Origin of the sequence: Bosea sp. NBC_00550, from assembly GCF_026020075.1 — a bacterium.
In the GTDB taxonomy this organism is placed as follows: domain Bacteria; phylum Pseudomonadota; class Alphaproteobacteria; order Rhizobiales; family Beijerinckiaceae; genus Allobosea.
The window spans coordinates 57,672-115,342 of record NZ_CP102773.1 but is presented as its reverse complement, the minus strand read 5'-3'; the positions used below and the strand labels follow the sequence as shown (position 1 = coordinate 115,342).

Sequence of the window (57,671 nt, the reverse complement as noted above, 5' to 3'; positions counted from 1 at the left end):
CGACATTGCCCCAGCGCGAGGGAATTTCGATATCGCCGCATTTGTTTCGGAACAGCGTGCCCCAGTCGGAGAGGTTCGCCGCCTTGACTAGATCCGCGATGCCGGAATTGTATTTGGGGTGGAACTGGCTGCAGTAATGCTTGGCGAAGAGCGTCGGATATTGCCCGAGCGGCGTCGCCATCTGCTCCAGGAACAGTGCATAGGGGCTGGCGAAGGTGAACTTGACTGTCGTCTCGTCCACCTTGCTTGCCGTGCAGGACTTGTTGTCGATGACGATCGCCGAAGGAGCGGATTTGTAGAGTTCGGTGTTCTTGGCACAATCCTCGATGGAAAAGACGACATCATCGGCCGTGAACGCCTTGCCGTCGGACCATTTCATGCCCTTGCGCAGGTAGAAGGTGAATTCGGTCGAATCCGGGTTCACCTCCCATTTGTCGGCGACATTGGGCAGGACTTCGGTGAAGGCGAGGTTCCAGCGCACCAGGCCCTGATTGCCGACCATCCTCAGGATGCCGTTATGGTCGGAGGAGCCGCGCAGGCCGCGCCTGAGCGAGCCGCCATAGCGGCCGACCTTCTCGACCGTGATGACCAGAGGATTGGCCGAGATGCGCTCGGCCAGCGGCGGCAGCTTGCCGTCCGCCGCCAGTTTGGCGAGAGCCGGCGCTTCCTTGGCGGCCTGCGCGAAAGCCGCATGGGGCAGGGCCGAAAGCGCGGTTGCGCCGGCAAGCCCCTTCAGCATGTCGCGGCGGTCGAGCCCGCGGCGCCGATACGCTCCTCGTTGGGTGTCCTTGCTCATGCTATCCTCCCTCACTGAGGTGTTGCCGGCCCTTTGGCCTTGTCGTTCAGGGTCGAAAGCTGTCGGGCGGCGGCTGGTGCGACCGCCCGTCTTGTTCACATCAAGCCACTCCGATCCGCACCGTGGCCCGAAGGACTTCGCCGGGGTTCAGCACGCGCATCCCGGTCTCCGGCTGTCCGGCTGCCGCGAGATTAAAGGCGTCCGCGACATGGCTCACGGGCTCAAGGCACAGATAACGCCCGCCAGCCGGGACATGTAATACGAGATGGTCAAGAGGGGCGCTGGCCTGGATCACAATCTCAGTGCCGTCATGCCGTTGAATCCAGGCATTGCCATCCCAGCCGGCGTAGTAGGTCGTGACGTCCCTGTCGCCATGACCCGAGTCGTATTGGCGGGCGCTGCCCGCAAGCCGGTGAAGCTGCTTCCCGCACCCGTCGGCATCGGCCTGCCACAAGGCGTCCGCGGTGAACCGGATCCTGTCGCCCTTCGAGACCGCGAAATAGGGATGAACACCCAGTCCCATTGGCATGGCCGAGTCCGCGCGGCTTTCAACGCCGATCTCATGCGTCAGGCCTGAAGGACCAAGCGTGATCAATTGCACCACCTCGAACGCCCAGGGCCAGCCATTGGGATCACTTTGCGGATCGTGGCGGTGGCGCATCTCGATCTGAGCTGCGGCCTGCCGGCTCACGGTCCAGGGTCGCATCTGGCAGAAGCCGTGCAGCGCGTGCGGAGCCGCGGCCGGGTGCGGCGCCAGTTCGACCCGGGTTTCGCCGAAGCGGAACGTGGCATCACGGATGCGGTTGGAATAGGGGACGAGCGGATAGCTGCCGGCCTTTGGCCAGATGGCAGGGTCGAACGCGGCTTCGGGCATCGGCACCAGCAGGTCGGTGCGATGGCCGCTGGGCTCCCTGCGCCAGAACGAGGCGATCCGGCCCCCATCCCGAGGCCTCACTGGCGCTCTCATCGGCCCGGCCGAGAGAGCATGGACAGACGGCGAGGCCTGCGCAGAACGAAGCTGTGCCGTCGTCGCGTCCGCCATAGTCACGTTTCGTCCCATGAGCCGGGATGTCCCCGATCTTGAGTGAAAGGCTAGGAGCGGTGTCGGGCTCTGTCAACGGCCGTTCTTACTATGTATGAAACCATGCCTTATCTCGCAGTTGCAGCATCAATATTTCTTACATCGTAGTAATTCATCGTTGCGAGCTGCCGGGCGCCTGCGTAAGTTGCGGCCTTCGCCGCTTCATCTCGCTTGGACAGGCCCGGCTTCCTTTCATGCGCAATCGTGTCGCCAGCCTCGAGAAGGATGCCGGGCCCGACGATGAGGGGCCGCGCGACGAGGTTCGCGGCACGCGACTGGTCGGCAAGGCGCTGAACCTGATCGACCTGATCGCCGCCTCGCCCGGCGAGCACCGGGCACAAAGCCTGGCCGATGAATTGGGCCTGCCGCGCAGCACGGCCTACCGCATCATCAATACCTTGCAGCAGCGCGGCCTGGTTCGCGTCGATGCTGCCGGGCAGGGCTATTTCCCCGGCTTCAAGTTTCTAGAATACGCTCAGGCCGTTTGGCCGATCCCGGATCTGCCGATGCTCGCCATGACGGAGATCCGCTGGCTGCACGAACTTAGCGGGGAAACCGTCTATTTCGCCGCGCCCGGTGGCGCCAGCATGATCATCCTGCAGAAGATCGTGAGCCTGTATGCAGTCAGCACGGGCGCGCCTCTGGGCAGCCTGCGGCCATTCTACTGCTCGGGAATGGGCAAGGCTCATCTGGCAGCATTGGCGCCGGCCCAGCGCGAGGCCCTGATCGGCCGCATGAGCTTCGAGCGCGTCACGGATCGCACGATCACCGACCCGACCCAGCTACGCTCGCAGCTCAATGTCTTCCGGTTGCGAGGCTATGCCATCGACGACGAGGAGTTCATGGAGGGGGTGCGCTGCGTCAGCGCAGCCGTGCCCGGCGATGGCGACGTCCCGATCGGAGCCTTCACGGTATCGGGGCCCTGTTACAGGATGACGCTGGAGCGCGCTCATCAGCTCGGACCCGAGGTTGCAACCGCAGCCCGGCGGCTTGGCGAGGCCATGGGGCGGCGCGGCGGCACGCGTCCGCGTGGCCGGCCCGATGGCGGGGAGATGCCGCTCGCCTCCAGCGCCCGCTCGTTCCTTGGGAAGTCGCCGAGTTGGGATGCCGAGACCAGCTCCTTGCTCTGGCTGGACGCGCTCGCGCCCGCCATCATGCGTTCGCGCGACGAGGAGCCCACGGCTCCGCCCCGGTCGGAGGTGATGGCCCGGTTTACCTCGCCGGCGATGGCCCTGACGTCGATGGGCGAGGGGCACTGGTTCGTCGCGACGGAAAAGGGCGCCATGACCGTCGACCGGGATGCGCGCTTGACGCCGTTGAGCCTCGAGCTGTCGCCGGAGGTGCTCGCCGGCATCACCTGCGCCTGCCAAGGGCGCGATGGGCAGATCTGGCTCGGCGTCGGGGAAACATCGGGTCCCCAGATCCGTCCGGGGCTGTACCGTCTCATCGACGGTGAGGCCGTGCTGGAGGCCGAACTGCCGTCTGCTCCCACCGACATCCTGATCGATTCCTCCGGGCGTCATCTCTACGCCGCCCTCCGGGATGCCGGTGACATCGTCCGTTTCCGCATCGGGCCGGGCAACGAGCCCGGGAGCCCGGAGCTGGTCGCGCGCGTCGATGCCCTGCACGGGCGCCCCATGGCGCTGGCTCTGGAAAAGCCGGATCATCTGTGGGTCGCGTTGTGGGATGGCTGGAGTCTGGCGCGGCTGCGGCGCGACGGCTCCGACACGCGGCTTCTGTCCTTGCCCGTGCCGCGCCCGACAGGGCTGACATTCGGCGGCCGCGATGGCGACCTGCTCTATGTCACCAGTGGCCGGATCGGTTTGACTCCGCAGCAGATTGCCGAGTCTCCGACCTCGGGCAATGTCTTCGCCCTCGACGGCCGCCTTCGCGCGGCCTTGCTGCGCTGAGCCGGGGAGCCGCCAAGTCTATCGCCAAGCTCAGGTCTCTCATCACGCTCAAGTCTATCATCTCGCTCAACGATAAAAGCCGGGAGACGACGCATGGAAGAACAACCGCCGACCGCCCTTCGCAACCTGCTGATCACGGGCGGGGCCGGCAATATCGGGCGGAAACTGCGCCGGGAACTGGGCGCCCGCTTCGAGCGCATCCGCATTCTCGATGCCGTGGCGCCGGCTGAGCTGGCTGCGAACGAAGACGCCGTGCTTGCCGATATTGGCGACATCGCCGCCGTCGAACGGGCCATGGAGGGTATGGCCGGGGTGATCCACATGGCGGGTGTCGTGCGCGAAGCGCCGTTCGAGGACATCTTGCAGACCAATGTCGTCGGCACCTGGAATGTCTATGAGGCTGCACGGCGTCAGGGCGTGCGCCGCGTCGTCTTCGGCTCCAGCAACCACGCCGTCGGCTTCTATCCCCGCACGCAGCGCATCGACGAGACGGTCCTGCCACGCCCCGACGGTCGTTATGGGCTGAGCAAATGCTGGGGCGAGTCAGTGGGCGCCCTCTATGCCGACAAATATGGCATTCGCAGCATGCATGTGCGGATCGGCAATGCCGCCGACATCCCCGGCAATGCCCGCACGCTCAAAATCTGGGTCAGCGGGCGCGATCTCGCCCAGCTCTGCCTGATCGGGCTGGAGCATCCCGACATCCACAACACCATCGTCTATGGCGTTTCGGACAATGCCGGCGGCTGGTACGACAATGCCGTCGCTCACGGCCTGGGCTACCGGCCCCAGGACCATGCCGAGGACTATACCGAGGAAGCGATGGCGGGAGAGGCCCAGCTGACGCATGAGCCGCCGGCGCTCTTTTTCCAGGGCGGCGGTTTCTGCTCCATCGAATATGCCGGCGCACCGGTTCCGCCACCTGCCTGAGGTGCGGCCCCCTGTGCGACCGACTTTTCCCCTCCTGACCGTCACGAGGCCGCCGATGCGCATCATCGATGTCCGGGTCACCCCGATCGCCTTCCGCGATCCGCCGCTTCTGAATGTTTCCGGCGTGCACGAGCCCTGGGCCCTGCGCAGCATCATCGAAGTGGAAGCCGCCGATGGCCATGTCGGGCTCGGCGAAAGCTATGGCGATCTCGAAACCCTGGCCAATCTCGGCAAGGTGACGCCTGGCTTGATCGGGCTCGATCCATTCGACCTGAACGGGCTGACGCGGGTCGTCTATGCGGCGGTCGGCGGCGATCCCGATCCCGGCCAGAGCTTCGCGCCTGCCGGCGACAAAGCCCGTGCCTCGGCGCTCGCGGCCTTCGAAGTCCCCTTACTCGATCTACAGGGCCAGCTGACAGGTCGCCCGCTCTACGAAATCCTGGGCGGCAAGCTGCGTGACCGGGTGCCCTACAGCGCCTACCTCTTCTATAAGTTCGCTGGGCATAAGGATGATCCCGGCTATCCGGCAGATGATTGGGGCGAGGCGCTCAACCACGAGCAGATGGTCGAGCAAGCGCGCCGGATGGTGACGGAGTTCGGCTTCGGTTCGATCAAGCTCAAGGGTGGCGTGTTCGAGCCGGATTTCGAGATCGAGACGCTCCGGCACCTTCGCAAGGCGTTCCCAGATCATCCGTTGCGGATAGATCCCAACGGAGGCTGGTCGGTCGAGACGACTCGGCGCGTCATGCCGCAACTGGAGGGGCTGCTCGAATATCTCGAGGACCCCGCCCGGACGCTCGCCGAAATGGGGCAGATCGCGACATTCGCGCCGATGCCTCTAGCCACCAACATGGTCACGATCGCCTTCGGGCATATTCCGGAAACGGTTCGCCTGAATGCCGTTCAGGTCGTTCTGTCCGACCACCATTATTGGGGCGGCCTGCGCGCCACCCAGCATCTCGCCCATCTCGCCCGTGTCTTCGGCTTCGGGATCTCGATGCACTCGAATTCTCATATGGGCATCAGCCTGGCGGCGATGACCCATGTCGGAGCAACGATCCCGAACCTCGCCTATGCTTGCGACACACACTATCCGTGGCAGGTCGAGGAGGTGATTGAGGGCGGCAAGCTCCGGATCGAGAGCGGCTCGGTTGCGCCGCCAGATGGACCAGGGCTCGGCGTGCGGCTGGACCGCGCGGCGCTGAGGCGCCTGAACCAGCAATATCTCGCTTGCGGCATCCGGGTGCGCGACGACACCAAGGAAATGCGCAAATACCAGCCGGACTTCAATTCGGCGCGCCCGCGTTTCTGAAGCTGACTCACGGGCCCGCGGGCGCGGAAGCCCGCAAGAGGCTCACAACTAAATACCGGCTCGCCCGTTACTACGAGCGATCCGGCTGTGAGCTGACACAGATTCTCCAAATTATCTTGCTGAATTATGAAGTTAAAATCGTCGATATATTAGAGAGAAAAACCGGACAATCGAGGAATTATGTTGAAATTATTATGGATTTGATCTAGGCAGGACACCGTCTTCGCTCCGGCCTCCTGCTCCTTCAGCATCCCGATGATCTGCTCTTCCGTGAACCCGTGAGGGGCGCATCGTCCGTCTCCATGAGCGACGGACTCTACTCAAATCTGGAGGAAAATCAGGGTCTCAGGTCATCGGGTGGGACGCTAATCCACATAACCCAGATGGAGCGCATCTGAAAACAGAAAAGCCTATGGACCGTTTAGGGGTAAAACCGCCGTCCCGTTGGCAAGCTCTCTTATTGGGCAGAAAGACTTCTACGTACGCGGGGAAACGCGCATCTTCAAGTGAAGCCTACTTCTTGTTTGACGGCATTGACGCAGCGTTGAAGGGGGTAGGGACGAGTGTGGCTGGTAGCCCGCCTCTTGACCTCACCCGGGGCGGTGGGTGACGCTACGGAAAATCGGGGGGCTGCGATGAGTGAGGAAGAGACACCCCATGTGACTGCAACGCCGAAGGGGAAGCGCCCACGGGCAAAGGGAACTGTCGCTAAGGCTGCCGCTCCTAAAATGCCCGCAGGTCTGGTAGTCGCTAACATCAAGGACGTTGCGAAGAGGCTCAAGAACCGACCCGGCAGCAAGTTTAAGTAGCTCGGATCGCGCCCGTACATCCGCGGTCGCCCATCTCTAAGATGTGAACAGGTCTCATCCGCTGTTTGCGCCTGGCAATGACGTAAGGTTAGGTTCGCTTCGTGGGTAGCAGGGAGTCGTGCCAATGCTAATCGGCGATCGTGTTTTCAGCGTGTGGACGCGCACCGCTCTGGTGGCGCCGCTTTTGGCCGGCTTTATTTTGCCGATGGCTTTGTTGAGCCAATAGCCGCGCCGGCGGACAGCATTCTTAAGCACGAACTCGCGATCCGCTGGCCTAGGACCGGTCTGCCGGTCCCCACCGGCGAGCGGACACAAGAGCGCGTTTTGCTAACGTCGATCGCCCGCAGGACGTTGCTCAGATGCCCCGCTTGTGACGGGTCACACGTTTGGCAAATCCGGGAAGCTTGGTCCGATACCAGCAGCCGACGGCGTCGAAGATCAGAGCGATACTGAGTTGCGCTGATCGGCGCGTATCCCCTTGACCGCGCCGCCGGTGTCGAGTGACCTCGCGGCAAGCGGAGGTCAAATGAATATCTATTTCGTGGATAACGCGAGCAACCGGCTGATGCATTTCATGCTTGGGGGTGATCCCAAGCTATTCAAGGTAGGGGATCACGTTAGCATCACAACCGACAAGAAGTTTGGACGCAAGATCGAGGCTGGAGGCATCATTACTGCTATCCGGCACAACATCGTCGATCTGAAAGACGAGGATGCGCAACATTCCGTATCGGTGCATCTGCAAACGTATTAGCCCTCGGCCGAGATCAACCAACCCCTTGCGGCTAGTGAAGGCACGCTTTGACGGCAATAAGAACCGGCCCGTGTACGTACATCCGGTATCACGAACCGGTTTTCGTTAGGCGGCATTCATGCGCCCCTTGCGCCGCTTCTTCCGCTGCGTCATCTTCCATTTAGGAGGACGACGCATGCGCGCCTTGCTGGTTCTGACAACACTCATCTTTCTTACCCCAACGTTTTCGCACGCGCAGCAGCAGCGTGGCAGCGAGAAATCACGCGAGGAGTGCAAGGAGGAAGCCCGCCGCGTGCACAAGCAAGGACGCAACAGCCAAATGTCTCGCGACGAACGGCGGGCTATTCAACGCGATTACGTTCGCGCTTGCCGCGGGCGGGCGCCCAAAGCCTGAAGTCGGGGCTACTAACCCGGCCCGCTGGTACATCCGCAGTCGTCGGAGGGTTCGCGCTAGCGAACCGCTTATTCGTCTGGATCGCTTGCTGGGCCGCCTAGTCGGCCCACAGCCTCGCAGCATGTCGTCCGCAATCTTGGCCTGTACGCTAATCATGACAATGATATCGCCGTTGGACTCCTGGCCGATCTCGACCTAGACTAAGCTAGTCGCCCTGCGCGTCGGAAGCTGAAGTACCCCCGACACGGGGCGACTGGGCCACGATGTCTGTGACCTGCATGACGTCGGTTCTGCTGGCCTTTTGCGTGGTCTGGGCCGCCGAAACGCGACCGTACAGGGTGGCCAAGGCATCTAGCGGCGAGGCGTTGCGCTGTGCGCTCGCGAATAGCTAATCGAAGACACTGGCCGTGTCGTTGATCCCTGCAACCTTCAGCGTGTTGATGGTCTTGGTGTAGTCATCCGCGACCGTGCGGATATCGTTAAGCGCAAAGCCAACAGCGAGGCCCGCGAACAACCCGGCCACGCGCTTGCCGAGCGCATTGAAGGAAGCGCCGATGCCTTTTTCCATTTGGCTGGCGCGGTCTTCAAGCTGCTCGAAAATGCGATAAGCAGTCGCGTTTTGCTTCTTTAACTGATTTTCGAATTTATGCCTGAAATTTCTAAAATGAGGCTAAGTTTTCGATGTCTACTGCCATAAAAATACCTAGTCGCGATCCTCAGAATCACCGAAGTGATTTGCCATCGTTCTCATTCTCAAAGAGAGAAAAGAAATGTCAGAAAATGATCTGGAAGTGGTCGAGTTGGTTGCCGGTATCGTTTCGGCATTTGTGTCGCACAACAGCGTGCCGACATCTGATCTGCCCGCGCTTATCGCCAGCACGCATGCAGCGCTGACAGGACTTGGCGAAGCTCCCGCGCCGGGTCCCGAAGAAAAGGCTGTCTCGGCCGTTTCGATCAAGAAGTCGATCACGGCCGATTGGCTGGTCTGCCTCGAGGATGGGAAAAAGTTCAAATCGCTGAAGCGGCATCTCCGGACCGCCTACGACATGTCGCCGGAGGCTTATCGCGCGAAATGGGGCCTTCCAAACGACTACCCGATGGTCGCTCCTGCTTATGCAGAAGCTCGCTCAAAGCTGGCTAAATCAATGGGCCTGGGTCAACAGCGTCGGAAGACTGTTGCGGCGCCAGCCGCTGCGAAGCGTAGCCGGGGTAAGGCCTCAGCGTGATTTGAGCACGGCGGGCGCTATATGTGCCCGCCGCGGCTAGAAACGACGTGGGCCATTATCGCTTTCATCTGAGCAGCTTCGCGCCGTGGGCGGTGCGGCAGTGTCACTGAACGAGTAGGGCGGATCGCTAGTTCAGTGTAATATATCCAATGCAGGATGCAAAAATAATACAGTGTTAAGCGTATATTATTTGTAGGCATATCAGTAAATATCTAGATATCGAGTTTATTCGATATAGCGATCCTTCGGGCATCGTCCCCTCCGTGTCTGGGAGGGATGCGGATGGCTTGGCCGGGACGACCCCTAAAGAAGCTTATCAAGAGCTGCTTGGTGACTTTGCCGATTGCGGCAGCCCTCACGTATGTGCCAGCCATGGCAAGCATCGCGCCGGATCAGGCAGAACGCGATCTTCGCACCGAGAACGCCGTCGTTCCTTTCTTCGTCGTCGCATCGGCCGGCGGCGTCGACATGCTAGGGCTGCATGTTCGGGCGCAGCTATCATCATCCCTCGCGATACCGGCCGGCACCTTTGCTGCGGCTGTTGGCTATCGCCTGACCGTGCAGCCTACCGCGCTGAGCTGGGGCAGCACGTTTCCCTGGGTTGCCGAATACTGGACGGCGTCCGATAGGCCTTCCAATTCTCTCGCGGGCAGAGCAGATCGAGCCGCCCTCCCTGTGCGCAGCGAGGTTCTGGGCTCTGTCGCGCTTGCTATTTCGAATGCGCCCCTGACGCAGCGCTGGCGGGCGGCTTTGGATGAGCGCGCAGATTCCTATTTCGGGAACGAATGCCGTGCGGCGCGGGCTGCCTGCACATCGAAGCTACGCCAGCGCCTCGTTGAAGCTGTCTCGATCGCTCAACGGCAGGACGAGCAGGAGGCGGTCCGTTCCATTAACGCAGCCGTCAATTCCTGGCTGAAGTATCGGACCGATTCCGATACATATGGCGTCCTGGATTACTGGGCCACGGCATCGGAAATACTGCAGCGTGGCACGGGTGATTGTAAGGGATACGCCATTTTGAAAATGTGGATGCTGCTTGCCGCCGGCTTTGATCGTTCGCAGATTCGACTCCAGCTCGTGAAAATTCCGGCCACGGGACAGGACCACGCCGTCCTGGTGGTCAATACGATGAGCCACCAGCTCGTTCTCGACAATATCGCCGTGGGCGTGAGGAGCGACAATCAGGTGAAGGAGTATCTGCCCCTGTTGTCCTTCGTCGAGAACAGCACCTTCATTCACGGCAACAGAAAGAAGTCGATCTAAGAATATCTTCGGCCTCTGATCTCTGCTCGGGGCTATGGGCTCTTTTCCACGCATAGTTCCTTCTCATACCGCTTGAGCGGCCTGCTCGGTTCGCTCGACTGGCGCGGCCCATGTTGAAGGCGGGCGCCAGAATCGCAAGCGATACGGACGTTCGGCATGGAAGCAAGTCCGGAGGCTGACCAGATGCAAGAGCAATGTCTTGTGTGGCGCCGCTGCCCAGACTCGCCTCAGTGCAGCGGGCCGGCGCGAGAAGCTTGCGCCTGCGGCGTCTCTGCCGGCCAGTAAGGTCGAGCCCTGCAACGTCATTTGCAAGCCGGCTATGCCGGGCAGCTTCAAAGGCTCGGCGATCGGGAGTTTGACGCAACGCTCGAGGCCACGATGCAGGTTACCTGCACCGTGACCTTGCTTATTCTGGCGATCCTGGAGTTGACCCGCTTCCGTGGACTGTTCACGGCTTGGGCGGGTCATGTGAGCTCATGATGCGTCCTTTCGTATTCGAAGGTATCCCAGTGCCGAATGGCGGCGTGACGGGTTGTAAAAACTTCGATTAAGTGGAAGGCGGCCATCCGCGCCTCGCTGTGCGAACGGAAGCGGTTTCGGTCGACCAGTTCGCATTCCAGTGTCGCGAAAGGCTCTCGCCCATGGCGTTGTCGTAGGTGTCGCCAACGGAGCCGGTCGAGGGCCTGACGTCGGCGTCCTTTCAGCGGTTGCCGAAAGCCAGCGAGGTGTATTGCGAACCCCGATCGCTATGGTCGATGACGTTCTCGGGCTTGCGCGCAGCGAGCGCCATGTCGAGGACGTCGAGCACGACACGGGTCTTGAGATCGGCGGAGAAAGCCCAGCCGATGATGCGCCTGGGCCATGCGTCCAGCACGACCGCCAAGGAACAGGAAGCCTGCTAGCGTGGGCACGAAGGTGATGTCGGCCGCCCACAGCTGGGCTTCTCGACGAAGTAGTTCCTTCGGACCAGATCGTGCGCTGGCCGATGATCAGTAACGCGCTTCGTCGTCGTGACGCTCCTGCGCCGGCTGGCGCCGACAAGCCCGGCGGCGCTCATCAGTCGAGCCACGCGCCTCTCGCCGATCGCCACGCCCTCGGCTTTGAGTTTGGCGTGCATGCGCGGTGCACCATAGGTCTTGTGCGAGGCGCCATGGATCGTGCGGATACTCCGGGTGAGATCGGCGTCCCGCGCCGCCCACAGCGACGCAGGCCTGCCGCGCGCTCATGAACCGGAAAAACCGTTCTGGTTCCGCCTTACTCTCCCGCGCGAACCAGGCCGCCGCCTTTGACAGATCGCGCTCCTGGCGCAAACGATGGTTCTCCAGACGACGGCGGATCAGTTTTTCACGCTCGGCGCTGGTCGGGCCATCGGGCGCTTGCCGGCGTCGCGCTCGGCTTGGCGGACCCATTTGGCGATCAACTGGGCGGCCGGTTCGAACTCCCGGGCAAGCTCTTCAGCCGTTCGTCCCGATCGGACCAACGCGACCATCTGCCGCCGAAACTCCGGCGCATAGGCGCTTCGAAAACGGGGCTTCGGACACTCCATAAAATGACTTCAAGGGTGTCCACAAACCGGGTCACTCCAATCCAGTTGGATCGCAAGCTTTTAGATGAGCTCCCGGTCGGAAATCGGGGTGCTGCGAGCGCGTGTCAGAATTTCATCGAAGCTTTTTTCCTTCGGCTCCCGTTCGACCGCGAAAATCCGGATGACGGGCATGTCTCCTCCCAGCAGGAGCGGGGGCTGCGCCATCACCGCGTTCTTGAGGCGCCGCGCGATGCTCGCCGCTGTTGGCCCCGTTGCTCCGAGCAGAAGGACGCCGAATTCTGAGGGAGAGATGCGAGCGACAACATCATAGGGCCTGACGAAGCTTCTGAGCGTATCGGCAATGTGCAGCTGCAGGGCTCCTGCTACATCGGCCCGCCACGAGGCGGCGAGTGTGTCGTCGCCGTCGACCTCGAGTAGCAGCAGGGATAGTGCCGTACCCTCGCGATCCGCACGGTTGAATTCCTGCATCGTCCTGACCTGCAGCCCATGCCGGTTACCGAGACCAGTGACCGGATCGATATCTTGCAGGCGCTCGGCTTCGAGGCGAGATGTGGTTGCCTCTTCCTGCGTCCTCCGGCGTTCGTCGAAGCGGCTTACGATCTTGCCCTGACTGCCTTCCGGAGCGGACTCGTTTTGCGCGGCCACATTGCCCGTCGTATCGATGCGTACTGGTGATCTGAAAACGGCCCGCATCGCGCAGGCGAGTGTGATGCCCGTAACCGTCCCCAGCGCGAGAAGCAGCCAGTTCGGAGACGACATTTTGAAGGTTGCCGCCGCGCCATAGGCGACGGCGATGGCTACTACGCATCCTGCGAGCGCTCCGCACCAGATTTTGACGCCAGCCGTTCTCTCTTGGGCGTAGCCTTTGGTAATTTTATTGGGCGAGGCGGCCATCTTGTCTCTCGAATCGAGTTCCACTCGTTCCTATAAACGCTAGTCTCCGTAGACAATTCCCTGCAATATCTCTTAAATTTGTACAACAAGAAGCTGTTTACGTTAAAATTCGCTGTCTATGACCGGGCTTCTCGCCTAGCCATAACCTTTGTGGTACTTAGCTTCGTATGCCAGGCGGCTCGTAGTGAGCAGGAGTGCCCATTTCGTGACGTCGGTGATCAGGCAAGGCGGTTTGCGATCAATCCCTTGGCTTCGAGCCAAGACTAAGAAGCAGGTTTTTCGAACGGGCGATCGGCCGCCCCGGTTGGCATCGCAGGCGATTAGGTTGATCGGCGCCTTTTTGGCCGCCGGACTCGTCTGGGCCAATTTCTCGCGCGTGGAAGAGGTTACGCGCGGCTCCGGGCGCGTCATTCCGTCGGCGCGCACACAGGTGGTTCAAAGCGCCGAGGCTGGTGTCGTCCGGGAAATCCTCGTGCGGCAAGGCCAGCGGGTTACGCACGGCGAGCTGCTCATTCGGCTGGATGACACGCCGAATGCGGCGAAGGCCGGAGAGGCTGAGGCTCAGGGGCGTGCGCTTCGGGCTCAGATCGCGCGCCTTGAAGCGGAGACCACCGGCCCGGATGCGACCTTCGAGTGTCCCACGAGTGTTGCGACAGAGGCGCCCGCCGTCTGCCTGAACGAACGTAGGCTGCTGACAGCACGGCAAGATAATGTTCGCGCCCGTATGGACGGGCTTCAAGAGCGCTTCGAGCAGCGCAAGCGCGAGTTGGGCGAGACCGCGGCGCAGACGCATCGCTTCAACGAGTCCCTCACTCTGGCGGAAAAAGAGCTGTCGATCATTGCTCCGATGGCAAGCCGCAATCTCGTGTCCCAGCTCGAGCTGATCAGGACACAGCGGCAAGTAGTCGAGCTGAAAGGCCAGCTGGCTGTGGCGAAAGAGAGCAAAGCCAGGCTTGAGGCCGCGCTCCGCGAGGCTAGCTCGCTGCTCGCCGAGCAGACCTCGCAGTTTCGCCGCGAAGCGTTGGCGGAATTGACGGCACGGCGTGCTGAGTGGTCCGTGGTGCAGGAGACGTTGCGCGGGGCGGAGGAGCGCGTTCGTCGAACCGATATCCGCTCTCCTGTCGATGGAATCGTGAATTCGCTCGCGGTCAACACGGTCGGCGCTTACGTGAATCCGGGAGAGCGGCTGCTCGATATCGTCCCCTCGGATGGAAAGCTGCTGATCGAGGCGCGCGTCAAACCCTCCGACATCGCCTTCATCGTTCCGAGGCAGAAGGCGCTGATTAAGATCTCGGCCTATGATTTCTATCAGTATGGCGGACTCACTGGCGTCGTCGAGCAGGTGTCGGCCGACAGCGTCTACGATCCGAACCTGAAAGAGACGTTTTACATCGTGCTTGTTCGCAGTGACGAGACGTCGCTGAAGATGGGCAAGAACACGCACTCCATCATACCGGGCATGACCGCGGACGTGGATATCGTGACCGGCGAGAAGTCGATTCTGTCCTATCTGCTCAAGCCTATCAATCGTGCCAGGCATGAGGCGTTGACCGAGCGTTGATGGATCCGAACACGGAAGACATCGACATCCCTGTTGCCAAGGGGCCGCGACTGCGCTTGCTGACCGTGCAGGGACGGCGGCGTGCCTTCAAGCTCGAAGACGCCTTCTGGCAGGCGCTCGAGTATATCGCCCGGCGGCGCAAGCAGCGGCTGTCGGCCTATGTCGCCCAGCTCATCGGCAACGATTCCGGCAATGCGACGGCGCGCCTGCGCGTTGCGGCGATCGAGTGGTTCATGCGGGAAGCGCAGGCCGAGCAGCCCGCGCATGCTAAGGAGCGCTGGCAACGCATCATCGATTTGATGGCTGAGCCTGCTTTCGTCATCGACCGGCACAAGCAGATCCGCCTCTTCAACAGCTCGATGCGGAATTTCGTCGCCAGTGTCGGGGCTCAATCCCACCTCCGTTTCGAGCTCGCCGCTGAAATCAGCCGCGTTCTGATGCTGTTCGACGAGAACGAGCAGCGCATCCTCTCGATCCCTTGCTCGCTCGAGGCAGGGCAGCAATCATGGAAGGCGACCGTTCGCGTCACCTTGCTGGAGCGCGCCCATGGGCACGCACTTCTCCTCTGCGTGCTGCATCCCTCGTCGTCATCCAGGCCTTCGCAAAGCACTCGCTGAACTCGGATGCCTTCGCAGCAAGGAATTTTGTCGCCGACGTTTCGGCGCCGGCGGGACAACCGGCTGCTCAAAGGTTTCGGCTCGGCTAAGCGAGCAATACTTGGTGCGCGATTTCTGGAGGATCGCTCGGACCCGGTCGAACCAATCTCTAGAGCGCTTTGAGGTTGCACGGAATCGGGAGTTCTGATCGGATCGTAATCCGCCGCAGCGGATTCCCAAATTCGAAACAAAGTATGACTCGAATGACCCAGCGGAATAGCGATTGAAATAGCCGGATGCTAAGCATCTGCAAATTCGATGGCCTGTAGATATACGCTGATATATCGGCCCACTTGCTTCTCGAAAAAAAATCGCCGAACGATCCGCCAAACGTCAGCGTGATCGGGTGAAATCATGATTGAAGGTCTCGGCAATGCCGGTCTGGACACGGATGTCCAGGTGGAGCAGGTCTCGCAGGAGTCGGTTGCGGATGGCGATGGGCGCGTCCAGCTGGCGCAGGCCTCTGCCGATCAGGCTGCGCCCAGGCCGGCGGAGCAATTGACGCAATCGGCAGGGCCGGCTGTCGTAGCGGCTCCTCCGGTCATTCACTTCGACGCGGCTGCTTCCAAGATCGTTCGCCTGCCGCAGGGCACCTCGCTCGACACTATCGAGATCACGGGCAAGGATATCGTCCTAAAGCAGGCCGACGGTCGCACGATCGTGATCGACAACGGCGTCGACAACGTCCCGACCCTGATGCTCGGCGACCTCGAGGTGCCGGCCAGTACATTGGCGGCGGTATTCAGCCGTGAGGGCATCGTCGCGGCCGCCGGTGCCCAAGCCTCCAATATAAACAGCTCCGGCGGCAATTTTGCTGTGCCGAACGGCAATGTCGGCTCCTTCTTCGGCATTACCGATCTGCTCCCGCCGACAGATCTGCAGTTCCCCACGCTCGAGCAGCGTGAACTGGGGCCGGTGCAGAGGTTGAGCGTCGGGCCGAGCGCCCTTGCGTCGACGACAAGCGTTTCGGTATCCGAAGCGGCCCTGTCGAGTGGATCCGACAGCGCGCGGACGGACGAGGTGAACGGCGACAACGACCCGTCGACGGCGACGGTGATGACCACGCTGGTGAAGGATTCGACGCCGACGATCGCGCTCGGTGCGCAGTCGGACACGAGCGTGAACGAGGCCGGCCTTCCGGAGCGAAATGGCGGAAAGTCTGCGGGTTCGGGCGAGCTTGCGGCGAGTGGCGGAGCCGGGAACGCGGACACTAGCGAGACGGCGACGGGTTCGTTCAACATCACGACGGGCGGCGACACGATCGGTCGCCTGTATGTGACCGACAAGAACGGCACACAGATCGATGTGAGCAATGCCGGCGCCGCGGGGATCGTGGTGCAGGGCCAGTATGGCAGCCTGACGGTTTACGGGACGGCCGCGGCGAACGACTTCACCTATTCCTACACGCTCGTGGACAGCACCCCAGGCGACGCGACGCATGACGACTTCGCGGTGAAGGTCGTGGATTCCGATGGCGACCCGATCGGCACGACCTTGTCGATCGCCATCGTCGACGACGCTCCGAAGGCGGTGAACGACGGCTCGTACACGGTGACGGAGGACGGCGCGAGCCTGGTCTCGGGGAACGTCCTGTCGAACGACGCGTCGGGCGCGGACGCGCCGGCGAGCTTTGTTGGCTGGGGCGGGACGGGCGATCCGGCGGCGATCGCGTCGCTGAACCAGTACGGCACGCTGACGCAGAATGGCGACGGGACGTGGAGCTACCAGCTCGACAACAGCCGTGCGGCGACGCAGGCGCTGGGGACGGGGTTCAGCCAGGACTATGTGCTGCACTACACGATGCAGGACGCGGATGGTGACACCTCCCCGGCGACGCTGACGATCACGGTGAAGGGAGCCGCCGACAGCGCGACGGTGACGACCGCGCAGGCTTCGGGCGCCGACGCCACGGTCTATGAGTCCGGGCTGAACCCGTTGGGTTCGGAAGCCGCGACGACGAAGGAGACGGCGACGGGCTCGTTCACGGTGACGACTTCGGACGGGATCGCGAGCATCGTGGTCGGCGGCGTGACGTTCACGCTGACGCAGATGCAGGCGTTCGGGACGACGAACGGCGTCGTGAACACGGGCGAGGGTTCGCTGCGTCTGACGGGCTACAATGCCGGGACGGGCGTGGTGAGCTACAGCTACACGCTGTCCGCGACGATCGACAACGACAGCAAGGTTCCGAGCGGTTCGGACACGGTCGACGCGACCGGGTTCAACGACCGGATCACGCTGCAGGTCAACGGCGTGGGCGGGACGAGCGCGACCGACACGCTGGAGGTGCGCGTCGTCGACGACGCTCCGAAGGCGGTGAACGACGGCTCGTACACGGTGACGGAGGACGGCGCGAGCCTGGTCTCGGGGAACGTCCTGTCGAACGACGCGTCGGGCGCGGACGCGCCGGCGAGCTTTGTTGGCTGGGGCGGGACGGGCGATCCGGCGGCGATCGCGTCGCTGAACCAGTACGGCACGCTGACGCAGAATGGCGACGGGACGTGGAGCTACCAGCTCGACAACAGCCGTGCGGCGACGCAGGCGCTGGGGACGGGGTTCAGCCAGGACTATGTGCTGCACTACACGATGCAGGACGCGGATGGTGACACCTCCCCGGCGACGCTGACGATCACGGTGAAGGGAGCCGCCGACAGCGCGACGGTGACGACCGCGCAGGCTTCGGGCGCCGACGCCACGGTCTATGAGTCCGGGCTGAACCCGTTGGGTTCGGAAGCCGCGACGACGAAGGAGACGGCGACGGGCTCGTTCACGGTGACGACTTCGGACGGGATCGCGAGCATCGTGGTCGGCGGCGTGACGTTCACGCTGACGCAGATGCAGGCGTTCGGGACGACGAACGGCGTCGTGAACACGGGCGAGGGTTCGCTGCGTCTGACGGGCTACAATGCCGGGACGGGCGTGGTGAGCTACAGCTACACGCTGTCCGCGACGATCGACAACGACAGCAAGGTTCCGAGCGGTTCGGACACGGTCGACGCGACCGGGTTCAACGACCGGATCACGCTGCAGGTCAACGGCGTGGGCGGGACGAGCGCGACCGACACGCTGGAGGTGCGCGTCGTCGACGACGCTCCGAAGGCGGTGAACGACGGCTCGTACACGGTGACGGAGGACGGCGCGAGCCTGGTCTCGGGGAACGTCCTGTCGAACGACGCGTCGGGCGCGGACGCGCCGGCGAGCTTTGTTGGCTGGGGCGGGACGGGCGATCCGGCGGCGATCGCGTCGCTGAACCAGTACGGCACGCTGACGCAGAATGGCGACGGGACGTGGAGCTACCAGCTCGACAACAGCCGTGCGGCGACGCAGGCGCTGGGGACGGGGTTCAGCCAGGACTATGTGCTGCACTACACGATGCAGGACGCGGATGGTGACACCTCCCCGGCGACGCTGACGATCACGGTGAAGGGAGCCGCCGACAGCGCGACGGTGACGACCGCGCAGGCTTCGGGCGCCGACGCCACGGTCTATGAGTCCGGGCTGAACCCGTTGGGTTCGGAAGCCGCGACGACGAAGGAGACGGCGACGGGCTCGTTCACGGTGACGACTTCGGACGGGATCGCGAGCATCGTGGTCGGCGGCGTGACGTTCACGCTGACGCAGATGCAGGCGTTCGGGACGACGAACGGCGTCGTGAACACGGGCGAGGGTTCGCTGCGTCTGACGGGCTACAATGCCGGGACGGGCGTGGTGAGCTACAGCTACACGCTGTCCGCGACGATCGACAACGACAGCAAGGTTCCGAGCGGTTCGGACACGGTCGACGCGACCGGGTTCAACGACCGGATCACGCTGCAGGTCAACGGCGTGGGCGGGACGAGCGCGACCGACACGCTGGAGGTGCGCGTCGTCGACGACGCTCCGAAGGCGGTGAACGACGGCTCGTACACGGTGACGGAGGACGGCGCGAGCCTGGTCTCGGGGAACGTCCTGTCGAACGACGCGTCGGGCGCGGACGCGCCGGCGAGCTTTGTTGGCTGGGGCGGGACGGGCGATCCGGCGGCGATCGCGTCGCTGAACCAGTACGGCACGCTGACGCAGAATGGCGACGGGACGTGGAGCTACCAGCTCGACAACAGCCGTGCGGCGACGCAGGCGCTGGGGACGGGGTTCAGCCAGGACTATGTGCTGCACTACACGATGCAGGACGCGGATGGTGACACCTCCCCGGCGACGCTGACGATCACGGTGAAGGGAGCCGCCGACAGCGCGACGGTGACGACCGCGCAGGCTTCGGGCGCCGACGCCACGGTCTATGAGTCCGGGCTGAACCCGTTGGGTTCGGAAGCCGCGACGACGAAGGAGACGGCGACGGGCTCGTTCACGGTGACGACTTCGGACGGGATCGCGAGCATCGTGGTCGGCGGCGTGACGTTCACGCTGACGCAGATGCAGGCGTTCGGGACGACGAACGGCGTCGTGAACACGGGCGAGGGTTCGCTGCGTCTGACGGGCTACAATGCCGGGACGGGCGTGGTGAGCTACAGCTACACGCTGTCCGCGACGATCGACAACGACAGCAAGGTTCCGAGCGGTTCGGACACGGTCGACGCGACCGGGTTCAACGACCGGATCACGCTGCAGGTCAACGGCGTGGGCGGGACGAGCGCGACCGACACGCTGGAGGTGCGCGTCGTCGACGACGCTCCGAAGGCGGTGAACGACGGCTCGTACACGGTGACGGAGGACGGCGCGAGCCTGGTCTCGGGGAACGTCCTGTCGAACGACGCGTCGGGCGCGGACGCGCCGGCGAGCTTTGTTGGCTGGGGCGGGACGGGCGATCCGGCGGCGATCGCGTCGCTGAACCAGTACGGCACGCTGACGCAGAATGGCGACGGGACGTGGAGCTACCAGCTCGACAACAGCCGTGCGGCGACGCAGGCGCTGGGGACGGGGTTCAGCCAGGACTATGTGCTGCACTACACGATGCAGGACGCGGATGGTGACACCTCCCCGGCGACGCTGACGATCACGGTGAAGGGAGCCGCCGACAGCGCGACGGTGACGACCGCGCAGGCTTCGGGCGCCGACGCCACGGTCTATGAGTCCGGGCTGAACCCGTTGGGTTCGGAAGCCGCGACGACGAAGGAGACGGCGACGGGCTCGTTCACGGTGACGACTTCGGACGGGATCGCGAGCATCGTGGTCGGCGGCGTGACGTTCACGCTGACGCAGATGCAGGCGTTCGGGACGACGAACGGCGTCGTGAACACGGGCGAGGGTTCGCTGCGTCTGACGGGCTACAATGCCGGGACGGGCGTGGTGAGCTACAGCTACACGCTGTCCGCGACGATCGACAACGACAGCAAGGTTCCGAGCGGTTCGGACACGGTCGACGCGACCGGGTTCAACGACCGGATCACGCTGCAGGTCAACGGCGTGGGCGGGACGAGCGCGACCGACACGCTGGAGGTGCGCGTCGTCGACGACGCTCCGAAGGCGGTGAACGACGGCTCGTACACGGTGACGGAGGACGGCGCGAGCCTGGTCTCGGGGAACGTCCTGTCGAACGACGCGTCGGGCGCGGACGCGCCGGCGAGCTTTGTTGGCTGGGGCGGGACGGGCGATCCGGCGGCGATCGCGTCGCTGAACCAGTACGGCACGCTGACGCAGAATGGCGACGGGACGTGGAGCTACCAGCTCGACAACAGCCGTGCGGCGACGCAGGCGCTGGGGACGGGGTTCAGCCAGGACTATGTGCTGCACTACACGATGCAGGACGCGGATGGTGACACCTCCCCGGCGACGCTGACGATCACGGTGAAGGGAGCCGCCGACAGCGCGACGGTGACGACCGCGCAGGCTTCGGGCGCCGACGCCACGGTCTATGAGTCCGGGCTGAACCCGTTGGGTTCGGAAGCCGCGACGACGAAGGAGACGGCGACGGGCTCGTTCACGGTGACGACTTCGGACGGGATCGCGAGCATCGTGGTCGGCGGCGTGACGTTCACGCTGACGCAGATGCAGGCGTTCGGGACGACGAACGGCGTCGTGAACACGGGCGAGGGTTCGCTGCGTCTGACGGGCTACAATGCCGGGACGGGCGTGGTGAGCTACAGCTACACGCTGTCCGCGACGATCGACAACGACAGCAAGGTTCCGAGCGGTTCGGACACGGTCGACGCGACCGGGTTCAACGACCGGATCACGCTGCAGGTCAACGGCGTGGGCGGGACGAGCGCGACCGACACGCTGGAGGTGCGCGTCGTCGACGACGCTCCGAAGGCGGTGAACGACGGCTCGTACACGGTGACGGAGGACGGCGCGAGCCTGGTCTCGGGGAACGTCCTGTCGAACGACGCGTCGGGCGCGGACGCGCCGGCGAGCTTTGTTGGCTGGGGCGGGACGGGCGATCCGGCGGCGATCGCGTCGCTGAACCAGTACGGCACGCTGACGCAGAATGGCGACGGGACGTGGAGCTACCAGCTCGACAACAGCCGTGCGGCGACGCAGGCGCTGGGGACGGGGTTCAGCCAGGACTATGTGCTGCACTACACGATGCAGGACGCGGATGGTGACACCTCCCCGGCGACGCTGACGATCACGGTGAAGGGAGCCGCCGACAGCGCGACGGTGACGACCGCGCAGGCTTCGGGCGCCGACGCCACGGTCTATGAGTCCGGGCTGAACCCGTTGGGTTCGGAAGCCGCGACGACGAAGGAGACGGCGACGGGCTCGTTCACGGTGACGACTTCGGACGGGATCGCGAGCATCGTGGTCGGCGGCGTGACGTTCACGCTGACGCAGATGCAGGCGTTCGGGACGACGAACGGCGTCGTGAACACGGGCGAGGGTTCGCTGCGTCTGACGGGCTACAATGCCGGGACGGGCGTGGTGAGCTACAGCTACACGCTGTCCGCGACGATCGACAACGACAGCAAGGTTCCGAGCGGTTCGGACACGGTCGACGCGACCGGGTTCAACGACCGGATCACGCTGCAGGTCAACGGCGTGGGCGGGACGAGCGCGACCGACACGCTGGAGGTGCGCGTCGTCGACGACGCTCCGAAGGCGGTGAACGACGGCTCGTACACGGTGACGGAGGACGGCGCGAGCCTGGTCTCGGGGAACGTCCTGTCGAACGACGCGTCGGGCGCGGACGCGCCGGCGAGCTTTGTTGGCTGGGGCGGGACGGGCGATCCGGCGGCGATCGCGTCGCTGAACCAGTACGGCACGCTGACGCAGAATGGCGACGGGACGTGGAGCTACCAGCTCGACAACAGCCGTGCGGCGACGCAGGCGCTGGGGACGGGGTTCAGCCAGGACTATGTGCTGCACTACACGATGCAGGACGCGGATGGTGACACCTCCCCGGCGACGCTGACGATCACGGTGAAGGGAGCCGCCGACAGCGCGACGGTGACGACCGCGCAGGCTTCGGGCGCCGACGCCACGGTCTATGAGTCCGGGCTGAACCCGTTGGGTTCGGAAGCCGCGACGACGAAGGAGACGGCGACGGGCTCGTTCACGGTGACGACTTCGGACGGGATCGCGAGCATCGTGGTCGGCGGCGTGACGTTCACGCTGACGCAGATGCAGGCGTTCGGGACGACGAACGGCGTCGTGAACACGGGCGAGGGTTCGCTGCGTCTGACGGGCTACAATGCCGGGACGGGCGTGGTGAGCTACAGCTACACGCTGTCCGCGACGATCGACAACGACAGCAAGGTTCCGAGCGGTTCGGACACGGTCGACGCGACCGGGTTCAACGACCGGATCACGCTGCAGGTCAACGGCGTGGGCGGGACGAGCGCGACCGACACGCTGGAGGTGCGCGTCGTCGACGACGCTCCGAAGGCGGTGAACGACGGCTCGTACACGGTGACGGAGGACGGCGCGAGCCTGGTCTCGGGGAACGTCCTGTCGAACGACGCGTCGGGCGCGGACGCGCCGGCGAGCTTTGTTGGCTGGGGCGGGACGGGCGATCCGGCGGCGATCGCGTCGCTGAACCAGTACGGCACGCTGACGCAGAATGGCGACGGGACGTGGAGCTACCAGCTCGACAACAGCCGTGCGGCGACGCAGGCGCTGGGGACGGGGTTCAGCCAGGACTATGTGCTGCACTACACGATGCAGGACGCGGATGGTGACACCTCCCCGGCGACGCTGACGATCACGGTGAAGGGAGCCGCCGACAGCGCGACGGTGACGACCGCGCAGGCTTCGGGCGCCGACGCCACGGTCTATGAGTCCGGGCTGAACCCGTTGGGTTCGGAAGCCGCGACGACGAAGGAGACGGCGACGGGCTCGTTCACGGTGACGACTTCGGACGGGATCGCGAGCATCGTGGTCGGCGGCGTGACGTTCACGCTGACGCAGATGCAGGCGTTCGGGACGACGAACGGCGTCGTGAACACGGGCGAGGGTTCGCTGCGTCTGACGGGCTACAATGCCGGGACGGGCGTGGTGAGCTACAGCTACACGCTGTCCGCGACGATCGACAACGACAGCAAGGTTCCGAGCGGTTCGGACACGGTCGACGCGACCGGGTTCAACGACCGGATCACGCTGCAGGTCAACGGCGTGGGCGGGACGAGCGCGACCGACACGCTGGAGGTGCGCGTCGTCGACGACGCTCCGAAGGCGGTGAACGATACCGATGCAGTCGGCAAGACGGCGTCGACGGACGGCAACGTGATCAGCGGCCTGGGCACGACGGGAGGCACGGCCAATGCTGACGTGAGCGGCGCGGACGGCGCACGGGTCAGCCACGTCCAAAACAGCAATGTAGGGGGCTTGGGCACGGATGTCGGCGTCAGCGGCTCGACGGTGATCGCCGGCCAGTACGGCTCGCTGACAATCGCTGCGAACGGTCAGTACACGTATGCCAGGACCTCGAATAGCGGCGGCGTCGACACCTTTACCTACACGCTGACCGACGGCGACGGCGATGCCGATACGGCGACGCTGGCGATTTCGCTCGATGCCATCGGCAGGCTGGTCGTCGGCTCCGGCAGCGGCGATGACGGCGTCAACGATGCTCCCAACACGCCCGACAAGCCCCATGTGGTCGACGTGACGACGAACACGACCGGGGCGATCAACGGCGGCGCCGGCGACGATGTCCTGATCGGTGATCCCGGCGCGCTGGCCACGGTGACGCCCGGCGATACAGCCAATGTCGTCTTCGTGCTAGACACGTCGGGCAGCATGAACGCCTCGATCAGCTTCAACGGCAGCAATATCAGCCGTCTCGAGGCGCTGCAGAATGCCGTGAACACTGCCATCGATCAGTTGGCGGTGTCCGGGGCGGAGAACGTCCGGATCCACCTCGTGCAGTTCAATGAGGCGGGCGGGCCGGGTATCACCTTCGACCTGATCAGGGGTGGCGTGGTGAATACTGCGCAGGTTTCGGCTGCGCATGCGGTGGTCAACGGCCTCGACGACACGTTCGACGGGCCGTCGACCAACTACGAATCCGCGCTTCAGCAGGTTCAGAGCTGGGTCAATGGCAGCAGCGTCACCCATCCGGTCAACGGTGCGGAAAGCTTCGACAGCAACGGCAATACGAGTAACGGCACGGCCGTTCTTCTGAACTCCTACGATACCAAGGTTGCCGTGGTGTCCGCCTGGAACGGCTCGACACAAATGAACGTGACTGGGACGACGGACGGGATGGGCGTTCGCAGTGGTAGCAGTGGCGACAGCGGCATCAACAACGGAGAGATTCTGCGCTTCGATTTCGGTGCCGAGAATACGTTCGGAGTAGCGGGCTTCGATCCTTCTCCCAGCACCGGAAGCACCGGTTACGGCACGCAATTCGCGACGTTCCAAGGACCGCCCGTCGAGTTCGCCACCTTCACGTTCGATGGATTGAACAACAACGGCAGCGAGTCGATCTCCTACGTCATCCACTATACCGATGGGACTTCCAGTGCCGCAGCTAATAGAACCTCGAACGGAAGCCTGACGCTCGGGACGGACGGGAAGACGATCGGCTATGTGCAGTTCACCGGAAACGATACCGATAATTCGGGCGTGACCGTTGAGTTGGCCAACATCGCTGTCGATTACGATGGTCCGCTGACCGGAGCCGGCACCAAGAACAAGGTCGTCTTCATTTCCGATGGTGAGCCGACTACGGGCGGTGGCTTCAACGACGAGGTCACCTCGATCGAGAGCTCCTTCGGGCCGATCGAAGCCGTTGGTATTGCCATCAGCAGTGGCGCTCTTTCGACGCTGAGCACGGTCGAGGGAACGGGTGGCAGCGCAACCAACATCACGACAGCGGAGCAGCTCGAAGCAGTGATCGGCGAGCTCAGCGGTCAGGCCGTGGTCGCCGACCATGCCGGCGCCGACGCCTTCAATGGCGGCGCGGGTAACGACCTCATCTTCGGCGACGTGCCGTTCACCGATGTCCTGGCGGCAGCGGCGGGTCTGACGACGCCGGCGGGCTCGGGCTGGGATGTCTTCCAGAGGCTCGAGGCCGGCCAGGGTGTCGGCGCTGCCTATCAGGGATGGGGTCGTGCGGACACCGTCGACTATATCGTGTCCCACGCCGAAGAGCTGGGGCGCGAGAGCGGCCGGACCGGTGGCAACGACACCATCAATGGCGGTGACGGAAACGACATCATCTACGGGCAGGAGGGCAACGACACCCTCAATGGCGATGCGGGGAACGATATCCTCAATGGGGGTAGCGGGAACGACACCCTCAATGGCGGTATCGGCACCGACACTCTGAGCGGCGGCCTCGGAAACGACATCCTCTATGGCGGCGACGGCGACGACGTGCTCATCGGAGGTGCCGGGCAGGATACGCTGACGGGTGGGCAGGGTGCCGATACCTTCGTCATCGACCCGTCGCATCTGACCATCAGCACGGACGATCTCATCCAGGATTACAATGGGAGCCTGGGGGATGTGATCGATCTGAGCAGCCTGCTGCAGTCGCTCGGGACGGGGGCGCCGACCAATGCCGCACAGGTCGATCAGGTTGTTTCCATCTCCGGCAATCAGCTGCTCGTCGACAACAACGGGACCGCGGCCGGCGGAGCTTCGGTCGTGGTGGCGACGTTCTCGACCCCGCCGGTGGGCTCGGTCCAGATCCTCTACGATCATGACCAGCAGGCGGTCGTGACCTGATCCATCCTACGAATCGGGACCGGTTCCGCCGCAAGGTGTGGCCGGCCCGATCTCCCCCGCTCCGCGGAGCGCCCGACCTGCCATAGCCGCGCAACCCCGGCATGCGGCCTCGCTCGTGGCGGACCGTCTCTTTTGGGTGACATCGGCGGCTCAAATACTAGGCAACTGCCGGAAAGTCAGGGAAGCCGCTTGAGCAAGATCATGCGGTCCACTAGCCTAAATTTAGCTAGGAATGAGCGCGCTGGGGAAGAAATGAAAGCTTTGTCTTTGGTTTGCGCCGCTGTGTTGCCGTTGCTTCTCTGTGTTGCGGCGCAGGCGGCTGACCTCTCCGGGATACCTCCATCGCGGAGTGCGCCTGCGGTTTGCCAGGCCTGGGGGCATTCTTCTCTGGCGCGGGAGCAGAATTTCTCGATTATTAAGGACGAAATCCAGGCGCGCTATGCCGAGGCGACAAAGGTTTCCGCCCAGCTCGCGACGGAAGCGAGCCGCTCTGAGCGTATCACCTGGGCTTACGCCTCTCGCACGGCATGCGGCATCGCGCTGGGTATGCTGTCTTATCGGGAGGTGGATTCCGACCGTCTGTGGAACTGCGAATGCTATCATGCCCGCATGCGCGCAACCATGGTCAGGTAGGCGCGAATCTTCGAAATTCGAAGGCTATCGGCGAATCCTGACGATTTTTATTCGGTTTTTATCTTGCTCCAAAAATGCAATTAATTTGCGTAGGAATTTTATGCCAATTTGTGGGATTCGTGTTCAATCATGCCTTTTGTATCTTTTTTGTGGTTTTGAGAGTTGTTGGGGCGGCTTTCGTCCTGTTCGTGGATGCGGCGCTTGAGGTTGATCCCGGAGGGATCACAGGGGGGCACAGAAGTGAGTTCAGGCAAGCGAGGAATATCATTGCGGGCAATGTTGTTCGGCGGGGTTGTCGTCGGTGCCCTTCCGATCCTGGCAGCAACGCAATCCTTTGCGCTGTCCCTGCGTGAGGCTATCGCGACGACGATCGATTCGAATCCGCAGATCGGGGCTGCGATCGAGAATCGCGAGGCTATAGAATTCGAGCTGCGACAGGCTCGCGGTCTCTACATGCCGCGCATCGACGCGGAGGGGGCCGTCGGATCACGGAACCTGGAGCGCAACTACACTGCCATCGAGCGGTTGACGGGATCGCGCGACAAGCAGGGTTTTTCTCCGGTCGAGATCGGCGTCGTGGGAACCTGGAAGCTGTTCGACGGCTTCACCACGGACGCGGAAGTCGAGCGCCAGGCGTCGCGCGTTGACGGTGCCTCGCTCCGTGTTCTCGAGCGGTCCGAGTTCCTCGCTCTCGAAGTCACGCGCGAGTATTTTGACATTCTTCTGCAGGAACGGCTGATCGGACTCGCGTCGCAGAATATGGGCTTCCTGCAAGATACCGTGCAGCGTATTCGTGGCAACGTGTCCAGCGGCTCTCTCACCGACGCGGATCTGAAGCAAGGCGAAGAGCGCGTGAAGGCCGCGGAGGCGCGGGCCATCGAAGCCAAGCAGAATTTCAACGAAGGCAAGGTTCGCCTGCAGCGGCTCGTGGGCAAAACTTTTGTGAAGGGGGCGATGCCGCCGTCGATTGCGGGCCGGCTGCCGAAGTCGGTCGAAAGCGGGCTCGCGCTCGCGGTTCGCAACAATCCCCGCATCCATATCGCTACGGCCGATATCGATGCGGCGCACGCTCTGGTGAAGAAGGCACGCGGCAAGATGCTGCCAGAGGTCTTCCTCGAAGGGCGCGCCCGCACCGGCCGGGACATCGACGGCGTCGAGGGACGCACCACGGATCTCCAGGCCCGTGCGGTCATGCGCATGAACCTCTACAATGGCGGGATCGATCAGGCTGCGATTCAGGAGCAGACTCGCCGTGTCGCCGAAGCCCAGCACAATCGCGATCAGATCCTTCGCGAGGTTCGCGAAGCCGTGAAGCTTTCGTTCGAGCGGCGGCTGCGTCAGTCCGAACTGACTGGCGTGCTCGGCCAGCAGGCCAACCTCGGCGACCGGCTGGTGTTGGCCTATTCCGATCAGTTTCAGGTGGGGCGTCGTTCGCTGCTCGATGTGCTGGACGCGCAGAACACGCGCTACAACGCGAGGGTTCTGCACGAGACGGCGGCGATGGCCGCGCGTTTCTCGGAGTACCGGATCCTCGCCTCGACCGGCCAGCTGGTCTCTTCCTTCGGCTTGCGCCCGCCCAAGCAGGCGGATGCCTATGCCCGCACGGACGCCGGCGTGCCGCCGACTGCGGATGCCGAAACCTTACCGCGCTACTCGCCGAACAAGGGACGTCTCGGCGTTCCTCCGCCCGGACTCTGACGCTTGGCCGAGAGACACGTCGCCATGCTTGGTACCCAAGCGCTGCGGGAGGGAGATGCGCAAGCATCTCCCTCACCTGTTTCACCGGCAGGTGAGGCTGAAGACCCGCTGCTGCTTTGCCTCGTTCAGCTGGCAACGCTTTTCGAGCGCCCGACGGCGGCCTCCGTCCTGACTGCCGGCCTTCCTGTCGGCGAGGAAGGGCTCTCCCAGGAACATCTCATCCGCGCGGCTGAGCGGGTGGGCCTGCGTGCCGATTGGGTCCGCTTCGACGCCGGCGCCCCGGTTGAGACCGACTTTCCTGCGATCGCCTGGCTGCAGGAAGCGGCGCCGATCCTGATTCTCGCTCTGGAAGAGGGCAAGGTCGAGGTCTACTCGCCGCGGCAGGGGACTGTTTCGACGGCGCCCGTCGAGGTTTTGAGGGCGATCGACGGCGGCGACATCCTGCGGTTCTCGCCGCAGCTTACTGCCGCGGATCCCACCGGGGAACACGCGGTCGATGTCGATCGGAATTGGCTGCTGGCGGCGCTACGCCCGCATTGGCGCAGCTATCTCGAGGCTTTCTTCGCTTCCGCCTTCGTGAATTTGCTGGCGCTGGTCGGCCCGCTCTTCACGATGAACGTCTACGATCGCGTGCTGCCGAACAAGGCAATCTCGACGCTGTGGGTCTTGGCCATCGGTGCGGCCATCGCGCTGCTCTTCGATGTGCTGCTCCGTTCCGCGCGTGCCTTTCTGGTCGATCATATGGCCCGGCAACTCGATATCCGGATTTCGAGTCTGCTGATCGAACGGATCATGAATACGACCCTGCAGGCGAACACGCCGACCACCGGCATCACCGTTCAGCGGATCTCCGAATACGAGTTCTTGCGCGAGTTCATCGGCTCGAACACGGTCGTCTACTTCGTCGACTTCATCTTCGCCTTCATTTTCCTAGGTGTGATCCTGGCGATCAGCCCGTACCTGGCGATATTTCCGGTTGTCGCGATCCTCGGGCTCATCCTTCTCGGCTTCGTCGTCCAGCGCCTGATTGCGGCGGAGATCAGCCGAGCCGACCAATCGAGCTCACACCGGCAATCGCTAATGGTCGAGATCGTCGCCGGGCTCGAGACGATCAAGGCCGTGCGCGCCGAGGGAATTTTTCTAAGGCGCTGGCGGGACATCACGACGACGGCGACGAACACGACGCACCGGATCAAGAACTATGCGGCTTTCGCGGCGAATCTGTCGTATCTGCTGCAGAATTTGGTGACAGTCGTGACCATTGTGGTCGGCGCCTATCTGTTCGACATCGGCATGATCACGACCGGCGGAATCATCGCCTCGGCCATGCTGGGCAGCCGGGCCGTCGCTCCTCTGGGACAGATCGCCTTGATGCTGTCGCGCGTGCGCCAGGCGGTCAGCGCCTATCACAGTCTCGACGCCATCATGAAGCTGCCCGATGAGCGCAGCGACAAGCGGATGCTTGTTTCGCGCTCCATCGAGGGCGGCAATATCGAGTTTCGTGGTGCGAGCTTTACCTATGCGGGGCAGGCTCGCCCCGTCCTGAACGGATTCAATGTCAAGATCCGCCCGGGTGAGCGCGTCGCCATCCTCGGCCGCATTGGCGCCGGCAAGACGACTGTCGGCCGGCTTCTGGGGCGGCTCTACGAATTGGATGCCGGTGAACTGCTGATCGACGGCGTCGATATTCGCCAGTATCATCCGCAGGAGATCCGGTCGGCGATAAATGTCGTGACGCATGACACGCACGTCTTCAACGGAAGCATCCGGCAGAACCTGCGCCTGTCGAAGCCTAATGCCTCAGACGCCGAACTGCTTGATGTCGCTAGGCTCTCGGGGCTGGCCGATTTCATTCAGTCCCATCCGGCTGGTTTCGAGAGGCAGGTTGGCGAGCGCGGTCAGCAATTGTCGAGCGGGCAGCGGCAAGTCATCGGCCTGGCCCGCGCGCTTTTATCGTCGGGACGCATCATTTTCCTGGATGATCCGACGAGCTCCATGGATACGGCTACGGAGCGGCAGTTCGTAACGCGTCTCAAGGAGAGGCTGCATCCCCATCAAACGCTCATTGTAACAACTCATCGCAACGCGGTCCTCGCCCTGGCGACACGGGTAATCGTCGTCGATGGTGGCCGCGCCGTGGCGGATGGACCCGTGGCGGAGGTGCTGCGCCTCCTCAATGAGAAGGCCGGAGGTATCTGATCGATGCCGAAGAGCGCGACGAAAGTGTGGGCCGGGTTGGTGACTGCCAGTTGGATTGCGAAGCGAGGCGCAGACGTTCCATGAGGGGGTTTGGAACCGTCCCACGCTTGTCACGTGGCCCGACGGGGTTTGTGGCGTGTCTTTTGGCGTGGACGGTCGCAAGCTCGCCGATCCTCGCTCAAAGCCGCGCGGAAGCAGGGAAAAGCCCGCCGGCTAAACGGCCGCCCTGCCATTTTCTCAACATGATGGAGAAGAACCTCTCGGAGGCTTTGAAGAAATGTAGCGATTTCGCAGTCGTTTTCAGGCCCGAGCCTGTTGCTTCGCAGCGCTCAGGCGATTTGGTTACAGCCGGCGCTCGCAGCGAAGAATTTCTCAGGCTATTTGGCCAGGCGCGTTTCGCGCAGCGCTTTCCGCTCGACTTTGATGACCTCTACCCCTTTCAGTGGAAGGAGGACGGCGAAGCGCTTCATAGGGAGCCCAAGCGGGCGGCTTTGGGTGGCACCGTTCGGGGCGGGTTGATCGAGGACAATACCGACGATATCGGGCAGCCTACGGTGAAGAGCGGCGTCGTAACCTGGGCTGCCGAGCCTCCTCTTGTCGATGCGAGCGATCGGATTTCCGGTGTCATCGGAACGCTCGCTATCAGCGGAACCAAATTGGCTCTCCGCTTACTATTCTCGCCTGCGGAAGGCGGGCAGAGCCTAATGATGACGGCTAAGCTCTCTGGAGAAAGCGGAGCTGAGTGCGGGGTTCCTCGCATGCGCCGGACAGGTGACCGCGCCGGGGAGCCGCTGGACATGGTGGGACGCACGCAGTCAGAGGGAGAGTGTCTGTTCGTTCCTTCCGCGGACGCCCAGGCTATCAAAAGCATTGCGGCGACAATCCTCCGAGGACAATGGATCGACGTGCCGATCAGGTTGAACGGAGAAACCTCCTATACGTTGACGATGGAACTTGCGCAATCAGGTAGGGCTTTGTTGAGGCGGGCGCTGGATGAGTGGGGCATTTCCCAGACAGGCTTCAGGTCGGATCAGCGTTGAGGGTTCACGTCGGTGTCGGCCTGCTGCCGGATGATGCGCTCCCCGGGGCCGCGCGTTGCGACGAGAGGCGCGTGGAGATCCATCGACGAGCTGTGCTTATCGTCGAGGAGGTCCTGGGTTGCAGCACCTCGATAGCGAACGATGTATACGCCGGGAGTGTTTGGAGCAGCGGCACAACGATCAGTACGTAACGCACCTATCGTGCAGAAGCCTTTGAAACCGGAGGCGCGTAGTGCAGTGTCGGAAAAACTCGGTATTTGCGGCGCCCGGCAGCCTTACGGCGACGACCCCGGTCGACGTCATCCGCCTGATGATCCTGCAGGTCGCGTTGGCCGAGTACGCCACGCCGACGCCGTGGTTTACAAGCTGCTGTACGATTACTGTCGATAATGGGAGCTCGCATGGACACGACCGCCATCCAGCGCGCTGGTCGCGCTCGGCTTCCGACTTCGGCGATTACTCGTGGTCTCGCCGCCAACCGATGAATGCAAAGGCAGCAAGCCCGACAGCGATGACAATCATCGTCACCGCCCATTTGTAGTGAGGATAGTCCGTCAAGAGACTTTTCACGGTCGGCATTGGTGCGGCCAATGGTAGGATGGCCATTCTCAGCCCAGCGCTCGGCCACAGCTATTGGCCTTGAGGACAATCGTGGAGGCTATGCACAGCAGCCGCGATGGTTCGTGAGCACGTTCCAGCCGAGCGAAACGCTGCCCCCCGTTACAGGCGTCCAAGTCCTAGTCGCCCCTCGCGTGGAATATTTAACATTCGGAGCATCGATATGAACATCCGCGAGGTGCAAGCCGCGCTGGATGCACTCGGCTATTCTCTCGTGGTGGACGCGGTCATGGCCTTTAAGCGCTCGGCAGGGCTCTACCTCGACCGCATCGCCGGCCCGAAGACGGTCAAGGCCTTGCTGCCAAGCCCGATAATCCGGCAATCCCGGCTCCCCCCGGCAGGCGATGTCGGCGATCGGCCTGGAAGCGCTCATCGGCCGCGAGACCCGCAAGCTGAAGGCCTATCTCGACAGCGTCGGCGTCTACACGATCGGCATCTTCCACACAGCCGCCGCTGGCGCGCCCATCCCGTATCGGGTGCTGACGATCACGCGCGAGGAGTGCGATGCGATCTTCGCCCGCGACACCATCCAGTATGAGGACGCTGTCCGCCGCGCACTGAAGGTTCCAGTCGCCGACCACCTGTTCGATGAGCTGACTTCGGTGTGCTACAATATCGGGACCGGCGGGCCGGCAGGCTCGAGCTTCATCAAGCTCATCAACGCTGGCGCCAGTCCCGCCCAGATCCGCGCTGCGATCCTGGCGTGGAAGAAGCCGTCGGAGATCCTCCCCCGCCGCACGGCCGAGGCGGACCAGTTCCAGACGCCTTACGAAGTGCGCCTGCCCAAGGCGCGCTCGACCGACTCGGCGCCGATCAAGATCGCGGCTTGAGCGTCCTCTGCCATCGGCGAGGGAGCATTTTGCCCTTCGACTGATGCAAGCGCTGGCTTCGGAAATCTGGCCTCGTTGAGCTTCTTTGCTTCGCCCAACGCATGTTTCATCCGCGCCCGCTGAATCGCGCGCGAAAGCTGCTTCGTCCCCATCATTTTTGTCAGCCCCAGGATACCGCACGCTCATTCTCCGTGGGCGATGAGCGGCCGACATCCTTCATTTGAAGGATAGCTCCCGCCGCGGTCGCGTCGGCCGCTGCTTTCGCGTTCCCGTTCATCACCGGAGCCCATCATGATCCGCTTCGTCGCGGCCTTCGTCGCCGCATGCTTCGCTCTCCTCTTCATGGCGGCGATCGCCTCGGCGCAGACGCCCTCCACCGGCTCGGCGATCTTCGAGATCGTCCGACCATTCCTCGTCGAGATCGCCAGCGTGGTGATTTCCGGCGCCGTGCTCTGGCTGGTCGGAACGGTGAAGGCGAAGTACATCATCGAGATCGAGGCCCGCCACCGCGACGCGCTGCAGGCGGCGCTGACCAACGCGGCCGGGCTCGTCACCGCGCCGGCGGCATGGCTGGCGCACTCTCGCTGCCTACGCGCAACCCGCTGATCTTCATGTATACCGGCGCGAGATGGCGGTTATCGCCGCCGCCGTGAAAGTCTATAATGCTTCGCTCGTTGAACGGCGTTGGCGCTCCCCTAAGCGCCGGTCCGGAGCGCCTGACCTAAGTCTGAGGGCAGAGGGAAAAAATCGTGATGGAGGCGGAGTACCAAATAGGTGATTTTGTCGATCTCCAGCGAAATTTTGCCGGTGCGCTCCGCCCTGGCCCTTTCGAGATCATCCAGCTTTTGCCGAACTGTAATGGTGAGCAGCATTACCGCGTGCGCGGCCCGGACGACGCGCACCATGTGATCGGCAGATGCGAAATCGAAGAGGTCGCCATCGTACGGTTTCGGCGAAGGCACGCTGAGAAGAGCTGACGAGCCGGCACCTCCGCAGAAATAGGCCGTGCCAAGGAAAGGACGTGGGTAAGCCCCATCAGGCTTCAGGGCAGCTCAGTGACCTCAGCCGCCTCGGCATCTTCGCGCAGGCCCTTGTACGATGCATGCCGCAGCTTGCCATCGTCTGTCCACGCTCGGAACTCGACCTCTGCGACCAGAGCTGGCGTGAGCCAGCGATAGGCCTGGCGACTTCCCTTCACGCTGAGCGCCGGCTTCGGGATAACGAGCTCGTCCATTTGCTTGCGGAGTGCCGTCGCGCTGGCGTGGCTGAAGCCGGTACCGACGCCCCCGACATGGACCAACGCTCCGTCCTTGCGAGCAGCCAGCACCAATCGACCGATGCCGCCGAGCGCAGCGGTGGACGGTTCATAACCCACGATAACAAAGCTTTCCGACTGCACGCACTTCACCTTTAGCCAGTCGCCGCCGCGCCCCGAGCGATACGGAGCCGAGCGGCGTTTCGCGATGATTCCTTCCAGGCCGAACTCACCTGCGAGCTCAAGAAACGGAGCGCCTTCCGTCTTGATTTCCTTGCTGGGCCGGATCGAGCCATGCGGCTGGTAGGCGAGTACACCCTCCAGCATCGCCCGGCGCTCATCGAGGCGGAGCGCGCGCAAATCACGGCCGTTGAGATAGAGCAGGTCGAACGCGTAGAGCATCGCGCTCGCAGCCGATCGCTTGCCGCCCCGCCCGCCAAGGGCCTTCTGCAGGGCGCCAAAGTCGGAAGCGCCGCGCTCGTCGAGCATGACCGCCTCGCCATCGAGGATGGCGCTGTCCAGGCCGAACTCAAGCGCATCGTTTGCGATAGTCGGAAAGCGATTGGTCCAGTCGTGGCCGCCTCGGGTGATGATCTGCACCTTCTTGCCAGGCCCGATATGGACGGCGAGCCGGTAGCCGTCCCACTTCACCTCAAAAGCCCAGTCGTTGCCGGCTGGAGGTTTGCTTTGGAGCAGCGCCAAACAAGGCTCAACGCGTTCCGGCATCGGGTCCACAAATTGATCGCGCTCGGCTTCCCGCCGCCGCGCGAGCGGGTCTTGGACGATATCCGCCGCAGGCGCGCCTCTGACAGCCCGACAGTCACACATTATACAACCTCCGCAACTAACAGAGTTGTAAAAGACGGGCGGAATGTTTCGTTCCGCTGCAGTGGTCTAAACCTCCTTTTACGGGGTCTGAACTAAAGTAGGGAGTGCTATTCTTTCGCCCTCTGGAGGTAATCCGGCAGATTGTTCGGACCCTAACAGTTTGGCGTATTGGCCCAGATTGGCCTTCCGCGATGGGACGGGCCCTCTTTATAGCCAGTCGCCTGATATCGACGACGTCGTTGAAGGGGCTCAACGCATGGCATTGAGGGTTCGGAGCCACGTGGTCTTCAGCTCCGAAGCCAAAGAGGAGCTCCGTTCCCTAACATCCCGCCAGTCGGTTGACTCCAGAGGGCTCGCGGAGACAGAATCTCGTCCCCGACTGTGGAACGTTTTGGCGTGCCCCGTACGAGCGCGACGAAAGAAATGAAGCCGACCGTTGAGGCCTACACCGTCGCCTTGCCTTGGTACGAGCCCGAAGATCTTCACCGCCTATGGGAGCTTGCTCACGACCATGACGATATGCCGGGCGACTACGAGGTGTGGCACGAGGCTGCGCTCAATGTCATGAATGCATGGCTTGCCCGAGGCCGAGCCCTTCAGATCGTTCGACCAGAGGAATTCCTATTGTGACTACAGGCTGAGGGGCTTCCCAAGACGGCGGCCACGCGCCTCAAGTGCGTTGAGCAGAAGGCATCGGGGCGGGAAGCAAAACAGGCTGAATAGGCATCGCGGCCGGCCGGCTTCTGACGATTTCCGAGTAGGCGCACCGGGCATTTGACAGCCCCCCACGATGGAGCCCGAATCGTTCCGAAGCGCCCACAACGGGCTCCTGAAACAAAAAAGGGCCGGCTCATTGCGGAGTGCCAGGCCTACAACCGTCGTCGCCTGCTGGCGAACGGCCGCTTTTGAATTCCATGGCTACCGGCGATCGGGCGCTGCCTTCGTCGCTGCCGTTCGTGAACCCACCAGATCCCGGGCGCGCTCCAACGCAGCGCTCAGTTCGTCTTCGTTGCGGATCACCAACCGGCTCATGGGCGCTTAACGGACTCAGTAGCGTTTCGTTCCGCTCCGAGTTCCCAGCAATCTCATGTGCTCGACGTGGGCCGCCCAACCTTCTTCGCCAATGTAGGTCAGGTAGCGCCGTTGCGGAAGGTCGGGAGGCAGGCGTCGCGGGTTTCAGCGTGACCATCCGAGCTCGATATCGGGGGCGCGGGGTGAAGAAGAAGCGCGAGGTTACTGAGCTACCCTGATCGAAAAATTAACAGGCTTCGAATGGCGATCAGCGTTCACTTCGAAAAAGTATTTGCCTGCCGCGACGTTTGCTTTCATCGACTTCCCATGCTGGCCAACCCGTAGAAAGGCGCGATGTATTTGTGCGGCCCGTGGGGGATGCCGAATCTGCTTCAGTCGGCAGAAGCGCAAAATCAAGAGGCCCAGAAGTTTTGATTTCGACCTGCATCACTCCACCGCGATGTGGGACTGTATAGACGACTGACGGCTTGCTCGAATTTAGCTGCTTGCTCTCTTCGAGCGTTGTTGAGGTCGCGCCCCCGCCAAATCGCGCGAAAGCTATAATGCCGATGAGCGCGATCCCGCCCATCGTGGCCCAGCCGAAAAGGCCGGATTTGGCCGCCGGTTTCTCCGGAACTGTAGGCGGCGCTGAAGCTATGGGACGGGTTCAGGAGAAAGACGAGCGGCCAGCCGATCAAAATCGGCTTCAGTCATCTCGCCTTTGGCCAGACGCAGTTCCAATGCTTCTCGCGCAGTCATGATCAATCTTCGAGCGAATGACGCAACGGAACCTAGCAGCGCAAGCGTTCACCCTGCAAGAGACGGCTGTGCCTCCTGGTCCCATCGCCAAGCCCCTGTCAGCTACCCATAGACCGCTACGAACATCAGAGCCACAAACGCAAGAGCGATGATGAAGCCGTTGGCGCGGATCATGGGGTGTCCTGAGAGCGGATGGCTGCGGCTGCATTCTCGCAAGCCTCTGCACCGTAAATCCGCTCGTCGGCCAATGCTGGGTCGGTCGCTTAGTCGGCCCTAGCCCGATAAAACGCGGCTCACTCATCAAGGCATTTTGCGCATCGTACCCTCTCCGCAGCGAGCGCGGCTTCGGCGGCTAGGGCGCGGGCTTCGAGGGCGGCGTAGCTCTGTGCCATGTCATCGGCAACCAAGGCACCTTGCACAAGCCGTTCTCGCTCTCTGCGATGTAATAAGCGAAGGTCTCGCGAACGACGTTGCTCATCCCTAACCTTTCATCACCAGCCGAGCGGCGGCGGTCAGCGGTCTCGAACAATAGCGTAGACTCCATCGAAAGCCGAGAGAGTGCTTTATGCTAACTGGGCTCTACTTCTCAGCCATGGCCCTTGTTCTCCTTGGCAGGGCGTGTGATCAATTCGAGCTTTGGAGCGCCGCAAGTGAGTGCGACGTAGGCCGTCTCCCCGTCCTCGCGCTTCACGTCGCAGCGGTTCTTCAGGTTGCAGGCGACGACCTCGACAATATCGCCAAAATTGGCGAAGCCGGGCGCCTGTCTGCCGTAGCGCCCTTGAGACCATTTATGGGTTTTCAGGAGGGGAGGATTTCTGGATCATCGCAGCCATTCAGGAGCGCAGATGAGACAGAACCGAAGTACCGCGCCAGCGAACTCCGGGCCGGAGAAAGCGCCGGCAGAGCAGGTCGTGAAGGATATCCGGCGAATCACGGTGGCCCGGCGAGCGTAGCTAAGGATGCAGGCTTTGCATCTCGACAGATGCAGAGTTTGCATCCCAAGGATGCGGGGGCGGCCGAACCGGGGGTCTGAAAAAGAACGTGACGAATTGGCAGGCAAAGTGTCATACATCGCCCATGATGAGCTGTCGCGAGTGCCGTAATTTTCGGTAGTTTTGTGGTCAGACGCCCCTTCCCCTAGGGAGCGCCATATAAATCAACCACTTGCGCGGAGTATCGCGGATGAGATCGTGGCGCAGGCGCATAAGGACTGGCCGAAAGAGCCGGGATCGGTCCTGTGACCCCTCTCGTGTGAAGGGAGCGGTCGGGGCAACGGAGCACTCCATGGGTAAGGGAGTGTGCGGAGCAGGCAGCGGGGCGGAGCGGTGCGAGAGAAGACTGCATCGCGTCTGACAAGGAATAACAAGGTTGCCAACCGCCCCCGGCCCGCTTCGCAATCATAACCTGAGCACGGCACAGGCTATGGGGCGAGGCAGCGCGCGTCGATAAATCCCCCCGGAGCAGGGGCAAGCAACTTTTTGGCGCAAAGCAACAAGCAGCGGACGCAACGCGCTCTAACACCAATGCAGCGCGCGGATTGCGCTGCAATTGCGCGGTCGGCTCAATGATGCCGATCATGTTCTAAAGGCGCTTGGCGGTGGCTCCCATGCGGCGGGAGGCACACAGCAAAACGCCACCGCTGAGGCTTGGCTGGGAGGCTGTGCAGCGGTGGCGTTCCTGCCGAGTCTCGGCAAATCGAGGTTAGGCCGGGCAAACGTCGCCGTCTACAAAATGTAGATAAGGCGTCACCATCGGCGCGACGGTTATACCGGGTGCAGGGGCTGGGAACGAAGCGCTACTGAGCCCCTTAAGCACCCATGAGCCGATTGATGATCCGCAACGAAGAGGAACTGCGCGCCGCCCTCGATCGCGCGCAGGAACTCATGGGCTTCACCAACGGCGGCAAGGGAACGAGATGGCGGCAATCGCCGACGCCGTGAAGGTCTAAAAGGATTCGCTCGCCACGATGCGTGGCGATGGCCCTCCCTGAAACGGCGTCGGGCCGGAGTGCGTCCGACTAAGTCTGAGGCCACAGCGCGAAAAATCGTGATCGGGGCGGAGTATCAACTGGGGGATTTTGTCGATCTCCAGCGCAACTTTGCCGGTGCGCTCCGCCCTGGCCCTTTCGAGATGATCCAGCTTTTGCCGAACTGTAATGGTGAGCAGCATTACTCCGTGCGCGGCCCTGACGGCGCCCAGCTCGTGATCGGCAGATGCGAAATCGACGACGCGCCATCGTGCGGTTTTGGCGAAGACACGCTGGCTGAAGGACCGGTACCTCCGCAAAAATAGGCCGAGCCAGGCTGAGGACGTGGGCAGGCCGCATCAGGATTTAGGTCAGCTCGAAGACCTCAGCGACATCGGCATCCTCGCGCAGGCCCTTGAACGACGCGTGTCCAAGCTTGAGGTCGTCGGTCCACGCACGGAACTCGACTTCCGCCACCAGCGCCGGCTTTAACCAGCGATAGGCCTGGCGACGCCCACTCCGGCTGATCGCCGGCTTCAGGATAACGAGTTCGTCCATCTGCTTGCGCACTGCCGTCGCGCTGGTGTGGCTGAAGCCGGTGCCGACGCTGCCGACATAGACCAGCTTGCCGGCTTTGCGAGCGGCCAGCAGCAGCCGGCCAATCCCGCCGAGTGCCGCGGTCGAGGTTCGTATCCGATGATGGAGACTGGACGCACTTGATCTTGAGCCATTCGCCGCCCCGTCCTGATCGATAAGGGGCCGATCGGCGTTTGGCCATGATGCCTCAAGGCCCAGCTCGCAGGCGAGCTTGAGAAACGGAGCGCCCTCCGTGTTGATCTCCTGGCTGAGCCGGATCGAGCCGTGCGGCTGGGAGACGAGACCATCCTCCCACATCGCCCGGCGCTCATCGAGGCTGAGTGAACGGAGGTCGTGGCCGTTGAGATAAAGCAGGTCGAAGGCATAGAGCATCGCGCTCGCTGCCGAGCGCTTGCCGCCTCGCCCGCCAAGCGCCTTCTGGAGAGCGCCAAACCGATCTCTAAGCGAGTGATGTTTGTTGGTATCGCTCAACGACGCGTTTCCGCAGATTCTTCCTGTCTTCCACAACGGCAACCAGGCCCGCCACGATATAGGCCAGCTTCGCCCGCTCCTTCGCAGCATCCTCAGCGGCAACTGTAGGCCTGATTTCGTTCCACGCCGTCTCCAAAGCCGCCTGCGCCCGAGCCAGATCAACGGGGTCGTTCATCGATGAGAAGGGTATGGCTGCTTCCTCCGCCGCGACCGAACCTGAGGCAATCCCGGCCCCGGTTGCAAGATTTGATCCAAACGAGAAAGCCCGCGGCAAAAAGCCAGCGGGCGGAGACAGTCTCGAAACAAAAAGGGCGCCACCAGCTAAGGAGAGCCAGCGAGGGTCCCCCGCGGATCTACGAAATCGTTCAAATCAGCACCGAAAGGAACAAGTCGCGCCAAGAGCTGTTCTTGCGCGGGATGTGCCGGGCGCCACTTACGGACAGTCGCCCGATCTGTTCGAAACGCTCAAAGCGGCTGAATTATTGGCCAAGCGGTTGAGTGCTTCCGTCAAGCTCAGCCGCGAAGCGCCGGCCGCCAAAGAGCGGATCAGAGAGCTATGGCCACGGGATCGAGCGCAATGGTCGGAGGAGCGTCTTGAGAGTAGCGGAAAGCGTGGAAGCAAGTCGAAACTAAATAGCGTCCGCCGGGATTACTGCCCATGGAAGCAAGGATCAAATCGCGGGCTGACTATGACGCCGGGTTGGAGCCTATCCAAGAGCTAACTGGCGCCTTGGAAGGCACGGCAGAGGAGCGCTTAACTGATTCAGCTTGTTCTCCATGTCGAAATTTGGCGCGCCAACCACCGGCTATAAGAACGCGTGTTTTGGCCGCTCCCGTGCAAGCAGACGGGAGCGGTATGTTTGAGAGGCGAGCGCTCCTGCGCGTCAGTCAGACAGCGGGGTCGATCCGAAGGCTGTCGTCGCGATGCTCGCCCCCGAGCGTCGCGGCCCCGGAAGCGGCCGCCGCCCCCAGCAGCAGCGCAGCCGCTGTGAGGAACGCGGTCAAAACAGCAATCCTGCGCGCACGCTCCGCTGCCTGCTTGGCGGTTTCCTTGGCCTGCGAGAGCCTCGCATAGGTATCGTCGATGCGCTTCTGCGCATCCTGCTCGCCGATGCCGGCGCGCGCAGCCAGTCGCGATACCAGATAACCCCGGTCGCCCTGCTCGATCTTGCCGTTCGCGAGTGCGTTGACGAGTATTCGGCTGGCTTCGTCGCGTTCCTGCGCCGTCGGCGGCTGCTGGCCGTTCGAACGCATGACGTTGTCGAGCGCCATGGCGAGCGGGTCGACATTCTGCGAAACCGGCGATGCCACGCCTGAGCTGGCGTTGCCGACGCCCCTGGCCGCCGTCTTCGCTGCGCCGAAGAGCGAGGAGGTTGCGACCACGGAGATCAGAAGCGCGCCGGTTGCCCAGACGAGCAGGCCATGGGTGGCATCGCGCACCTTACACTCCTCGCCATTGGCATCGAAGCTGGGGTGGCGCATGCGGCCTGCGAGATACCCGCCGGCCATCGTGGCTGAGGCCATGACCAAAAGCGCCCACAAGCCGCCCGCAATCGCCAGTGCGGTGGCGCTGGAACTCCTCTCGAAATCGGCGGAGACCATCGACAGCCCGATCGCCGAGCCGAAGACCGTCATGATGGTCGAGATGGCGGTGGCGATGACCGCGCCACCGAGGATCGGCCCCCACTGCACATAGGAGCGGTTCTCCTTGTTGACGCTCACAGGGGCAACGACAACGTCAGTTCCAGATATGGACATGGCGATTCCTATCGAAGACCGAGGAACGACAGGACAACGAGTACTACAACAATAAGACCGACAATATAAATCACGCCGTTCATTAGTGCCTCCTATGAAGTTATTCCGAAAGACTGATTTGAATTCCGGAAATCATTATATCTGGAAACCTGACAACACCCCGCCGCTGCTGAGGTGCAGGCAAAATGCGGTCCCAGCGATGGCGGGGATAGACTGAAGCCGGGTTTGAAACCCGGCTCCGGAAGATCTCGATCACTCGACGATATGAACGATGCGCCGGCTCGACGGCTCGACCAGCACGACATGGTTGTCGGTGTAAACGTAGCGATATTTGCTGACGTCCGGTCCCCAATCGGTAGGGGCCGCACGAAGCTCGACATCGGCCGGAAGGGTCGCGCCGACCGTGACCTTCTCCTTGACCATGACGGGCTTCACATTCTCCTTGACCACGTACTCTTTGATCCGGGTCTGCTCGGGTTGACCGATCGTGATCTGAGTGCTGGTCTGGGCAAAGGCGGCCGAGCTGGCGATAAGCGCAGAGGCCGCGACCATTCCAAGAATCGTGTGTTTCATGATGGTTCCTCCGATTTACGCACCTTGGTGCGACGGGCCATCAACGTGGGCGCCTCATCTCAGTTCCTAACTGGAAAAAGCAAAATCTGGCCATGACCGGCGATGCATCTTTGCTAGCGGCGGAAGCAAGAGGCCCGGCCCCTTTGGAGCTCCGAGCCGATGTCCGTCGTCGTGCGCAGGTGAACGGACGGCCGCTACTGATTTCCCTGTCCTACGCGCCGATCGGACACTGCCGGCTCGCCTGGTGCATAGTTCCACTTCTCTTCCGGGTTCATACGGCCGATTGCCTGTACAGAACGAGGACTTTTCGCCTCAAGTCTTCCTCGTCTTCCGCGACGGCCACAAGCGCAGCCACGATATAGGCTAACCGCGTCCGTTGCCGCTGCTCAAACGCATCAGGAGTGCTCGACCTGACTTCGTCCCATACGGCCTTCAAAACTGCCTGCGCCCGAGCAAGGTCGACGGGGTCGTTCAGCGACGAGAATGGCATGGCTCCTTCCTCCGCTGTGGGGTGCGCCCGAAAATATAGGCAGTTGCATCACCCGCGCATTGATCTGAGACAAAAAAAGCCCGCGGCCAGAAGGAAGCGGGCAGTTCACGTTAACAGTCGTGCGCCTGACCCTTGGATTGAAACCCTGGGCCCAATTGACGTGGGCCGCGCCGCTAAATGTGCCCCCGTTCGAATGCCGAGCCCCGTCAGGCTTCCGATGCCGAAGTTGAAAGGTGGGGTCTGCTGCTCGTCGGAGCTACCCACTTTGCGCGGTTGTGTTTTGCGGACGGCAGTCTCCTACAGTCTGCCATGGACGAACGGAATCCCGCAGGGGCTTTGCCGAACAGCCAAGACCAAGAGGGTCGCGGCCCGACCTTCTCATCTGCAGAAAGGTCGTCTTACCGAGGCAGCGCAGCGCTTGTAATTCTCGCGGCAAGTCTGCCCATCATGGCCTCGGGCGGTACTTTTTACGTCGATGCGCCGAGCCACCTTTTCCGAATGGCCCTCGGCGAGGCGATGCTGACGGGGAAGTGGATTCTGAGTTTTATCTGGCGAGCAGTGCTCCGCAAGCCGCGCGGAAATTGATCTTTTCCCATTGCATCGGCCACATCACCTTTCGCGTAGCGATAGATGATAGCCTGCTCTTAGCGCATTCACGCCGATGAAAGCTGCCCTGGCTCGCGCCGGTCAAGTCGGTTGATGAAGGCCGCGCACACGCCGGTTCAGGGTTCTCTCCGTGGTCAATCTATAGATCGCTTGCGTCAGATGGGTCGTCCGAAGTGGCCCCCGCAGTTGCCGTCGAAGGCACTGCAATTTCGGGGACGGCCTGATCCGCGCCATACGTCCCGGGGGGGACGGATCCGTAAAGTCAGTCGACCGGTCATGCGGCTGCGGAACTCCAGCAGGTATTCGTTCCCGCCTCGCGGGGAGGATGACGGCGATTTTGCGGGCAACGGCGACCCGGGCCTTCTTGAAGCCCGACACCCTCGAGAGCTTCAGCCCCACGCTGTCGACGTCTAAAAGAGCAAGTTTTGCGTCAGTAGGTGTCGTCGCCCCCTCATAGAGGTGATTCCTCGTCATCCTGTTTCCCTTGTTCCCCGGCCGGCAACGGTCTTCTCGGGAACGGTCTGCGGCCGTGAAAGGGCGATTTCGCCCTCCTCTGGCACACCGAGAGGCGCCGGAGCAGGGGCGCCCCTTCTATTCGACTGGCGCCCAGCTACTGTCGGGGTCGTAGCGGAGGAGGCGGTCCGCCAAGGCGCTGGTCTTCGAGCCGAGATTCTTCTGCAGGACGACGCCATTATGCCCGCAGATGAAGGTCATGACGCCGGTCTTGCCCCACGCGGCCGGCCAGGCCGCGAGGCCGAAGCCAGAGATCATCTTGCCGTTGATGACGTAGGAATGCGCGCCGCCGGGCGCCCAGGGTCCTTGTGCCTTCAGGATGCGAAAAAGGTAACCGCCATACGCCCGGTTCTCCTGATTAAGCAGCGCCTCGCTCAAGGCACCCTCGAGCGGGCTGACATCGGCCTGTCCGGTTCTTGGCCAGTACAACCCGTCCTGCGTGCCAGGTGTCGAGATGAGGTTCTGGGCATATTCGTGCACCTGATCGCCATCATGGTCCATGCGGAAATACTCGCGCTGGGCGCCGATATAGGCTTGGCAGGCCTCGATGGCGCGCAGTTCATTCGCGCCAATCGTGCGGTTGAGGATCTCGTCTCGCCCGGCTGCGATATCGAACATCCAGGCCTCGCCGCGCCGGACGATCGGAATCGGGAACTCGAACTTGCGTTTGCCGATCGTCAGGATCCGCGTCGCGTCGCCGCGCGGCGTCAGCGTGACGGCTTCCGCCGCGGCCTCGTTGAAGCGCTCGAGTCTCTCGCGGTCCAGAGTGGCGTCGCCGGTGCTCAGCACGTCGCGGGCCCCCAGCCCGAAAATGCGATCGAGGACGCCGGGCGCGGGCTCGCGCGCCCGCGCCGCCTCGATCAGCGCACTGGACGCCGCATCGGGTGACGGGAAGCTCTGCTGGGCTGCGGCGGGGCCCGCCATCATCAGGACAGCGAGCGAGACCCGGACTGAAATCCAAGCGTGATGTGCCATGATCATGTCCCCCAATCAGCGCCGTCCGCCGCGACCGCCGCCGCCGCCGCCGCCACGGCCTCCGCCGCCGATATGCCCGCCGCCGCCGCGACCCCCGCCGCCGATCTGCCCGCCGCCGCCGCCGCGGCCTGCCGGCATGCCGATCTGGCCGCGGCTGGCCGCTCCGCGATTGCCATAGGCCGCCGCGCCACGCCCTGCATCAATGCCGTCAAAAGCGCTCGGGGCTGTTGGGCGGGGCCTTGCACCCCCCTGCGGCGCCGCTGGTCGCGCCTGTGCCGTCGGCGGCCGTGCCGAGGGCCGTTCTGGTCCCGACGGTCGCGTCGCGGGCCTGCCTGTGTCGGCCTGTGGTCGGCCCTGCCCGGTCCCGCCCTGGGGGCGATCTTGTCCGGGTCGCACATCGGGGCGTGCGGGTTGCTGGGACGGTCGCTGGCCGATCATGCCAGCCGCCGCACCGCCGATCGCGCCTGCTGCCGCACCGCCCAGCACTCCACCGACGCCGCCAGCCGGTCCGGGGCCGCCGACACCACCTGGACCGCCTGCTCCGCCGACGCTGCCGATACTGCCTGGACCTCCCGGACCACCGACACCGCCAACCCCGCCCGGGCCGCCTGGCCCGCCGACGCCACCAATGCCGCCGGGCCCTCCCGGACCACCGACGCCGCCAGCCGGCCCGGGGCCGCCTATGCCGCCTGGGCCGCCCGGACCACCGACACCGCCTGGGCCACCTGGCCGGTCTGGGCCGCCAGGGCGGGCGAGGCCGGGCTTGGAGCCCTGCCCAGGCCGATACCGGTCAGGGTCGGGCCGCCACGGCTTGGTGTTGCCGATGCTGTTGCCGTTGCCGATGTTGTTCCCGCTTCCGATAATATTGCCGCCGCCGATATTGATCTCGTTGCCAATATTGATGTTTCCGCGCCCGGGTGCGCCGGGATAGCCGGGCCGGTAGCCTGGATAGCCAGGCCAGCGCGGAGGATAGACCGCCCCGGTGCCCCAGTTCCAGGGGTTGTTGTACATCACCGCGCCCACGGCGATGGCGGTCCCGAAGGTCAGGAGCGCGCCCGGGACGGCGGAAGCGACCGGCTGGTAGACGGCCCCGGGATCATAACTTGGCACATAGATAACCTCCGGTTCCGCCGGCTCGATATAGATGACCGTGCTGGAGCCCTCGGTCTTCTGGACCACGGTCTGCTGTGGCGTCGATTTCAGGGCACCGCCCTTTGCCGCCATGGCCCGTAGATCCTGGATGACGGCCGCGACATCCGTCGGCTGGTAGACAAAGGCGTCGCCGAGATCGCTCGTCCAGTCAAGGTTCTCGTTCATCTGCTTGACCAGGTCGGGAAAGCGGATCAGCGCCTTCACGCTGGCATCCCAGGTCATGGCGTCGGCTGCTGTGAAATCGGCCTTCTCGACAGCCGCCTTGTTTCGATCCAACCAGCGCGCCGCCTGCACGATGTCGAGCGGATAGGCCGAGGCCGGCAGCAACTGCGCCAGCAGCGGGTCGGGGTAGAGTGCAATCGGCTTCACCAGCGGCTCGATCTCGGCACGGGTGAAGACCGTGTCCGCGGCCTGGGCTGGCTCGACCTGTGCAGCCCGCGGCGCTGGAGCAGCCGGTTGGGCGAATGCAGCGCCGAGGCCCGGGAGAATGGTGCTGGCTGGAGCCAGCGCCAGCGCCATTGCGGATAGGGCAATCATTCCGTGTCGCATGCCGTCCTCACGCTCAAGTCCATCCAATCAAGCCGATCCATCACGATTTGGCCAGCCTATCCGAACCGACCCACATTCACGATCTGGACGCGCCGGTTGGCCGCGGGGTCCGGGTTCTCCCGGTTCTGCAACTGCCCTTCGCCGAGGCCGACTGAGACAATCCCGGCGGGGGCGATGCCGAGTGTGGTGACCACCGCGTCGCAACCGCATCGGCCCGCTTCTGGCTCAGCGTCAGGTTGGACTTGCGGTCGCCGACCGCGTCGGTGCGATTTCAGAGAAAGCCGGCGAGCTTGCCATGGGCAAACGCCCTGGGATGATGACTTGATTTATTAGGTGAGCACAAACGTTTGAACTGCTGTCGGCAGCTTTCGAGTTTCATCCTGTCACGACCTGGGGCCCAGCGCCTGGCGTCGAAGTTCGGCCTTCGATTCGGTAGGCGAATGAATAGCAAACAGCCCGGCGCATCGGCCGGGCTGTTTGCTGCAACGTGCCGCTCAGAACTTGTAGTTCACGCCGACGCGCACGAGCCCGGCACCGCCGCCGCCATTGCTGACTGCGGTATAGGTTCCGGCCGGGAGCACGCCGCCCGCCGCATTGTCGAAGGATCGGGCGCGCCGGCCCTCGCCGGTATCGACGTAGAGGCCTTCGATCTTGGCCGTCCAGTTGTTGGTGAAGGCGTATTCGACACCGCCGCCGACGGTCCAGCCGGCGTTGCTCGTCGTGTTGCCGGTCAGCGGGTTGGTGTTCAGGCCGCCATAGGCCAGACCGCCGGTGACGTAGACCAGGGTTCTGTCGAAGGCATAACCGATGCGAGCACGCACAGTGCCGAAATAGGCGCCGTCACCGCCGCCGCGGCCATCCCACCAGGAATAGCGGCCCCAGGCCACGCTACCGCCTGCATCGACATACTGGATGTCAGTTTCGAGGCCGTAGACGATCGCGCCGGACTGCCAGTTATAGCCGATCTGGGCGCCGCCGACGAACCTGCCGTCGCCACCGCCAACACCGCTCAGGATGCCGGAAGAGGCGGCCGTCGGTCCGTTAACGACGATCTCGCCCGAGTCAGCCCAGCCCACGCCGGCGTTGAGACCGACATAAAGACCAGCCCAGGTGAACAGGGGCACGTAGACGGGAGCGGGAGGCGGGGCTTGGCGGCTGGGAAGATCGGCCGCGAAGGCCGAGGTTGCCAGGCAGGTTGCCAGCACAGCAGTGGAAACGAGGCCTAGACGCATAATACTCTCCTAGGGTGATTTCGTCCGTCTAACCGTTGCACATGAAATTTCAGATGCGAAGCTGAATAATTGGCAACGCCGGCTAATCAACCAGCTTAAATCGTTGAGGGTGGCATTTCAGTCACTCGGTGAGATTAAAGGTAATTCCTTTTCTCGACGCGCGTCCTGGATAGATTTCGCTGCGATGCGTCTTTCGCCGAGCCTGAAGAGATCTGTTGAAAAACATCCCGCTCCCGCGAGAATATCACCCCGATGCGCTGCGGCCTGGCGGGGGCGATCCCCGGCCCCCCGCAGGGGCCTGGACCCATTCAGGTTCGTCCGAGCTATGGAGGCAATTTCACGATCGGTGACGGTGAGATTGTCTCCATCGAGTGCACGCCCGCACCCGTGCCGCGAGAAGGGTCTTCAATGTTTGCCATGCACCCCACGAAGTACTACGAGCGGTTCGGATACGCTGGCGGAACGTCCAGGGATCTCGGCAAGCGCTACGGCATCAAACCACGACCTCGCGAAGTGGAAGCCGCGGACTGCCGCCGTGTTCGGCGCTGATCCCAAGACTGCTTTTGCGCCCTTACGGGGTCAAAACTTGCACGCCGAACACACGAAAAGGCCGTGCAAGGCGAGTGGCGAGAATCACCGGTGCGGCAGCGGCTTGATAGGAGAATCTTCTCCACTGCCCTAATGGTCCGAACCGTGATTGATAATGGGTGCGGTTGTCGATGCTAATGAAGGAGAGCTATTGCGATGAGCTACATTCAGCGCGTCTTGCAGCCCAGTGAGCAGGTCCGGCACATCTCGTCCATTCATTGGATAGTGTACTGGCCCGGTGCTGGGGTTGCGCTCCTAGCGGGGGTCGCTTTCTGGCTCAGCAGGTCGGAGTTTATGCCCAACCTCTGGCGTTATGCAGGATATGCCCTTGCGCTCGTTGCCGCGGTCCTCCTGATCCAGCAGTGGCTCCACTCGTGGGTCACCGAGATCGCAGTCACCAACCGACGGGTCATCTACAAGAAGGGTCTCATCCAGCGGGAGACCAATGAGATGAACATGGACAAGGTCGAGAGCGTCCAGATCGATCAATCAATCTTGGGGCGCATGCTCGACTATGGCAACGTGACGATTCTTGGCACCGGCGAAGGATTTGAGACGCTTCGCACCATCGGCAAACCCATCGAGCTTCGAAACAGTATCACTGGAAACGACGCATAGGCGAGCGGAAACTGCCAACACGCCCGTGCGATTCCGGCCCGTTTGGAAGGCCTGATCCCACTCGTGGGTTCCGCCCCGGCCCTGGCTACGCGTGCCGCTGCGCTGACGGCAGTGCCCAGAGCCGGGGCGGAACGTGGCATCAACGCGAACCATGTCTGCGAAAACCCGGAACGGCTCCAACCTGCGTAACCAACGCGCACCCGCCTCAACGCCGCTACAGACCCTCGCCGGGACCGTGGAGCGGGTGACCTTCCACAATGCGGACACCGGCATTGCCGTAATCCGAGTGAAGGCTCGGCAGGCGTGATCTCGTCACGGTGGTCGGTCACGCCGCGACGATCGGTGCGGGCGTGTTCGTGACGACTTCGGGCATCTGGATCACCGACCATACCCATGGCCTGCAATTTCAAGGCGCAGGTCTTGAAGGCCACGCCGCCGACGGGGGGCTGAGGGCATCGAGAAATATCTCGCCTCCCGGCAAATGCGGGGCATCGGCCCAGCGATGGCGAAACGCATCGTGGCGCTGTTCGGGGACGCGACCTTGGACATCAAGAGGCCGAGCCCGACCGGCTGATAGAAGTCGGCGGGATCGGTCCGAAGCGTGCCGAACGCATTGTGTCGGGATGGGCCGAACAGAAGGCCGTCCGGGAGATCATGATCTTTCTGCACGCCCACGGCGTCGGCACGGCACGGGCAATCCGCATCTTCAAGACCTACGCTTATGACGCCATCGCTGTGATGACCGATGACCCTTATCGGCTTGCCCGCGACATTCGGGGCATCGGCTTTCGCACGGCGGACTCAATCGCAGCGAAACTCGGAATGGGAAAGACCGAGCCTCAGCGACTGCGGGCTGGCGTCTCGTTCGCGCTCCAAGAGACGATGGAGGAAGGCCATTGCGGGCTGCTGCAAGACGCCCTCGTCAAGCTGGCCGAGAAGCTACTGGAGGTCGATGCGCTCCTGATCTAGGCCGCAATCACGGTCGAGTTGCAGCGTTGCGACATCCTCTCCGACGCGATTGATGGCAAGCTACCAGAGGCTCGACATCGCGGTCGAACCTCCTACCGCGCTCGCATGCTGGGAGCATATCACCAGCGTTCCATCGCCGAGCCTACGCTCATTTGCTCGGACGGTGGCTTTAAGGACCGCGACCCGTGCGCTGACGCCCCACACGTGCTGGTGATCTACCAGCCCCTACCGTAGTGACCAACAACTGGTCGGTCATTGTAGTATGCGGCGCGGCGAATGCCCGCACGAACGACAGGTCGGCCATAGAAGCCGCCGCCATAATAGCCGCTCCCGCCATAGTAAGTTGAGGCCGGCGTGCCGTAGTAGACGGGCTGCGGATAGAGGCTCGCGCTTCCCCGATCGGAACATGCACAGCCGGAATAAGTGTTGGTGGCATAGGGACCGTCGCTATAGGCGCCATTGACATTGTAGCCGTAGGCAGCGGGAGCGGCATAGCCAGAACCGTAGGCGGCGGGCGCGGCGTAGCCATAGCCGGACCCGTAGCCATAACCGTTGCCGTAATATGCAGCACCTGCTGCAAGACCGACGCCTGCTGGGAGCGCCCGGCCACCGTAGTAACGATTGCCGTAGTAACCGCCACGGTATGCCGCCCCCCGGTAGGCCCCACGGTATCCGGCACGGTACGCTCCGCCATATCCACCTCGATAGCCACCGCCAACAGCAGCGCCACGGTATCCAGCGCGAGAACCAACACCCACGGCACCACCTCGGTAACCACCACCTGCACCGACACCACGGCGCTGGGCTTCGGCGTCACTGGTGGTGAAGACGAGACTGGCGAATCCCATGAGGGCGGCCACAGGGAGTGCGAGCGGCGTATTCATGACTTCACCTGTGTCAAAGCCCGTCTCTGGATTGCAGACGCGCGGCTGGGCTTGATCCGCGAGGCAACTCGATGAAGTCCTTAACGGAATAGTAACGTGTTTGCGGGGCCGGGCAATGCAACTGGCTCAACATCTCCAATTACGGTTAAGTTGGCACGATCGTCCTTGGTCGCGGATGTCAGGGGTCTACGCCTACTTCATCGACGACTCACCCGATCATGGCCGCGCTCGATGCGTTCGCGACGCAGCACGTGCTAACTCGTATGCGCTGACACGCGAAGCTGCCGTCTGAGTGAGGTGAACCCCCCGATCCTCAGACGGCACGGCCGTCCCCAAATCATGATCCCCGACGCGCGCCCTCGCGAGAACAGCTTAGTCCGTTGGCGCACGGCTGACGGAGCGCCGTAGTGCGAGCGCACGCCGGGATGAGTCGTGGGTAGTCGACGTCAGATCATTCTATCAGGCCATGACCCGACAATGCAGGCGAGCTGGTCAGGTGCTTCTAGGGGCACCAAATGTCCGGCGTCTTTGATGACGACGAGTTCTGCGCCGGGTGTGCCTATAGGTGATCCGCTCCGTGCAGCCGTATCGCCATCACGCCGATCTTTGAATGTGCGGGCTACCGCCAATGCGATAGGCGCCGTACAATAGGCAGTTTAGGGCTATTAGGTACGGTGTCGAGATTGCTATTTGCTGTAATAAAAACATGAATAGATGCTGGTCGATAATTGTTTACGGAAATATATCCATGCACAAATAGATCGCATGCCGTAATGGCGTAACGATTTGAGGCGCCTAATAGCTAAGCCGCCATGGGCGATACGCGCTCTTATACAGCACGTTCTCGCTCAATCTGATACTAAGCCCCGCCCGGCGCCGTCGCTGCATCGACCACGCCATGATGAAGTTCGGCGTGTCGGAGCGGTTCGCGTGCCGGGTTCTGGGGCAGCATCGATCTACGCAACGCAGCCGAGGGCGACAGCGCGAATGCCCGGTCGTGTGGCGCTTTGACGAACGGTCTCGCGCATCTTCCAGATCAGCGGAGCGCATTCTTAACGTAAAGCTGCCAAAATCGAGTTATGGCTCAGTTTGCTCAGCCTCCTTCGAGAGCGATGGAAGCGCTCCTCGCTGCGTTTAGATCCGCACGCCGGGGCGAGCCCATTCCAGTGACCTACAAGACGATCGAGGATGCAGGGCTGATCCCCGATCGGACTATCCGGCTGGGCTTGCCTCTGCAGTTCGTCTGGCTCGCTCATCAGCACAACTGCATCGTCTGGGGACCTCACCGGTCGGCCGGCGGCGAGGTTATGTGTCTGGTAGAGGGAAGAGCCTAACCGGTAAAGTCCAGTTCGGCGATCAGTGCCAAACCGACAATCGCTGCCGCCGCCAGTAATAAAATCGTGACCGCTAATGCAATTCGATCCGATCTATTGGTCTGCGATGCTTTGTCGTCTGGCTCGCCGGCTTTACGAATCTCTCCTCATTCCGGACATCGGGCTTCGTGGCTGCGCGAGCAGTTAAGGTTTAGGACGAGCCCTAAGCGCAGTTGTGATTTCGTCTTCGAGCTCACTAATCAAACGGCGGTATTCTTCGGCAATTTTCGGGGCATCTCGCGCCACCGATTTTTCCCAGAGCAATGCCGCGGAGCATGCCAGCTCATAAGCTTCAAAGCATTTGGAAAGAGCCTCACGACGATCCGGCGTCAAATACGGCCGCTGATCGGGACAGCGTAGCCAATACCTTGCAAATCCTGCTCGCCTCTTGGTCACGTCACTGCTCTTCGGACTTCGCGCCTTTTGGCTCCAACCGTAGGCAGCACATCTTAGGGATAATTGGCAAAATGGGGACTGTCGAAGCAGTGGCCCCGGTGAGCAATCAACGCAAGGCCGCGCTCGTCGGACCAGCTCCGATGCGCGCAGCCGAAGCCCAGCCGCCATAACCGAGCGACAGCCCAATAAGCTGCGGCGCAGGCGAGCATGCTCTAAGCCGCGAGCATCGTGAACACGCGCCATTTCCACATGAGCCAGTCATGCTTCTCGGGGTTAGCGGAGCGCGGGATGTTTTTATCGCGCCATCGCAATCCTACTGGTTGTCGTCCCGTTCTTAGTATCGCGCGCCAAACGGCCATCGAATTGGTCCGTCGTCGTTAGTGCGACAGGCTGTCTCGCGCCTCCGGCGCATTACATGGACACGACCGCTACCCAGCGGGCCTGATCGCGCCGACGGGTTCTTTCTTCAGTCGATGAGCCACCAAAGGCCATAGCCTATAGCGGCAAGCCAGGCTGTTTGGGTGGTGAGAATATCGATGGTCAGAGCGAGGGAGGTAATGCGGACGCCTCGCTCGGAGCCGACCATTTCCTTATCCCGACGCTTCTCGTCCGTCGTTTGGTACGATGTCTCTGGTGCGCCTTGTATCATAGCCATCAGCGTCGGTACGATCAGTCAAACGACCAACTTGCGAAGAGTATAAAGGCCACATGCGGCGGCGCCGGCGAGTGTCAAAACCACAAGGATTTTCTCCGGGAAGCTGGACCGGTCCCGTTTCTCCCGCGATGATAATCGCTACTCGCCCCGTCGAGGCCTCGCTCGCACAGCGCATGCAGAGATGCCATCGGACGCGCGTATCCCACGCGAGGCCCGGCCGCTACGGCCCGTATGCCCCCTATCGGAGTAGTAGCGCCGGCAACACGGCCAAGGTTCCAAGCGCGACCACGACTGCCGTGCGAAGCAGAACGCCTTTGGCATTGCTGTTGAATAGCATCTGACGTCTCCAACGCAACCAGCTGCCTAAGCAGCTATCCAGGGTATACCACCATGAACACTCGCGACGTGCAAGCAGCGTTGGGGGCGCTGGGCTGTTCGCTTGTCGTTGACGGCAAGCCGGGGCCGAAGACTAAAAAAGCTATCATCGCCTTCCAGCGTGTAACCGGGCTTTATCCCGATGGCATTACTGGCCCGGAGACGATAAACGCACTGCAGGTTCCAAGCTCGACCTCGCTGTGATCCCGGCTCCTCCTCGGCAGTCGATGTCGGCGATTGGTCTGGAAGCGCTAATCGGCCGCGAGGCTCGCAAGCTGAAGCCCTTCTCGACAGCGTCGACCTCTGGACGATCGGCATCGGCCATACGGCCGCCGTGGGCGTCCCAATTCCGTATTGAGGTCTGACGATCACGCGCGAGGAGTGCGACGCAATCTCGGCCGCGACATCACTTACGATGTGCGCTTGCCAAAGGCGCGCTCGACCGAGGCCGGCCCGATCAAGCTCACCGCTTGAGCCTCCTCTGCCATCCGCGAGGGAGCAAGGTGCCCCTCGCCCGTAACGAGCCTTGGCTTCGGAAATCGGGCCTCGCGAAGCTTTTTTGCTTTGGCCAGCGCATGTTTCATCCGTGCCCGCTGAATGGTGAGCGACAGTCGCATCGTTCCCTTCATTTTGTCAGCCCCAAGATGCCGCGCGCTTACTTTTCGGCGCGCAATGAGCGTCCGACACCCTTCATTTGAAGGATGAAACCCGCCGCGGCCGGGCCTGCCGCTACCTCATCCGGATTATCATCATGACCGTCTCGTCCTGGCGCTCGCCGCCTTGGGCGCGTTCGCGCTCACCAGCTGCCAGTCCGACCACCAGCTTTCCCAGACCTCATCGGACGGCCGGAAGCAGATCGCGACCGGCACCGGCCAGTTCATCGGCGAGACAAAGTATGACGCCGAGGTCGTGAAGGCGAGCGAAGAGCTCGGGCGCTACGGCGGTGCCCTTCACGCCGTCGCTATGGCGCCGCGCTGTTCGCCCCGGAGAACGACCGCGCGCTCGCCGCCCAGGCCTCGGCCGCGGTCGAATCCCTCTGCGACAGTCCGCCGAGCAACCTCGCGACCGCGCTGACTGCCGCGGTCAAGGCCTACAAGGCCGTGCTCGCTGCGGGGAAATCCCCGTTCAGACAGCCGCGGGAGCGTAACCCATGAATGAGCAGCTTCGCAGCCTCATCCGCACGCTCGTCCAATCCGCCTCGCTCGGCACCTACGGCCTCCTCGATGACAAGGGTCAAACGATCGTCATCGTCTTCGTCATCTAGGGAACGGCAGTCCGGCGATCACCGAAAGGCAGAGAGACGGACAGCCGGGCTTTTTTCGTTTCGGCCGGCGGAACCTTGGCCGCGCGTCTCGGTTAGCCAAACGTCTCCCTTTGAATTGTACGAACTACCCCGCTTGCGTGCGCAGGCGGGGATTTTCTTATGTCAAAAAATATTGCCTCCGCTGTCGAGAGGCATAGATTCTCGCCCGTATCCATGGCGGAGGAAGGAGCTATGCCATTCTCATCGTTGAGCGACCCCGTCGACCTCGCCCTCGCGCAAGCCGCGCTTGATGCTGCCTGGTCCGAAATACGATCGACCGTCCCCGATGCCGATGACGAGCAGGTGCGGACGAAGCTAGCCTATATCGTCGCAAGCTTGGTCGCTGTCGCTGAAGATGAGCACGATCTAACGTTACGAGCAATCGAGCGATTTCGATCTCCCTCGTTGCATGAGAGTTCGCAGCGGCGGAACTCGGCTGCGGCTACCTCGTTATGGCATGGCTACCGCCGCTTGTTACCAAGCGACGGCGGCGATGGTTCTCTGCCAAGATGACCATTGAAGGGAGTCGGCAGTCACCGACATGTGTCGACTCCCTTCTTCTACCGCCGATCAGGAATTAGCCGCGGATGTACCGGCAGCCCCGATCGGCCCGTCGGCCCGGTTTCGCCAACGTGAGGTTCGGGACTATCTCGAGCGGGAAACAGAGCTGCGGCTCGAACTTAATCACCGTGTCAAGAATATCCTCGCCAGCGTGATTTCGATCTTCCAGATGACGCGTCGTGGGGCCGATTCGGTTGATGGATTGGCGGAGGATTTTTCTGGCCGCCTGACAGCGCTTTCGAACGTGCATTCCGTTGTTTTCAATGCCGGCGGCGAAGAAGCCCAGTTGAATGACATTATCGACGCGACGGTCGCGGCTTACCGCGTCATGGGCCGCTCAAACATCAAAACCGGCGGCCCTGACATTTTGGTGCCTCGAAGCGTGGGGACCACTTTGGCTCTTTGTATGCATGAGCTTGCCACAAACGCGATCAAATATGGGGCTTTGTCGAGACCCGAGGGCCAGATTACCCTAACATGGCAGCTCCTACGATTCCGACCCGCTCCTGACAATCACCTGGATCGAAAGCGGCGGCCCACCTGTCGTCGAGCCGGCCCGGGTCGGCTACGGAACTCGCTATATGCGCGCGGCGTTGACGAGCGTGTTCGGGGAGCGTCCTGAATTCGTGTTCGATAGCGAAGGGTTTCGCTTCGCTGTACGCGGGCAACTGTCACGCCTGACGCAGAAACCATGAGGGACTATGATCGAAAATGCGCCTCTTCGGATTTTCTATCTGGAGGATAACCCCCTTATTGTCTTTCATGTAGAAGCTATAATCGAAGATCTTGGCCATATCTTCGTCGGATCTCTGAGCGGCTTTGCCGAACTTAAATCCTCTTTTAGCGAACTCGTGATGGACTGCGCGCTTGTCGACATCGACCTTGCCGACGGCCGGACGGGACCTGACGCCGCGGAATGGTTAATAAACAAAGGTATCCCGTCGATTTTTGTCACTGGTCAGGCCCAAGTTGCGGCGGAATACAGACGCATATCCCTTGGTACGATCGTTAAGCCCATTGTCGATAAAGACATGGCGGAGAAATTAGAGCTTTTCAGGCGCTTTCTTAATTCGGAAGACTGAGATCAGGCGTTGGCGACGGTCGAGTTTATCTTGCCGCGTCTGAGAGACCGCGGTGCCGCCAGTTCAGTTACCACAGCCCAATTGCGAAGACCGACCAGTAGTCGGACGTGCTTTAGCCATAACCACGCAACACCCATTCTTAAGGCACGGCCCTTGATCCCAGCAAAGTTAGGTCCACGGCGGGAGATGATACTGGGCCCGAGGCCACGTTTTGTCAGATGGCGAGCATCGCTTTTGACACCGCGACTGACGCGACCAATCCTGTCGGCTGCCAATCGCGCTCAATGGATGCGTTTAGAGCACTCGCTAGACCGCGTTCGAGCCGGCTACCGAAGCCCGGCGGCCTTGCGAGTAGGGGCACTGGGCCGCCATTTTCTCTCCAGCAAAGTCGCACCTGCGCATCATCTGCCGAAATCTCGACGTGGAGCCGGCCCCTCTCGACGGACAGAGCGCCATATTTGGCAGCGTTCGTTGCCATCTCATGAAGCAGGAGCGCCAGATTCGTGGCCGCTTTGCCGCCAACCTGGCAATCGTCACCAGAAATGCGGATTCGGTCGTCGTCGTAGTAGGGTTCAAGAATCGCTCGAATGAGTGTGATGAGAGTGACGTGCGACCCGTCGGACCCACTTGATCGATCACCCAGTATAAGTTCGTGTGCTCGTGCGAGCGAGGAAAGGCGGTCTTGCACGCTGGCAATGACTTCACTTTTTTCCGCGTTCGACCGAGCACTGAGCGAGACAATTGCGTTGGCGAGTGCAAACAGGTTCTTCACCCGGTGTTGCATTTCACCCATCAGCAACTGCTGCTGCTGCTGCGCCAACAGCCTCTCCGTGATGTCCCGGGCGATTTTTGACGCGCCTACGATGTCCCCGTGCTCAT

36 protein-coding genes and 3 pseudogenes (2 of these 39 cut by a window edge) are annotated in these 57,671 nt (G+C 62.5%); 25 read left to right on the top strand and 14 right to left on the bottom strand.

The genetic code is table 11. The features are described 5' to 3' along the window. Positions 1–796, bottom strand: the 5' portion of a protein-coding gene (locus tag NWE53_RS27495; protein ID WP_265055394.1) for an ABC transporter substrate-binding protein. Its footprint begins 1,163 nt before the window's first position; 796 of the gene's 1,959 nt are visible here — the first part of the coding sequence; its start codon is at positions 794–796; its stop codon lies off the left edge, out of view. Between the two features lie 100 nt (positions 797–896). Beyond that, positions 897–1,676: an aldose epimerase family protein gene (locus tag NWE53_RS27490; RefSeq protein ID WP_265055393.1), complete on the bottom strand. Its 780-nt coding sequence runs from the start codon at positions 1,674–1,676 to the stop codon at positions 897–899. Positions 1,677–2,071: 395 nt separating this feature from the next. On the opposite strand from NWE53_RS27490, the gene NWE53_RS27485 reads away from it, so the two are divergent. The 5 genes from NWE53_RS27485 to NWE53_RS27465 all read left to right on the top strand — a co-directional run bounded on the left by NWE53_RS27485 (position 2,072) and on the right by NWE53_RS27465 (position 7,986). Continuing rightward, positions 2,072–3,787 carry an IclR family transcriptional regulator domain-containing protein gene (locus NWE53_RS27485; protein WP_265055392.1) on the top strand — a complete coding sequence of 572 codons (1,716 nt, stop codon included), beginning with the start codon at positions 2,072–2,074 and terminating at the stop codon, positions 3,785–3,787. A 93-nt stretch (positions 3,788–3,880) separates the two neighbouring features. Then, positions 3,881–4,717: an NAD-dependent epimerase/dehydratase family protein gene (locus NWE53_RS27480; protein WP_265055391.1), complete on the top strand. Its 837-nt coding sequence runs from the start codon at positions 3,881–3,883 to the stop codon at positions 4,715–4,717. Positions 4,718–4,772: 55 nt separating this feature from the next. Then, positions 4,773–6,029 (top strand): glucarate dehydratase family protein, encoded by a 1,257-nt coding sequence (locus tag NWE53_RS27475; protein WP_265055390.1) that lies wholly within the window; start codon positions 4,773–4,775, stop codon positions 6,027–6,029. Positions 6,030–7,364: 1,335 nt separating this feature from the next. Then, the gene (locus NWE53_RS27470; RefSeq protein WP_265055389.1) at positions 7,365–7,592 is read left to right on the top strand and encodes a hypothetical protein; all 228 of its coding nucleotides are present in this window, start codon (positions 7,365–7,367) and stop codon (positions 7,590–7,592) included. Between the two features lie 175 nt (positions 7,593–7,767). Next, on the top strand, positions 7,768–7,986 hold the full coding sequence (locus NWE53_RS27465; protein WP_265055388.1) for a hypothetical protein: 219 nt from the start codon (positions 7,768–7,770) through the stop codon (positions 7,984–7,986). 388 nt (positions 7,987–8,374) lie between these two features. On the opposite strand, the gene NWE53_RS27460 is transcribed toward NWE53_RS27465, so the two are convergent. Further along, positions 8,375–8,554 carry a hypothetical protein gene (locus tag NWE53_RS27460; RefSeq protein ID WP_265055387.1) on the bottom strand — a complete coding sequence of 60 codons (180 nt, stop codon included), beginning with the start codon at positions 8,552–8,554 and terminating at the stop codon, positions 8,375–8,377. Positions 8,555–8,756: 202 nt separating this feature from the next. Here NWE53_RS27460 and NWE53_RS27455 point away from each other — a divergent pair, with 202 nt between their 5' ends. Continuing rightward, positions 8,757–9,212: a Ros/MucR family transcriptional regulator gene (locus NWE53_RS27455; protein ID WP_265055386.1), complete on the top strand. Its 456-nt coding sequence runs from the start codon at positions 8,757–8,759 to the stop codon at positions 9,210–9,212. 330 nt (positions 9,213–9,542) lie between these two features. Continuing rightward, positions 9,543–10,475 carry a transglutaminase-like cysteine peptidase gene (locus NWE53_RS27450; RefSeq protein WP_265055385.1) on the top strand — a complete coding sequence of 311 codons (933 nt, stop codon included), beginning with the start codon at positions 9,543–9,545 and terminating at the stop codon, positions 10,473–10,475. A gap of 474 nt (positions 10,476–10,949) precedes the next feature. Here NWE53_RS27450 and NWE53_RS27445 read toward each other — a convergent pair. After that, a pseudogene (locus NWE53_RS27445) lies at positions 10,950–12,021 on the bottom strand (IS3 family transposase). A gap of 60 nt (positions 12,022–12,081) precedes the next feature. Then, positions 12,082–12,915, bottom strand: coding sequence for a GGDEF domain-containing protein (locus NWE53_RS27435; RefSeq protein WP_265055383.1), 834 nt, complete (start codon positions 12,913–12,915; stop codon positions 12,082–12,084). Between the two features lie 325 nt (positions 12,916–13,240). On the opposite strand from NWE53_RS27435, the gene NWE53_RS27430 reads away from it, so the two are divergent. The 10 genes from NWE53_RS27430 (at position 13,241) to NWE53_RS27385 (ending at position 34,230) form a co-directional block, all read left to right on the top strand. After that, positions 13,241–14,476, top strand: a complete 1,236-nt coding sequence (locus tag NWE53_RS27430; RefSeq protein WP_265055382.1) for an HlyD family type I secretion periplasmic adaptor subunit — start codon at positions 13,241–13,243, stop codon at positions 14,474–14,476. Beyond that, positions 14,476–15,093, top strand: coding sequence for a ribbon-helix-helix domain-containing protein (locus tag NWE53_RS27425; protein WP_265055381.1), 618 nt, complete (start codon positions 14,476–14,478; stop codon positions 15,091–15,093). The genes NWE53_RS27430 and NWE53_RS27425 overlap by 1 nt, the downstream gene beginning before the upstream one ends. Positions 15,094–15,486: 393 nt before the next feature. Next, on the top strand, positions 15,487–26,235 hold the full coding sequence (locus NWE53_RS27420) for a VCBS domain-containing protein (RefSeq protein WP_265055380.1): 10,749 nt from the start codon (positions 15,487–15,489) through the stop codon (positions 26,233–26,235). A 189-nt stretch (positions 26,236–26,424) separates the two neighbouring features. Beyond that, the gene (locus NWE53_RS27415; RefSeq protein ID WP_265055379.1) at positions 26,425–26,868 is read left to right on the top strand and encodes a hypothetical protein; all 444 of its coding nucleotides are present in this window, start codon (positions 26,425–26,427) and stop codon (positions 26,866–26,868) included. Positions 26,869–27,144: 276 nt separating this feature from the next. Then, on the top strand, positions 27,145–28,566 hold the full coding sequence (locus NWE53_RS27410; protein ID WP_265055548.1) for a TolC family protein: 1,422 nt from the start codon (positions 27,145–27,147) through the stop codon (positions 28,564–28,566). 24 nt (positions 28,567–28,590) lie between these two features. After that, a complete protein-coding gene (locus NWE53_RS27405; protein WP_265055378.1) occupies positions 28,591–30,765 on the top strand; it encodes a type I secretion system permease/ATPase in 2,175 nt (724 codons plus the stop codon). Positions 30,766–30,908: 143 nt separating this feature from the next. After that, the gene (locus tag NWE53_RS27400) at positions 30,909–31,805 is read left to right on the top strand and encodes a hypothetical protein (protein WP_265055377.1); all 897 of its coding nucleotides are present in this window, start codon (positions 30,909–30,911) and stop codon (positions 31,803–31,805) included. Between the two features lie 962 nt (positions 31,806–32,767). After that, complete coding sequence (locus NWE53_RS27395; protein ID WP_265055376.1) at positions 32,768–33,253, top strand: lysozyme; 486 nt, start codon at positions 32,768–32,770, stop codon at positions 33,251–33,253. A gap of 291 nt (positions 33,254–33,544) precedes the next feature. After that, positions 33,545–33,859 carry a hypothetical protein gene (locus NWE53_RS27390; RefSeq protein ID WP_265055375.1) on the top strand — a complete coding sequence of 105 codons (315 nt, stop codon included), beginning with the start codon at positions 33,545–33,547 and terminating at the stop codon, positions 33,857–33,859. Positions 33,860–34,002: 143 nt separating this feature from the next. After that, positions 34,003–34,230 (top strand): hypothetical protein, encoded by a 228-nt coding sequence (locus tag NWE53_RS27385; RefSeq protein ID WP_265055374.1) that lies wholly within the window; start codon positions 34,003–34,005, stop codon positions 34,228–34,230. A gap of 65 nt (positions 34,231–34,295) precedes the next feature. Here NWE53_RS27385 and ligD read toward each other — a convergent pair whose 3' ends face one another. Next, on the bottom strand, positions 34,296–35,210 hold the full coding sequence (ligD, locus tag NWE53_RS27380; protein WP_265055373.1) for a non-homologous end-joining DNA ligase: 915 nt from the start codon (positions 35,208–35,210) through the stop codon (positions 34,296–34,298). Positions 35,211–35,759: 549 nt separating this feature from the next. Between ligD and NWE53_RS27375 the strand changes: the two genes are divergently transcribed. Further along, complete coding sequence (locus NWE53_RS27375) at positions 35,760–35,966, top strand: hypothetical protein (protein WP_265055372.1); 207 nt, start codon at positions 35,760–35,762, stop codon at positions 35,964–35,966. 3,186 nt (positions 35,967–39,152) lie between these two features. Continuing rightward, positions 39,153–39,398 carry a hypothetical protein gene (locus NWE53_RS27370; protein ID WP_265055371.1) on the top strand — a complete coding sequence of 82 codons (246 nt, stop codon included), beginning with the start codon at positions 39,153–39,155 and terminating at the stop codon, positions 39,396–39,398. Positions 39,399–39,438: 40 nt separating this feature from the next. On the opposite strand, the gene NWE53_RS27365 is transcribed toward NWE53_RS27370, so the two are convergent. The 6 genes from NWE53_RS27365 to NWE53_RS27340 form a co-directional block, all read right to left on the bottom strand. Next, on the bottom strand, positions 39,439–40,140 hold the full coding sequence (locus NWE53_RS27365) for an ATP dependent DNA ligase (protein ID WP_265055370.1): 702 nt from the start codon (positions 40,138–40,140) through the stop codon (positions 39,439–39,441). A gap of 888 nt (positions 40,141–41,028) precedes the next feature. Continuing rightward, positions 41,029–41,898 carry a hypothetical protein gene (locus NWE53_RS27360; protein ID WP_265055369.1) on the bottom strand — a complete coding sequence of 290 codons (870 nt, stop codon included), beginning with the start codon at positions 41,896–41,898 and terminating at the stop codon, positions 41,029–41,031. 252 nt (positions 41,899–42,150) lie between these two features. Continuing rightward, positions 42,151–42,471 (bottom strand): DUF1236 domain-containing protein, encoded by a 321-nt coding sequence (locus tag NWE53_RS27355; protein ID WP_265055368.1) that lies wholly within the window; start codon positions 42,469–42,471, stop codon positions 42,151–42,153. 1,687 nt (positions 42,472–44,158) lie between these two features. Beyond that, on the bottom strand, positions 44,159–45,055 hold the full coding sequence (locus NWE53_RS27350; protein WP_265055367.1) for a DUF2950 domain-containing protein: 897 nt from the start codon (positions 45,053–45,055) through the stop codon (positions 44,159–44,161). 15 nt (positions 45,056–45,070) lie between these two features. Further along, positions 45,071–46,744, bottom strand: a complete 1,674-nt coding sequence (locus tag NWE53_RS27345) for a DUF3300 domain-containing protein (RefSeq protein ID WP_265055366.1) — start codon at positions 46,742–46,744, stop codon at positions 45,071–45,073. 506 nt (positions 46,745–47,250) lie between these two features. After that, the gene (locus tag NWE53_RS27340; protein ID WP_265055365.1) at positions 47,251–47,988 is read right to left on the bottom strand and encodes an outer membrane protein; all 738 of its coding nucleotides are present in this window, start codon (positions 47,986–47,988) and stop codon (positions 47,251–47,253) included. A 744-nt stretch (positions 47,989–48,732) separates the two neighbouring features. Here NWE53_RS27340 and NWE53_RS27335 point away from each other — a divergent pair. The 4 genes and pseudogenes from NWE53_RS27335 to NWE53_RS27325 all read left to right on the top strand — a co-directional run bounded on the left by NWE53_RS27335 (position 48,733) and on the right by NWE53_RS27325 (position 54,050). Then, positions 48,733–49,194 (top strand): PH domain-containing protein, encoded by a 462-nt coding sequence (locus tag NWE53_RS27335; RefSeq protein WP_265055364.1) that lies wholly within the window; start codon positions 48,733–48,735, stop codon positions 49,192–49,194. 151 nt (positions 49,195–49,345) lie between these two features. Continuing rightward, positions 49,346–50,151, top strand: a pseudogene (locus NWE53_RS27330) (helix-hairpin-helix domain-containing protein); the annotation flags it as partial. 1,752 nt (positions 50,152–51,903) lie between these two features. Continuing rightward, positions 51,904–52,014 (top strand): annotated as a pseudogene (locus NWE53_RS30125) (IS3 family transposase); the annotation flags it as partial. Between the two features lie 1,847 nt (positions 52,015–53,861). After that, positions 53,862–54,050: a peptidoglycan-binding domain-containing protein gene (locus NWE53_RS27325; RefSeq protein ID WP_265055363.1), complete on the top strand. Its 189-nt coding sequence runs from the start codon at positions 53,862–53,864 to the stop codon at positions 54,048–54,050. 206 nt (positions 54,051–54,256) lie between these two features. Here the strand turns inward: NWE53_RS27325 and NWE53_RS27320 are convergent, their stop codons facing one another. Further along, positions 54,257–54,463 (bottom strand): hypothetical protein, encoded by a 207-nt coding sequence (locus NWE53_RS27320; RefSeq protein WP_265055362.1) that lies wholly within the window; start codon positions 54,461–54,463, stop codon positions 54,257–54,259. 1,227 nt (positions 54,464–55,690) lie between these two features. On the opposite strand from NWE53_RS27320, the gene NWE53_RS27315 reads away from it, so the two are divergent. Further along, positions 55,691–56,332 (top strand): sensor histidine kinase, encoded by a 642-nt coding sequence (locus tag NWE53_RS27315; protein WP_265055361.1) that lies wholly within the window; start codon positions 55,691–55,693, stop codon positions 56,330–56,332. A 79-nt stretch (positions 56,333–56,411) separates the two neighbouring features. After that, on the top strand, positions 56,412–56,792 hold the full coding sequence (locus tag NWE53_RS27310; RefSeq protein WP_265055360.1) for a response regulator: 381 nt from the start codon (positions 56,412–56,414) through the stop codon (positions 56,790–56,792). Positions 56,793–57,006: 214 nt separating this feature from the next. Here the strand turns inward: NWE53_RS27310 and NWE53_RS27305 are convergent, their stop codons facing one another. Beyond that, positions 57,007–57,671, bottom strand: partial view of a PAS domain S-box protein gene (locus tag NWE53_RS27305; protein WP_265055359.1) — the 3' portion only. 364 nt of this gene lie beyond the right edge of the window; the window shows 665 of its 1,029 coding nt (coding positions 365–1,029); its start codon lies off the right edge, out of view — the gene reads right to left on this strand; it ends in the stop codon at positions 57,007–57,009.

What these genes read in the sequence shown, in the direction of transcription:
- NWE53_RS27485 (WP_265055392.1), top strand. Translation starts at nt 2,072, where the DNA reads ATGCGCAATCGTGTCGCCAGCCTCGAGAAGGATGCCGGGCCCGACGAT.
- NWE53_RS27480 (WP_265055391.1), top strand. Translation starts at nt 3,881, where the DNA reads ATGGAAGAACAACCGCCGACCGCCCTTCGCAACCTGCTGATCACGGGC.
- NWE53_RS27475 (WP_265055390.1), top strand. Translation starts at nt 4,773, where the DNA reads ATGCGCATCATCGATGTCCGGGTCACCCCGATCGCCTTCCGCGATCCG.
- NWE53_RS27470 (WP_265055389.1), top strand. Translation starts at nt 7,365, where the DNA reads ATGAATATCTATTTCGTGGATAACGCGAGCAACCGGCTGATGCATTTC.
- NWE53_RS27465 (WP_265055388.1), top strand. Translation starts at nt 7,768, where the DNA reads ATGCGCGCCTTGCTGGTTCTGACAACACTCATCTTTCTTACCCCAACG.
- NWE53_RS27460 (WP_265055387.1), bottom strand. Translation starts at nt 8,554, where the DNA reads ATGGAAAAAGGCATCGGCGCTTCCTTCAATGCGCTCGGCAAGCGCGTG.
- NWE53_RS27455 (WP_265055386.1), top strand. Translation starts at nt 8,757, where the DNA reads ATGTCAGAAAATGATCTGGAAGTGGTCGAGTTGGTTGCCGGTATCGTT.
- NWE53_RS27435 (WP_265055383.1), bottom strand. Translation starts at nt 12,915, where the DNA reads ATGGCCGCCTCGCCCAATAAAATTACCAAAGGCTACGCCCAAGAGAGA.
- NWE53_RS27425 (WP_265055381.1), top strand. Translation starts at nt 14,476, where the DNA reads ATGGATCCGAACACGGAAGACATCGACATCCCTGTTGCCAAGGGGCCG.
- NWE53_RS27420 (WP_265055380.1), top strand. Translation starts at nt 15,487, where the DNA reads ATGATTGAAGGTCTCGGCAATGCCGGTCTGGACACGGATGTCCAGGTG.
- NWE53_RS27410 (WP_265055548.1), top strand. Translation starts at nt 27,145, where the DNA reads ATGTTGTTCGGCGGGGTTGTCGTCGGTGCCCTTCCGATCCTGGCAGCA.
- NWE53_RS27405 (WP_265055378.1), top strand. Translation starts at nt 28,591, where the DNA reads ATGCTTGGTACCCAAGCGCTGCGGGAGGGAGATGCGCAAGCATCTCCC.
- NWE53_RS27395 (WP_265055376.1), top strand. Translation starts at nt 32,768, where the DNA reads ATGTCGGCGATCGGCCTGGAAGCGCTCATCGGCCGCGAGACCCGCAAG.
- NWE53_RS27390 (WP_265055375.1), top strand. Translation starts at nt 33,545, where the DNA reads ATGATCCGCTTCGTCGCGGCCTTCGTCGCCGCATGCTTCGCTCTCCTC.
- NWE53_RS27375 (WP_265055372.1), top strand. Translation starts at nt 35,760, where the DNA reads ATGAAGCCGACCGTTGAGGCCTACACCGTCGCCTTGCCTTGGTACGAG.
- NWE53_RS27360 (WP_265055369.1), bottom strand. Translation starts at nt 41,898, where the DNA reads ATGTCCATATCTGGAACTGACGTTGTCGTTGCCCCTGTGAGCGTCAAC.
- NWE53_RS27355 (WP_265055368.1), bottom strand. Translation starts at nt 42,471, where the DNA reads ATGAAACACACGATTCTTGGAATGGTCGCGGCCTCTGCGCTTATCGCC.
- NWE53_RS27350 (WP_265055367.1), bottom strand. Translation starts at nt 45,055, where the DNA reads ATGGCACATCACGCTTGGATTTCAGTCCGGGTCTCGCTCGCTGTCCTG.
- NWE53_RS27345 (WP_265055366.1), bottom strand. Translation starts at nt 46,744, where the DNA reads ATGATTGCCCTATCCGCAATGGCGCTGGCGCTGGCTCCAGCCAGCACC.
- NWE53_RS27340 (WP_265055365.1), bottom strand. Translation starts at nt 47,988, where the DNA reads ATGCGTCTAGGCCTCGTTTCCACTGCTGTGCTGGCAACCTGCCTGGCA.
- NWE53_RS27335 (WP_265055364.1), top strand. Translation starts at nt 48,733, where the DNA reads ATGAGCTACATTCAGCGCGTCTTGCAGCCCAGTGAGCAGGTCCGGCAC.
- NWE53_RS27325 (WP_265055363.1), top strand. Translation starts at nt 53,862, where the DNA reads ATGAACACTCGCGACGTGCAAGCAGCGTTGGGGGCGCTGGGCTGTTCG.
- NWE53_RS27320 (WP_265055362.1), bottom strand. Translation starts at nt 54,463, where the DNA reads ATGCGACTGTCGCTCACCATTCAGCGGGCACGGATGAAACATGCGCTG.
- NWE53_RS27315 (WP_265055361.1), top strand. Translation starts at nt 55,691, where the DNA reads ATGTGTCGACTCCCTTCTTCTACCGCCGATCAGGAATTAGCCGCGGAT.
- NWE53_RS27310 (WP_265055360.1), top strand. Translation starts at nt 56,412, where the DNA reads ATGATCGAAAATGCGCCTCTTCGGATTTTCTATCTGGAGGATAACCCC.